Origin of the sequence: Quadrisphaera granulorum, assembly GCF_003149145.1 — a bacterium.
In the GTDB taxonomy this organism is placed as follows: Bacteria; Actinomycetota; Actinomycetes; order Actinomycetales; family Quadrisphaeraceae; genus Quadrisphaera; species Quadrisphaera granulorum.
The window spans coordinates 1-57,671 of the sequence record NZ_QGDQ01000025.1 but is presented as its reverse complement, the minus strand read 5'-3'; the positions used below and the strand labels follow the sequence as shown (position 1 = coordinate 57,671).

General features: G+C 73.4%; 43 protein-coding genes and 1 pseudogene (1 of these 44 running past the window's edge). 12 read left to right on the top strand and 32 right to left on the bottom strand.

Going from position 1 to position 57,671, the window contains the following annotated elements; genetic code table 11:
• Positions 1 to 126: the beginning of a proline dehydrogenase family protein gene (locus tag BXY45_RS17395; protein WP_109775793.1), read on the bottom strand. Its footprint begins 3,414 nt before the window's first position; the window shows 126 of its 3,540 coding nt (coding positions 1-126); it begins with the start codon at positions 124 to 126; its stop codon lies beyond the left edge, outside the window.
• Positions 127 to 261: 135 nt separating this feature from the next.
• Here BXY45_RS17395 and BXY45_RS17390 point away from each other — a divergent pair, with 135 nt between their 5' ends.
• Positions 262 to 1,212 carry a LysR family transcriptional regulator gene (locus BXY45_RS17390; RefSeq protein WP_109775792.1) on the top strand — a complete coding sequence of 317 codons (951 nt, stop codon included), beginning with the start codon at positions 262 to 264 and terminating at the stop codon, positions 1,210 to 1,212.
• Between the two features lie 103 nt (positions 1,213 to 1,315).
• Here the strand turns inward: BXY45_RS17390 and BXY45_RS17385 are convergent, their stop codons facing one another.
• The 11 genes from BXY45_RS17385 to BXY45_RS17335 all read right to left on the bottom strand — a co-directional run bounded on the left by BXY45_RS17385 (position 1,316) and on the right by BXY45_RS17335 (position 16,132).
• On the bottom strand, positions 1,316 to 2,353 hold the full coding sequence (locus tag BXY45_RS17385; RefSeq protein WP_211319705.1) for an ABC transporter ATP-binding protein: 1,038 nt from the start codon (positions 2,351 to 2,353) through the stop codon (positions 1,316 to 1,318).
• On the bottom strand, positions 2,346 to 3,422 hold the full coding sequence (locus BXY45_RS17380) for an ABC transporter ATP-binding protein (RefSeq protein WP_211319704.1): 1,077 nt from the start codon (positions 3,420 to 3,422) through the stop codon (positions 2,346 to 2,348). The genes BXY45_RS17385 and BXY45_RS17380 overlap by 8 nt, the downstream gene beginning before the upstream one ends.
• Entirely contained in the window at positions 3,419 to 4,501 is a 1,083-nt protein-coding gene (locus BXY45_RS17375; RefSeq protein ID WP_109775790.1) for an ABC transporter permease, read from the bottom strand. The genes BXY45_RS17380 and BXY45_RS17375 overlap by 4 nt, the downstream gene beginning before the upstream one ends.
• A complete protein-coding gene (locus BXY45_RS17370) occupies positions 4,501 to 5,367 on the bottom strand; it encodes an ABC transporter permease (RefSeq protein WP_109775789.1) in 867 nt (288 codons plus the stop codon). The genes BXY45_RS17375 and BXY45_RS17370 overlap by 1 nt, the downstream gene beginning before the upstream one ends.
• Positions 5,364 to 6,674 carry a metal-dependent hydrolase family protein gene (locus BXY45_RS17365; protein WP_109775788.1) on the bottom strand — a complete coding sequence of 437 codons (1,311 nt, stop codon included), beginning with the start codon at positions 6,672 to 6,674 and terminating at the stop codon, positions 5,364 to 5,366. The genes BXY45_RS17370 and BXY45_RS17365 overlap by 4 nt, the downstream gene beginning before the upstream one ends.
• A gap of 5 nt (positions 6,675 to 6,679) precedes the next feature.
• Complete coding sequence (locus tag BXY45_RS17360) at positions 6,680 to 8,326, bottom strand: ABC transporter substrate-binding protein (RefSeq protein ID WP_109775787.1); 1,647 nt, start codon at positions 8,324 to 8,326, stop codon at positions 6,680 to 6,682.
• Between the two features lie 113 nt (positions 8,327 to 8,439).
• A complete protein-coding gene (locus BXY45_RS17355; protein WP_170131576.1) occupies positions 8,440 to 10,251 on the bottom strand; it encodes a hydantoinase B/oxoprolinase family protein in 1,812 nt (603 codons plus the stop codon).
• Positions 10,244 to 12,322 carry a hydantoinase/oxoprolinase family protein gene (locus BXY45_RS17350; RefSeq protein ID WP_170131575.1) on the bottom strand — a complete coding sequence of 693 codons (2,079 nt, stop codon included), beginning with the start codon at positions 12,320 to 12,322 and terminating at the stop codon, positions 10,244 to 10,246. The genes BXY45_RS17355 and BXY45_RS17350 overlap by 8 nt, the downstream gene beginning before the upstream one ends.
• 178 nt (positions 12,323 to 12,500) lie before the next feature.
• Positions 12,501 to 13,127 (bottom strand): GntR family transcriptional regulator, encoded by a 627-nt coding sequence (locus BXY45_RS17345; protein WP_211319703.1) that lies wholly within the window; start codon positions 13,125 to 13,127, stop codon positions 12,501 to 12,503.
• 98 nt (positions 13,128 to 13,225) lie between these two features.
• On the bottom strand, positions 13,226 to 14,224 hold the full coding sequence (locus BXY45_RS17340; protein ID WP_109775784.1) for an ornithine cyclodeaminase family protein: 999 nt from the start codon (positions 14,222 to 14,224) through the stop codon (positions 13,226 to 13,228).
• Between the two features lie 321 nt (positions 14,225 to 14,545).
• Complete coding sequence (locus tag BXY45_RS17335; RefSeq protein ID WP_109775783.1) at positions 14,546 to 16,132, bottom strand: methyl-accepting chemotaxis protein; 1,587 nt, start codon at positions 16,130 to 16,132, stop codon at positions 14,546 to 14,548.
• 222 nt (positions 16,133 to 16,354) lie between these two features.
• Between BXY45_RS17335 and BXY45_RS17330 the strand changes: the two genes are divergently transcribed.
• Together BXY45_RS17330 and BXY45_RS17325 are read left to right on the top strand one after the other, a co-directional pair.
• A complete protein-coding gene (locus BXY45_RS17330; RefSeq protein ID WP_211319702.1) occupies positions 16,355 to 18,421 on the top strand; it encodes a hydantoinase/oxoprolinase family protein in 2,067 nt (688 codons plus the stop codon).
• A 71-nt stretch (positions 18,422 to 18,492) separates the two neighbouring features.
• Complete coding sequence (locus tag BXY45_RS17325) at positions 18,493 to 20,115, top strand: hydantoinase B/oxoprolinase family protein (protein WP_425468339.1); 1,623 nt, start codon at positions 18,493 to 18,495, stop codon at positions 20,113 to 20,115.
• 62 nt (positions 20,116 to 20,177) lie between these two features.
• On the opposite strand, the gene BXY45_RS17320 is transcribed toward BXY45_RS17325, so the two are convergent.
• The 7 genes from BXY45_RS17320 to BXY45_RS23410 form a co-directional block, all read right to left on the bottom strand.
• Entirely contained in the window at positions 20,178 to 21,746 is a 1,569-nt protein-coding gene (locus tag BXY45_RS17320; protein WP_109775781.1) for a PucR family transcriptional regulator, read from the bottom strand.
• A gap of 7 nt (positions 21,747 to 21,753) precedes the next feature.
• Positions 21,754 to 22,839 carry an S-methyl thiohydantoin desulfurase family protein gene (locus BXY45_RS17315; protein WP_170131574.1) on the bottom strand — a complete coding sequence of 362 codons (1,086 nt, stop codon included), beginning with the start codon at positions 22,837 to 22,839 and terminating at the stop codon, positions 21,754 to 21,756.
• Positions 22,836 to 24,203 carry a hydantoinase/oxoprolinase family protein gene (locus BXY45_RS23415; RefSeq protein WP_170131573.1) on the bottom strand — a complete coding sequence of 456 codons (1,368 nt, stop codon included), beginning with the start codon at positions 24,201 to 24,203 and terminating at the stop codon, positions 22,836 to 22,838. The genes BXY45_RS17315 and BXY45_RS23415 overlap by 4 nt, the downstream gene beginning before the upstream one ends.
• Positions 24,204 to 24,229: 26 nt before the next feature.
• Complete coding sequence (locus BXY45_RS17310) at positions 24,230 to 25,225, bottom strand: ABC transporter permease (protein ID WP_109775779.1); 996 nt, start codon at positions 25,223 to 25,225, stop codon at positions 24,230 to 24,232.
• Complete coding sequence (locus BXY45_RS17305) at positions 25,222 to 26,787, bottom strand: sugar ABC transporter ATP-binding protein (protein WP_109775778.1); 1,566 nt, start codon at positions 26,785 to 26,787, stop codon at positions 25,222 to 25,224. The genes BXY45_RS17310 and BXY45_RS17305 overlap by 4 nt, the downstream gene beginning before the upstream one ends.
• Before the next feature lie 128 nt (positions 26,788 to 26,915).
• Positions 26,916 to 27,947 (bottom strand): sugar ABC transporter substrate-binding protein, encoded by a 1,032-nt coding sequence (locus BXY45_RS17300; RefSeq protein ID WP_211319701.1) that lies wholly within the window; start codon positions 27,945 to 27,947, stop codon positions 26,916 to 26,918.
• Positions 27,948 to 28,038: 91 nt separating this feature from the next.
• A complete protein-coding gene (locus BXY45_RS23410) occupies positions 28,039 to 28,356 on the bottom strand; it encodes a putative quinol monooxygenase (RefSeq protein WP_170131572.1) in 318 nt (105 codons plus the stop codon).
• Between the two features lie 373 nt (positions 28,357 to 28,729).
• Between BXY45_RS23410 and BXY45_RS17290 the strand changes: the two genes are divergently transcribed.
• The 3 genes from BXY45_RS17290 to BXY45_RS17280 are packed head-to-tail and all read left to right on the top strand — an operon-like array spanning position 28,730 to position 33,932.
• Entirely contained in the window at positions 28,730 to 30,814 is a 2,085-nt protein-coding gene (locus tag BXY45_RS17290; RefSeq protein WP_211319700.1) for a hydantoinase/oxoprolinase family protein, read from the top strand.
• 17 nt (positions 30,815 to 30,831) lie between these two features.
• Entirely contained in the window at positions 30,832 to 32,631 is a 1,800-nt protein-coding gene (locus BXY45_RS17285; protein ID WP_109775775.1) for a hydantoinase B/oxoprolinase family protein, read from the top strand.
• Complete coding sequence (locus tag BXY45_RS17280) at positions 32,628 to 33,932, top strand: metal-dependent hydrolase family protein (RefSeq protein WP_211319699.1); 1,305 nt, start codon at positions 32,628 to 32,630, stop codon at positions 33,930 to 33,932. The genes BXY45_RS17285 and BXY45_RS17280 overlap by 4 nt, the downstream gene beginning before the upstream one ends.
• 54 nt (positions 33,933 to 33,986) lie before the next feature.
• Here BXY45_RS17280 and BXY45_RS17275 read toward each other — a convergent pair whose 3' ends face one another.
• From BXY45_RS17275 to BXY45_RS17245, 7 genes are all read right to left on the bottom strand, one after another.
• Positions 33,987 to 35,570, bottom strand: coding sequence for a methyl-accepting chemotaxis protein (locus BXY45_RS17275; RefSeq protein WP_109775803.1), 1,584 nt, complete (start codon positions 35,568 to 35,570; stop codon positions 33,987 to 33,989).
• Positions 35,571 to 35,647: 77 nt separating this feature from the next.
• Entirely contained in the window at positions 35,648 to 37,330 is a 1,683-nt protein-coding gene (locus BXY45_RS17270; protein WP_109775773.1) for an aldehyde dehydrogenase family protein, read from the bottom strand.
• Positions 37,331 to 37,387: 57 nt separating this feature from the next.
• The gene (locus tag BXY45_RS17265) at positions 37,388 to 38,413 is read right to left on the bottom strand and encodes a proline racemase family protein (protein ID WP_109775772.1); all 1,026 of its coding nucleotides are present in this window, start codon (positions 38,411 to 38,413) and stop codon (positions 37,388 to 37,390) included.
• Positions 38,414 to 38,427: 14 nt separating this feature from the next.
• On the bottom strand, positions 38,428 to 39,417 hold the full coding sequence (locus BXY45_RS17260) for a dihydrodipicolinate synthase family protein (RefSeq protein WP_109775771.1): 990 nt from the start codon (positions 39,415 to 39,417) through the stop codon (positions 38,428 to 38,430).
• Entirely contained in the window at positions 39,414 to 41,072 is a 1,659-nt protein-coding gene (locus BXY45_RS17255; RefSeq protein ID WP_109775770.1) for an FAD-dependent oxidoreductase, read from the bottom strand. Before BXY45_RS17255 ends, BXY45_RS17260 begins: the two co-directional genes overlap by 4 nt.
• Positions 41,065 to 41,421: a (2Fe-2S)-binding protein gene (locus tag BXY45_RS17250; RefSeq protein WP_109775769.1), complete on the bottom strand. Its 357-nt coding sequence runs from the start codon at positions 41,419 to 41,421 to the stop codon at positions 41,065 to 41,067. The genes BXY45_RS17255 and BXY45_RS17250 overlap by 8 nt, the downstream gene beginning before the upstream one ends.
• Entirely contained in the window at positions 41,418 to 42,695 is a 1,278-nt protein-coding gene (locus BXY45_RS17245) for an NAD(P)/FAD-dependent oxidoreductase (protein ID WP_109775768.1), read from the bottom strand. The genes BXY45_RS17250 and BXY45_RS17245 overlap by 4 nt, the downstream gene beginning before the upstream one ends.
• A gap of 72 nt (positions 42,696 to 42,767) precedes the next feature.
• Between BXY45_RS17245 and BXY45_RS17240 the strand changes: the two genes are divergently transcribed.
• Both BXY45_RS17240 and BXY45_RS17235 read left to right on the top strand, forming a co-directional pair.
• Positions 42,768 to 43,466 (top strand): GntR family transcriptional regulator, encoded by a 699-nt coding sequence (locus tag BXY45_RS17240; RefSeq protein ID WP_211319698.1) that lies wholly within the window; start codon positions 42,768 to 42,770, stop codon positions 43,464 to 43,466.
• A 525-nt stretch (positions 43,467 to 43,991) separates the two neighbouring features.
• On the top strand, positions 43,992 to 45,620 hold the full coding sequence (locus BXY45_RS17235) for a M17 family metallopeptidase (protein WP_109775766.1): 1,629 nt from the start codon (positions 43,992 to 43,994) through the stop codon (positions 45,618 to 45,620).
• A gap of 31 nt (positions 45,621 to 45,651) precedes the next feature.
• Here the strand turns inward: BXY45_RS17235 and BXY45_RS17230 are convergent, their stop codons facing one another.
• Positions 45,652 to 47,754 (bottom strand): coiled-coil domain-containing protein, encoded by a 2,103-nt coding sequence (locus tag BXY45_RS17230; protein ID WP_109775765.1) that lies wholly within the window; start codon positions 47,752 to 47,754, stop codon positions 45,652 to 45,654.
• A gap of 132 nt (positions 47,755 to 47,886) precedes the next feature.
• Positions 47,887 to 48,774: a PKD domain-containing protein gene (locus BXY45_RS17225; RefSeq protein ID WP_109775764.1), complete on the bottom strand. Its 888-nt coding sequence runs from the start codon at positions 48,772 to 48,774 to the stop codon at positions 47,887 to 47,889.
• Positions 48,775 to 48,960: 186 nt separating this feature from the next.
• Here BXY45_RS17225 and BXY45_RS17220 point away from each other — a divergent pair, with 186 nt between their 5' ends.
• Positions 48,961 to 49,887: a hypothetical protein gene (locus tag BXY45_RS17220; RefSeq protein ID WP_109775763.1), complete on the top strand. Its 927-nt coding sequence runs from the start codon at positions 48,961 to 48,963 to the stop codon at positions 49,885 to 49,887.
• On the opposite strand, the gene BXY45_RS17215 is transcribed toward BXY45_RS17220, so the two are convergent.
• Complete coding sequence (locus BXY45_RS17215; RefSeq protein ID WP_109775762.1) at positions 49,888 to 50,373, bottom strand: hypothetical protein; 486 nt, start codon at positions 50,371 to 50,373, stop codon at positions 49,888 to 49,890.
• 139 nt (positions 50,374 to 50,512) lie between these two features.
• On the opposite strand from BXY45_RS17215, the gene BXY45_RS17210 reads away from it, so the two are divergent.
• Positions 50,513 to 51,955, top strand: a complete 1,443-nt coding sequence (locus BXY45_RS17210; protein ID WP_109775802.1) for an FAD-dependent oxidoreductase — start codon at positions 50,513 to 50,515, stop codon at positions 51,953 to 51,955.
• 53 nt (positions 51,956 to 52,008) lie between these two features.
• Here the strand turns inward: BXY45_RS17210 and BXY45_RS17205 are convergent, their stop codons facing one another.
• From BXY45_RS17205 to BXY45_RS17200, 3 genes and pseudogenes are all read right to left on the bottom strand, one after another.
• Complete coding sequence (locus BXY45_RS17205; protein ID WP_211319696.1) at positions 52,009 to 52,563, bottom strand: DeoR/GlpR family DNA-binding transcription regulator; 555 nt, start codon at positions 52,561 to 52,563, stop codon at positions 52,009 to 52,011.
• Between the two features lie 63 nt (positions 52,564 to 52,626).
• Positions 52,627 to 52,758: pseudogene (locus BXY45_RS24765) on the bottom strand (DeoR family transcriptional regulator); the annotation flags it as partial.
• An 82-nt stretch (positions 52,759 to 52,840) separates the two neighbouring features.
• Positions 52,841 to 54,382: an amino acid permease gene (locus BXY45_RS17200; RefSeq protein ID WP_109775760.1), complete on the bottom strand. Its 1,542-nt coding sequence runs from the start codon at positions 54,380 to 54,382 to the stop codon at positions 52,841 to 52,843.
• 425 nt (positions 54,383 to 54,807) lie between these two features.
• On the opposite strand from BXY45_RS17200, the gene BXY45_RS17195 reads away from it, so the two are divergent.
• Both BXY45_RS17195 and BXY45_RS17190 read left to right on the top strand, forming a co-directional pair.
• Positions 54,808 to 55,986 carry an NAD(P)/FAD-dependent oxidoreductase gene (locus BXY45_RS17195; RefSeq protein WP_170131571.1) on the top strand — a complete coding sequence of 393 codons (1,179 nt, stop codon included), beginning with the start codon at positions 54,808 to 54,810 and terminating at the stop codon, positions 55,984 to 55,986.
• Positions 55,983 to 57,395: an FGGY family carbohydrate kinase gene (locus tag BXY45_RS17190; RefSeq protein WP_109775758.1), complete on the top strand. Its 1,413-nt coding sequence runs from the start codon at positions 55,983 to 55,985 to the stop codon at positions 57,393 to 57,395. Before BXY45_RS17195 ends, BXY45_RS17190 begins: the two co-directional genes overlap by 4 nt.
• Positions 57,396 to 57,671: the final 276 nt, after the last annotated feature.

Genomic DNA, 57,671 nt, shown 5'->3' with positions numbered 1-57,671 from the left:
TTCAGCGCCCTTCACGGGGTGCGCGGCGGCCTCGTCGAGCCAGCGGCGCACGAGCTCGGCGACGTCGTCGACAGTCACCTCCGAGGTGCCGGCGGTGTCCAGGGGGCTCAGCTCGGCAGCGGTCATGAGACGAGTCTGCGCCGGTTGGACGCTTCACAACAGGTCATCACCGGTGAGCGTTGAGGCGCAGTACCGTTCACTCCAGATGATGGGTTGTGAGGCTCGTAGGACGACGACAGCGCCGACCAGCAAGGAGTGCCCGTGCTCGACGTCCGGCGGCTGCTGCTCCTGCGTGAGGTCGCCGTCCGCGGCACGCTCGCCGCTGCCGCTGAGGCGCTCAGCTACTCCCCCTCTCACGTCTCCCAGCAGCTGACGCTGCTCGCCAAGGAGGCGGGCGCGCCGTTGCTGCGCCGGTCGGGCCGTCGCGTGGTGCTGACCGCCGAAGCCGAGGAGCTGGTCGCTGCGGCCGGTGAGGTGCTCGACGTACTGGAACGGGCCAGCGCCCGCGTGGCTCTCGCCTCCCGCGAGCGCGCTGGCGGTCCGTCGGCGCCGCTGACCGGGCGGGTGCGGCTGGCGGTGTTCCAGTCGGCGGCGCTCGCCCTGGTGCCCGGGGCACTGCGGCAGCTCACCGTCGAGCACCCGGGGTTGCGCGTGGAGGTGGTGCAGGCCGAGCCGGGTGCTGCGCTGGAGTCTGCGGCGTTGCGCGCAGAGGCGTCACGAGCGCGCGACTTCGACGTCGTCGTCGCCGAGGAGTACCCGGCGCACTCCCGGCCGCACCTGCCGGGTCTGGTGCGCACCGAGCTGGTCCGCGACCCGCTGCGCCTCGCCCTGCCGCCGGAGCACCTCGCACCCGACGTCCACGACCTCGCCGACCTCGCCAGCGGCGCGTCGCCGCTGCCGTGGGTGGCCGAACCCGAGGGAACCGCGAGCCGGGACTTCACCGAGCAGACGTGCCGCGCCCGCGGCTTCGAGCCGGACGTGAGGTTCACCAGCGCCGACCTTCAGACGCACCTGCGCCTGGTGGAGACCGGCTGCGCCGTCGCCGTCCTGCCCGACCTCGTGCACGCCGGGCGCGAGACCTCCTGCCGTCTTGTGGACCTGCCGGGTCAGCCGCGCCGCACGGTGTTCGCCGCGCAGCGCGCCGCGGCGTCAGGGCAGCCGGCGCTCGCCGTCGTCGTCGCCGCCCTCAGGGCCCAGGTCACGACGCCCTGAGGGCGCCGTCACGCGGCCGATGTGGCGCTCAGGCGCTTGATCGTCACCGGGAGGGGAGGCTCCTCCTCTTCCTGGGGCCGATCAAGCGCGTCTGCGCCACATCTCAGGCGGTGGCGGCGCGCTCCAGGGGCTGGGCCACCAGCTCCCCGGGGAAGTGGCAGGCCACCTGGTGCCCGAGAGCCCCCTCGGCGGGCGCCAGCACCGGGGTGCTCGTGCGGCACACCTCGCGGTCGTGCCCGACCGGGCACCGCGACGCGAACGGGCACCCCGTCTCGGGACGACGGGCCAGCGGCTCCCCGCGCAGCACGATCCGCTCCCTCTCCCGGGTGCCCCGCGGCTGCGGCGCCGCCGACAGCAGCGCCGCGGAGTACGGGTGCAGCGGACGGGCGAAGAGCTCCTCCGACGTCGCCGTCTCCACCACGCGCCCCAGGTACAGCACCATGACGCGGTCGCAGAAGTGCTCGGCGGCGGCCAGGTCGTGGGTGATGAAGAGGTACGTCAGGCCCAGGTGCCGCTGCTCGCGGCGCAGCAGCGTGAGCACCTGCGCCTGCACCGACACGTCGAGAGCGGAGATCGGCTCGTCGAGCACGGTGATGTCGGGCCGCAGCACCAGCGCCCGCGCGATGGCCACGCGCTGGCGCTGACCGCCCGACAGCGCCGGTGGCAACCGGTGGGCGAAGTCGCCGCCCAGGCCGACGTCGTCGAGCATCTCCGCCACCAGCCGCGCCCGCTCTGCCGGCGGGGTGCCGTGCACGGCCAGCGGCTGCTCCACGAGCTGCTGCACGGTCATGCGCGGGTCGAGGGAGCCGAACGGGTCCTGGAAGACCATCTGGAAGCGGCGGCGCTCGCGCCGCAGCGCCGCCCCTCGCAGCGAAGCGAGGTCGACGCCGTCCAGCTCCACGCGGCCGTCGTCGACGGGGTCCAGGCGCACCAGGGCCCGCGCCAGCGTCGACTTGCCGCAGCCGGACTCCCCCACCACACCCACGGTCTCACCGCGGCGGACGTCGAAGGAGACGCCGTCGAGCACCGCGTAGCTGTGCGGACCGCCGTAGGAGCGGCGCAGGTCGCGCACCCGCAGCAGCGGCGCTCCCGCCTGCCCAGAAGTCTGCCCAGAAGTCTGCCCAGAAGTCTCGTCAGCCACGGGGCTCCCCCTCGGTGCTCTCATCGGAACGGCTCGAGGCGACGACCTCCAGCGCGCGGCGGCACTCGGCCACGTGCACCTCCCCCGTCGTCGTCCCGGGGCTGGGGACGACGACGCGGGGCGGCTGCCCGGCGCTGCACTCCGGCTGCGCCCACGTGCACCGCGGCGCGAAGCTGCACCCGGCCGGCAGCGCCGCCAGCGGCGGCGGTGCCCCGGGGATCCACGTGAGGTCGTCCGAGCGGGGCCGGCCCGGCACGGGCAGCGACCCGAGCAGCGCCCGCGTGTAGGGGTGGGCCGCGCCGTCGAACAACGCCGCCGACGGCACCTCCTCCACTACTCGGCCGGCGTACATGACCATGACGCGGTCGCAGAACTCCGAGACGAGCCCGATGTCGTGCGTCACGAGCACCACGGCCACGCCGAGCCGGTCGACGAGGGAGTCGAGGAGCTCGACCACCTGGGCCTGGGTGGTGACGTCGAGGGCGGTGGTGGGCTCGTCGGCGATGAGCACGGCCGGGTCGTTGGCGACGGCGATGGCGATGAGCGCGCGCTGGCGCATGCCGCCGGAGAACTCGTGCGGGTACTGCCGCAGGCGCCGCTCGGGCTCGGGCACGCCGACCGCGGTGAGCAGCTCCGCGCAGCGGGCGCGCACGGCGGCCCGCGACATCCGCGGGTTGTGGCGGCGCAGCGCCTCGGCGATCTGCGAGCCGATGGTCTTCACCGGGTCCAGGGACGTCAGCGGGTCTTGGAAGACCAGCGACAGCTGCGAGCCGCGCATGCGGTCGAGGGCCTTCTCGTCGCGGTAGTCGACGCGACCTCCGGCCACGCTGACCACACCACCGGTGACGGCCCCTCCGGAGGCGAGCAGACCCATGAGCGCCAGCGCGACGGTCGACTTGCCGCAGCCGGACTCCCCCACCACGCCGACCTTCTCGCCGGGGCGGACGACGAGGTCGACGCCGCGGACCACCTCGACGTCGCCGTAGGCGACGCGCAGGCCCTCGGCGGACAGGGCTGACCGGTCCGACCGAGCTGACCGGTCCGACGGAGCGCTCACCGACGTGCTCACTTGGAGCCTCCCCTCACGCGCAGCCGCGGGTCGAGCAGGGCGACGGCGATGTCGGCGACGGTGTTGGCCGCCACGTACAGCACCGCGGAGAGCAGCACGAACGCCTGGACCACGGCGAAGTCCTGCCGCTGGATGCCCTGCACGAGCACCTGCCCGATGCCGGGCCAGTTGAAGACCGACTCCACGAGGACGCTGCCGGTGATGAGGCTGGCGAGCACGAGCCCAGCGGAGGACACCGACGGCAGCAGCGCGTTGTGCAGCACGTGGCGGCGGTGCGCCGCCCACCGCGAGACGCCCTTGCTGCGGACCACCGTGACGAACGGGGACCGGGCGACGTCGTTCTGGTTGGCGGTGAGCAGCCGGGTGAGGAACGCGCCGGGGATGATCGCCAGGCTGATGGCGGGCAGGGCCAGGTGGGCCAGAGCGTCGGAGAAGACGATCGGCTGGCCGGCCAGCAGGCCGTCGACCGTGTACAGCCCGGTGACGTGCGCCGGCGGTTCGAGGAAGCTCGTGAGCCTGCCCGACGGCCCCGGCAGCACGCCGAGGCCGCTGCTGCCCAGCACGAGGATGAGCACGAGGGCCACCCAGAACTGCGGGGTGCCGAGCCCGACGAGGGACACGACCTTGGCCACCGTGGCGAACGCACCGCCGCGGAAGCTGGCGAGGGTGGCCACCACCACCGCGCCGACGACGGCGAACAGGAAGGCCCACAGCGCCAGCTCGAGGGTGGCGGGCAGCCGGGCGGCCATCACCGCGGTGACGTCGGCGCCGTTGCTGTAGGAGTAGCCCCACTGCAGGGTGGCGAAGTCGCGCACGTAGCGCAGGTACTGCAGCCACAAGGGGTCGTCCAGGCCGAGCTGGGCGCGGACCCCGGCGAGCACGTCGGGCGTGGCGAGCGGGCCGACGATGAGGCGGGCCGGGTCTCCGGGCACCGCGCGCAGCACCACGAAGGAGACCACCGAGGCGAGCAGCAGCGTCATGAGCACTCCGAGCAGGCCCGTGGCAGCGCGCTTCAGCGCCCCGCCCAAGGCCGGGGCCCGGCGGGGGCGGGCGCCCGCCGTCGTCGTCGTGATGGTCATCAGGCCTCCACGGGGGCGGGAGCGGTCGCCTCGCGGCGGGGGCGGGAGGTGCGGCGGCGGGCGAGGCGCGCGGCGCGGACGGCGGGGATGGAGTCGGCGAGGAGGTTGACCGCCACCACGGTGACGAGCAGCGCCAGGCCGGGGAACACCCCGATCCACCACTGGCCGGTGAGGGCGTTCTGCAACCCCTCGGTGATCATGGCGCCCCACTCGGGGGTGGGCGGCTGCGCGCCGACGCCGATGAAGCTCAGCCCCGACAGCACGAGGATGACGTTGCCGACGTTGGCGGCGGTCTGCACCGAGAACGTGGTGCCGAGGTAGGGCACCACGTGCCGGACCGCCAGGTGCGGGGTGGACAGGCCGATGGTCCGGGCGGCCTGCACGAACGGCTCGCTGGTGGCGCGGCGCGCCTCGGCGCGCAGCGTGCGCGCGAACACGGGCACGACGGTGACGACGACGCCCACCAGCGCCGTGAGCAGGCCGGTGCCGAACGCCATCGTCACGGCCAGCGCGAGGAGCAGCGCCGGGAACGCCATGACGGCGTCGAGGAGACGCACCAGGACGGCGTCGAGCCAGCGCGGCCCCAGGCCGCACACCAGGGCGATGACCAGCCCCAGGCCGCCGCCCACGGCCACCGCGCCGAGCCCCGAGGCCAGCGCGATGCTCGTGCCGACGGCCACCCGGGCGAAGACGTCGCGGCCCTGTGCGTCGGTGCCGAACCAGTGGCCCGGCCCGGGCGGCACGAGCGCGTTCGCGACGTCGACCGTGGTGGCGGTCCCCCGCAGGAAGATCCCCGCCACGGCGAGCAGCACCAGCACCGCCAGCAGGACGACGGCGGTCCCCGCCTGGACGCGCGTGCCCTTCACGCGAGCACCTCCGACCCTCTCGAGACGACGTCCCCCGCGGCGAGCACCAGGCGGGGACGGGTGGTCATGAGCAGCTCGGGGTGGGCGAGCAGGTCGCCGTCGAACACGGCGACGTCGGCGGCCTTGCCCACCTCGAGGGTGCCGACCTCGTCGGCGATGCCGCAGATCTCGGCGTTGACGCGGGTGGCGCGCTGCAGCGCCACCGACGCCCCGGACAGGCGCGCGTGCAGCGCCACCTCCCAGCCGCGGCGGTGCTGGCGCTCGCCGATGAGGTCCGAGCCGCAGCCGACCCGCACGCCGGCGCTCTCCAGGAGGGCGATGGCGCGGGCGGCGGACTCGCGCAGACGGGCGGCGTCGCCGGGGTCGACGGGTCCCGCGCCGAGGCTGGCCGGGTCCACCCGGAGCACCTCCGAGACGGTCAGGGTGGCGACGGCGGCGACGTCGTGAGCGGCCATGAGCTCCACGGTCGCCTCGTCGACGAGGGTGGCGTGCTCGATGCAGCGCACCCCGGCGCGCACCGCGCGAGCCAGCCCGCGGGGCGTGTGCGCGTGGGCCGTGACGTAGGAGCCGCGGTCCTCGGCGACCTCGACGACGGCGCGCAGCTCCGCCTGCGACAGCTGCGGCGCCTCGAGAGGGTCGCCGTGGGAGAGCAGCCCACCCGTGGCGAACACCTTGAGCTGGGTGGCGCCGCGGTGGAACTGCTCCCGGGCGGCGCGGGTGGCGGCGTCGGGGCCGTCGACCAGGAGCATCGGCAGCGTCAGGCCGTCGGCTCCGGTGGGCGGGTTCTGCCCGTGGGCGTGGCCGCAGCCGCCCGAGCCCGCCGTGGCGCTGGAGACCGCGGGCACGTGGCCGCGGAAGTCCCCGTGGCCACCGGTCTGGCTGATGATCTGGCCGCTGGGCAGCAGCCGCGGGCCGGGCACCAGGCCGCGGCGCACGGCCTCCACGAGCCCGCCGTCCACGCCGCCGAGGTCGCGCAGGGTGGTGAAGCCCTGCGCGAGGGAGTCGGCCAGGATCGCGAAGACCAGCGCGGCCTGCACGGGAGCCGGCAGCGCCGCCTGCCCGTGCAGCCGCAGGATGCCCACGTGGGCGTGGGCGTCGACGAGCCCGGGGATGACGGTGGCGCCGGTGACGTCCTCGACCGCCACCCCCGGCCCGCGGCGGTCCGCGGGCCGGGAGGTCGGGTCGAGGGGCACCACCTGGGCGACCCGTCCCGCACTGACCCGCAGGTCGGCGCGGAACGGCTCGCGGCCGGTGGCGTCGAAGACGGTGCCTCCGGTGAGCCACACGTCCTCGGCGGGAGTGCTCATGAGGGTCAGGCGGCCTTCCAGGTCCGCATGTCGGTGATGGGGTTCCACAGGTAGGTGGTGCCCTTCTTCACGGCGACCGCGGTGGCGTCCAGGTAGAGGATCGCCTTGGGGCTGGCCGCCACCCAGTTGGCCTGCAGCTGGTTCAGCGCCTGCGTGCGGGCGGCCTCGTCGGAGCTGGTGCGGACGGTGTCAAGCAGCGCCGCGTTGCCCGGAACGCAGATGACGCCGGTGTTGTAGGAGATTCCGCAGCGCTCGTCGTAGGACAGGTAGTACCCGGCGTTGAAGACGGCGGGCCCGTCCAGGCGCAGCGCGGCCTGGGTCTTCTGGCCGTAGACCGCCTCGCCCCACGCGCTCTCCGAGAGCGGGTTGACCTTGACGGTGATGCCGATCTGCTGCAGCGAGCTCTGCAGGATCGTGGCGATGGACGCCTGGTTGGCGTCACCGGAGATGGTGTCGAGGGTGACCTCCACCGGGCCGCTCACGCCGGCCTCGCTCATGAGCTGCTTGGCCTTGGCGAGGTCGTAGGTGCGCGGGCCGGCCACCGAGGCGTCGTAGCCGGGCATGCTCGGCGGGATCGGGCCGTAGTACAGCTGGCCGTAGCCCTTGAGGACGTTGTCGAGGATGTCCTGGTAGGGGATGGCGTAGGTGACGGCCTCGCGGACCTTGGCGTTGTCCCAGGGCGCCTTGTCGTTGGGCATGAGCATCTGCATGTTGGCCGTCGCCGTGCTGGCGATGACCTGCGTGGCGTCACCGCCCTCGAGCGACTTCGCGGAGTTCTTGCTCAGGCCCGTGGCGACGTCCAGCTCGCCGTTCTGCACCTGCAGGAGCATCGCCGAGTCGGTCTTGACCCAGCTGACGTTGATCTCGTCCGAGGCCGGCGGCTGGCCCTTGAAGTTCGGGTCCTTCTCCAGCACGGCCTTGGTGCCGGGCTCGAAGGACTTCAGGCGGAACGGGCCGGAGCCCGCCTCGTGGGAGGCCATCCACTCGTTGGGCTTGCCGGCGGTGATGCCACCGTTGGCCTCGACCACCGAAGGGTCGACGATCGAGCCGGCCGGCGTGGCCAGGGCGAGCGGGAAGTCGGGGTCGGGTGTGGACAGCTGCACCGTGACCGTGGTCGGGTCGACCGCCGTGACCTGCTTGATGAGGGTCGGCGAGAGGTAGAGGTCGTTGACGATCGCCGAGCCGCAGCCGCCGATCGCGGTGGTGCGGTCCAGGGAGTACTTGACCGCCTCGGCGTCCATCGGCGTGCCGCTGGGGAAGGTCCAGCCCTCCTGCAGCGTGAAGGTGTAGGTGAGGCCGTCGGGGCTGACCTCGTAGCTCTTGGCGAAGTAGGGGTCCGCCGTGGTCGGGTCGACCGAGGGGACGCCGTTCTTGTCGGTGGTCTGCCCCGGCTGCAGCAGCTGCACGTACAGCGCCATGGTGAGACGGGCGTCATCGAGGGTGCAGCCCGAGGCCGGGTCGATGGTGGTGGGGGCCACGGAGAACGCAACGTTCAGCGGCTTGGTGCCACCGGACGTGCCCGAGCCGGAGCTGGAGCCGTCGGCGGGCGCCTGGGCGGTGCAGCCGGCGAGCACCGCGACGGCGGCGACCGCTGCAGCTACGAGAGCCCTAGGACGGGCGCGGAGCCTGCGGCGGGTGGTGGACGAAACCATGGGTCCTCCGGTCTGGGCGTGCGTGAAGAACTGGCTGGGTCTGGCTGGGGGGGCGCGGTGGAGACCGCACCGGTCCGGCGGCTCGGGGGGGCTGCGCCGGACCGGTGCGGGGTTCAGATGCCGGTGCTGCGCTCTCGGGCGCTGGCGCTGTGCACTCGGGCGCTGGCGCGCAGCTCGGCGGTGGCCTCGGCGTCGACGTCCCAGGTGCCGGGCAGGGTCCCGGGAACGAGGGCGACGCGGTAGAGGTCGCGGGCCTGCTCGAGCGTGACCCGCTCGTCGCGGACGTCGCAGGCGACGCGCTGGGGGTCGCGGGCGGCGGGGGCGCCGAAGCCACCGCCACCGCCCGTGCGCTGGCGGACGACGGTGCCGACGGCGACGGGCCGGTCGACGATGCGCTCGCTGACGCGCTCGAGGGTGCCGTCGGGGTGGACGAGCTCCACGTGCGTGGGGGCCCCGGTGAGGCCGCCGCGAACGCCGAGGGCGATCGGGTCGACCGTGCTCTCCGAGGCCGTCTTGGTCATCGAGCCGGTCTGCAGCACGCGCAGGTCGCGCCGGACGCCGGCGCCGCCGCGGAACTCCCCCGCGCCGGAGTGGGCGGTCTCCAGGGCGAAGGCGTCGCAGCGCACGGGGAAGCGCAGCTCGAGCACCTCGACAGGGGTGTTGGAGCAGTCACCGTCGGTCACGAACATCATGCAGGCGCCGTCGTGGCCGGGGAACGCGCCGTGGCCGCCCTGCACGGGCTCGGCGAAGACGTAGGCGTCCTCGGCGTCGCCGCGGGTGGACATCACGTACGTGGAGACCATCTGGTAGCCGCCGGCGCGCACGCGGTCGGGGGCGACCTCGGCGAACGACTGCTGCATGGTCTCGATGACGCCGGTCATGAGGTAGCCGTAGGAGTCGCACGGGGCCGGCTTGACGGGGTTGACCAGCGACGGGGTGCTCGGCCAGATGATGTCGGCCAGCTCCAGGTGGGCCTGGTTGGCGGTGCCCAGCGGGTCGAGCACGCCCTTGAGCGCCTCGGCGACGGTGGCGCGCACGGCCTGCTCGCCGGCGTTGATGGGCCCGGAGGACTGCTTCGAGGTGCCCTCGAAGGAGACCTCGACGCGGTCGCCGCTGATGGTGGTGCGGATGCGTACCAGCGGCACCTCCTCGCGGTCAACGCCGCTGAAGTCGAACCGGAAGCCGGTCTCCAGCACGCCGTCGGGCATGGCGGCGACCTCGCGGCGCAGCGCCCGCTCGGTGCTGGCGATGACGTGCGCCATGAGCGCCTCGACCTCGTCGGCGCCGTACCTGTCGCACAGCTGCTGCACGCGCTCGGCACCCGTGCGGGCGGTGGCGATCTGCGCCCACAGGTCACCCATCACCGTGTGGGGCACGCGCATGTTCTCGGCGATGAGGTCGAAGACGTCCTCGTTCACCTCGCCGCGGCGCAGCAGCCGCTGGTGGGTGAAGGCGATGCCCTCCTGGTAGATCTCGGTGGAGTTGACCGTCCACCCGCCGGGGCTCATGCCACCGACGTCGGCCCAGTGCGCCATGGACCCGGTGAAGGCCACCAGCCGCCCGCCGTGGAAGACGGGCATGTACACGGCTGTGTCGGAGATGTGGGTGCCGTTGAGGTAGGGGCTGTTGACGACGAAGACGTCGCCGTCGTGGATGCCGTCGGGGCCCCACTTCGCCAGCCCGGACTTCACGCTGGCAGGCAGGACGCCGGTGAAGACGGGAAGGCCCGGGGCGTCGGCCCACAGGTCGCCGTCGGCGGACATGACGCCCACCCCGAAGTCCTTCACGTCGAAGATCAGCGGGTTGTAGGCGCTGCGCACCAGGGTGGTGTTCATCTCCACCGCGGCCGACTGCAGCGCATTGCGCGTGATCTCGGCCTTGACGATGTCGACGGACTCTCGGCTGTGCTGGTTCACCTCAGGCACCCGCCTTCTCGTCGTCGTCCTGCTTGTGGGTGAGCACCGCGGTGCCGTGCTCGTCGAGGGCAGCGGTCCACCCCGGCGGCACGATGACGGTGGTGGTCCACTCGTCGAGCACGCACGGGCCGGCCAGCACGTCGTCGGCGCTCATCTGCTCGCGTTCGTACACCGGCACCTGCTCCACCCAGCCGGTGGCGGGGAACCAGATCCGGCGGTGGGCCACCGGCTGCGCGGGGGTGTCCGCGAAGACGCCGACAGTGCGGGGGCTCGTTACCGGGGCGATCGCGCGGCAGCGCAGGGTGACCACCTGGACGGCGGCGCCGTCCTCACCGTGCCCGTACCGCTGCCGGTGGCGGGCCGCGAAGGCGCCGGGCAGGTGGGCCACGAGATCGGCCGCGCCACCGTCGAGCCAGGACGGCTCCACGGGCGTGGTGATGGTGTGGTCCTGCCCGCGGAAGCGCACGTCGGCCGAGAACGCCGTCTGCAGGGCGTCCGGCGCGAAGCCGTAGGCGACCAGCGAGGCCCGCGCCTGCTCGGCGAGACCGGCGAAGGCGTCGCGCAGGTCGGGCGCCGAGGTGGCGTCGACGTCATAGACGCGGGTGAGGGTGGCGTCCTCGCGATAGTCGGCGGTGAGCATGCCCCACGCTGAGAAGCCCGCGGCGGCCTGCGGCACGAGCACCGAGGTGATGCCCAGCTCCTCCGCGACTCCGGCGGCGAACAGGCCTCCCCCGCCGCCGAAGGACAGCATCGCGAAGCCGCGGGGGTCCAGGCCCCGCTGCGTGGTCATGATGCGGATGGCGTTGGCCATGTTGGCCTGCGCGATCGCCATGACGCCCCCCGCCAGGTGCGTGAGGTCGCGGTGCTCTCCGAGGTGCTTGCTCAGCGCCGTCTCCGCGCGCTCGCGGTCGAGCTTCATGCGGCCACCGAGGAACCGGTCGGGGTCCAGCAGGCCGAGCACCACCTGGGCGTCGGTCACGGTGGGCAGCTCCCCGCCCAGCCCGAAGGCCGCGGGGCCGGGCGAGGCGCCGACGCTCTCCGGGCCCACCCGCAGGCTGCCGGAGGTGGGGTCGATGGAGGCGATCGAGCCGCCGCCGGCGCCCACGGACACGATGTCGATGACCGAGCCCATGACCGGGCGGCCCGCGATGTCGGTGTGGGACCGCTCGACGATCTCGCCGTCCTGGATAAGGGCGACGTCGTAGGTGGTGCCGCCGACGTCGGCGCACACGATGTTGCGGATGCCCGTGCGCTGGGACAGCGCGTGGGCGCCGATGACGCCGCCGGCCGGGCCGGACCCGAGGGTCTCCACCGGACGGCCGCCGGCAGCGGCGATGGTCATGACGCCGCCGTTGGACCGCATGAACGCGATGCCGTGCTCGTAGCCGAGCTCGGACACGCGGGCGTCGATGGTGGCGGCGTAGCGACTGAAGAGCGGCTGCGTGTAGGCGTTGGCCACGGTGGTCGCGGTGCGCTCGTACTCGCGCCACTCGCGCACCAGCTCGCTGGAGGCGCTCACCGAGACGCCCGGGAGCATGGTGCGGACCAGCTCGGCGACGGCGGCCTCGTGGGCGGGGTTGGCGTAGGAGTGCAGGAAGCAGATGGCCACGGCCTCGACGCCGTGGGCGGCGAGGAACTCGACCTCGGTGCGGACCGCGTCCAGGTCGAGCGGAATCAGGACCGAGCCGTCCGGGGCGGTGCGCTCGGTGACTTCGCGGCGCAGGTAGCGCGGCACGAGAGGCTCGGCGGGCTGGTAGCGCAGGTCGTAGATGGCGGGGCGACCGGCGCGGCCCAGCTCGAGCACGTCGCGGAAGCCGGCGGTGGTGAGCAGGGCGGTCTTGGCGCCACGTTCCTGCACCAGGGTGTTAAGGGCGACCGTGGTGCCGTGGATGAACATCGACAGCTCGCTCGGTGCGACGGGGAGGCGCTGCAGGCCGCGGACGAACTCGTCAGCGAGGGCGCTGGCGGTGGCGGGCTGCTTGTCGATGACGACGGAACCGTCGCGCTCGTCCAGAAGGATGTAGTCGATGAAGGTGCCGCCGACGTCGACGGCGAGCCTGTGGTGAGCGGGAGCACTCATGGCACTCCCTCCTTCCGTGGTTCGCGGTAGTGGGTAAAGCATTACGTACGACTAGAGGTGTGAACAGGGGGTGGCGGGAAGTCGTCCTGGATTCCTGCGCGCTCGACGGGGCGCACGACAGGGCGCACGACAGGCCGCGGGACGGCGCACCCGGCACCTCCCGACCTGCCCCTGGGCATCACTGCGGCGGGTCGCCGCTCCAGTCGTCCATGACGTGATGGAGGTGCTCGGTCATGCGCTGCGACGCCGCCACGGGATCCGCGCGGCGCAGCGCCTCGAGGATGCCGGGATGCTCCTCGGCGGAGCGCAGGATGGTGGCATGGTCGGCGAAGAGCCGGGTCCTGTCGCGCATGAGGGCAACGACGTCGACGAGCGCCTCGTTGCCGAGCAGCCGCAGCAGTCCCAGGTGGAAGCGCCGGTCGGCGTCGAGGAAGGCGAGCAGGTCGTTGGCCTCGGCGGCCTGGATGATCTCATCGGAGATGCGGGTGAACTCGGCGTCGGCGCGCCAGTACTCCTGGCGCCCGGCGAGCTGCGCCATGGCGGGCACCTCGAGCATCATCCGGACCTGGAGGATGTCCTCGCGCTCTCGCCGGCTCAGCTGGACCACGCAGAAGCCGCGGTTGCGAACCGCCTCCACGAGACCCTGGTTCTGCAGCTCGAGCATCGCCTCGCGCACCGGGGAGTTCGACACCCCGAGCTCTGCGGCCAGCGCGGTCACCGAGTAGATGCGGCCGGGCACCAGGGCCCCGGTGACCAGCCGCTGACGCAGCACGCGCAGCGTCTGGTCGCGCAACGAGGGCCTCACCAGCTGTAGCCCCCCTCCGGCAGGCCCGCTGGTCACCGCAGGGCGCGCCTCAGCCGGTGGCGAGGCGGGAACCGCCGCTTCGTGCGGTTCCAGAACCGTCACCGGGCCACCAGGCGGGCCTCGCCAGGCACCGGCAAGCTCGTGGCAGCCCGGCGGTGCACCGCCTCGGCCACCACAAGGTCCTGCCAGGCCATGCCGGTGCCCTTGAAAACGACGGCACCCTCGGGCACAGGACAGCGACCGGTCAGCAGGTCGGACATGGTGACGAGGTCGTCCTCGACCAGCGCACCGGCCTCGATCGCCATCACGACGTCCCCAGCCTCCCTCAGTGCGGTGGTCCGGTCTTCCACGACCACGGTCGCGCGGCGCAGGAGGGCGTCGTCGAGCTCGCGGCGGTCGCGCTCGTGCGACCCTACGGCCGCCACCACGACGTCGTCACGCAGAAGGGCGGAGTCGAACAGCGGTGCGGCCGCGGAGGTTGCACAGAAGACCGCGTCGGCGCGGGCCAGGGCAGACACCGCCGGCGCCGTCCCCAAGCCCAGCACGCTGCCGAGCACCCCCGGCGGGAGCACGTCGGAGGGCGCCAGCGCCTCGGGGCGGCGGACGAGGACGTCCACTCGGGCCAGACCGCGCTCCCCCGGCTGCCCGAGCACGTCGGCAAGCACCTCGGCGTGGGCCCGGCCCTGAACACCGCCGCCGACGACGACCGCGGACAGCGGGCCCGCTGCGGCGCCGCCGCGGCGCAGCGCGGGCAGCACGGCGGCCACCGACGTCGCAGCGGTCCGCAGGCCGGTGAGGGCAGGACCGTCGACAGTGGCCAAGGGCGCCAGCGTGTCGGCATCGAAGAGCACATAGAGGCCTTGGATGCGCGCCAGGCCGCGGGCGGCGTTGCCGGGGGCGACGACCGCCAGCTTCACGCCAGCGCAGCGTCCGGAGCTGGCGGGCATGGTGAGCAGCTCGCCCGAGCCCAGGGGGCTGCTGGTGCGGGGCGGGTCGGCGGCCGGGTCGAGGCCGGCACGCAGCGCGTCACCGAGCAGGGTCACCGCATCGGCGGGCGAGACGGCGGCGCGCACCTGGTCGGCGTCGTGGTGGAGCACAGCTGCACCGTCCTTCCGGGACTGGTCTGGTCGAGCGAGCGGCGGTCAGGATGACAATGAGCCACGCACGACGACGTCCGCGGGATCCACCACCGTGCCCGACGCAACGCTCGGTCGGCCGGAGCGTCTCACCGGTCCACCGCCCTGACGGCGGGCGCTCCCGCCGCAACTCCCCGGTCGTGGGTAGTACGTAGAGTATTACCGCAGCGACAAGGTTCGCGTAAGGCCCCGCGACCACCCTGCACCACGAAGCGCGCCGAGGGCCCGGGAGTGGTGGACTCCCGGGCCCCCGGACGGCGCCGCGCTGACCGTGGCGTCAGCTCAGACAGTGAAGCGCCCCGTCAGCTCCTGCAGCCGGTTCGCCGAGCTCGCCAGCGAGCTCGCCGTGGCGGCGGTGTGCCCAGCGGACTCGCGGTTCTGCTCGGTGCCGGCGGCGATGTCGGCGACGTTCGCGGAGATCTGCGACGACCCGGTGGAGACCTCGGTGACGTTCCTGACCATCTCGGACGTGGTGGCCGACTGCTCCTCCACCGCCGCGGCGATGGTGGCCTGCACCTCGTCGATGCGTGAGATGACCTCACCGATTTGCGTCACCGCGGAGGCCGCTGCGGCGGCATCGCCCTGGGTGGCCGAGACCTTCTTGATGATCTCGTCGGTGGCCTGGGCGGTCTGACGCGCCAGCTCCTTCACCTCACCGGCGACCACCGCGAAGCCCTTACCCAGCTCGCCCGCGCGGGCAGCTTCGATGGTGGCGTTCAGCGCCAGCAGGTTGGTCTGCTCGGCGATGCTCGTGATGAGCTTGACGACGTCGCCGATCTCCCGGCTCGACACCCCCAGCCGCTCGATCGCCCCGCCCGCAGCCCCCGCGGCAGCCACCGCGGACGACGCCATCTGCGACGCCTCGCTCGTGGCAGAGGCGATCTGGCCGATGGCGGCGGTCATCTCCTCGCCCGCTGCGGCGACCGTCGAGATCGACGCACTGACCTCCTCGGACGCTGCCGAGACGACCATCGTCTGGGCAGCGGACTCCTCAGCACCGGAGGCCATCTGCGCCGAGACGCTCGACAGCGAGGCCGAGTCCGACGCCAGCGACGCGGCTTCGGCGCGGATGTCACGCAGCGCGGAGGACATCGACTCGAGGGAGGCGTCGGTGGAGGCGGAGAGGCGCCCGACCTCGTCCCGGCGGTCCAGGCCGACGCGCTGGTCGAGGCGTCCCTGGGCCACCCCGGCCATGACGTCGACGACCCGCGACAGCGGACGCGTCACCGACCTGGCGACGACGACGGCGACGGCGACGGCGAGCAGCATCGCGACCGCGGCACAGCCGAAGAGCACAGCGAGCGCCTGGCGGTAGGCGGCCTCGTTCTCGGCCGCGTTAGCGATGGAGGCGTTCTTCTCGATTGTGGCGAGTTCCTTCACCGCCGCGGTCGCAGCCTTGGCCGCGGGAACGACGACCTTCGCGCGCACCGTGTTGAAGCCCTCGTCGTCGTGCGACACCGCATACGGCATGAGCTCCTTGACCGACTCGCGGTAGGTGGTCATCGCGTCCGTGAACGCCTTCTGCTGGGCGGGCGTCGTCGCGTTGGTGCTGTCCTTGTAGTGACTCCAGGCGGCGTCCAGACCATCCCAGCTCGTGTCGAGCGACGTGAGCGCCGCGTCGGTCGAGGCGGCGTCGGGGGCCAGTGCCACATTGAGGATGCTCACGCGGACACCCTGGAACGCCACGTCGGTCTGGGAGGCGGCATCGACGGCCACCATGTCGTGGTTCGAGACCTCCTCCAGCGCGGCCTGGGTGGCCTGAAGCCTCACGGCGCCAACAGCGGTGACGACCAGCAGCAGGGAGCACACCACCCCGAAGGCGAGGTAGAGCTTCGTGGCGATGCTCAGGTCTGCAAGGCGTCGGAGCATGTGACTCTCCTGAGGTTGGCCGGTGGTCTCCTCTGCGGGTATCGGCCGGGACACCCCGTCCTTGATACGGGAGTCCCCCCTTGAGGGACAGTCGTGGATGACACCTGCCCTCTGTGCGCGTCGCCCAGCTCACGACACCGAGCAGGGACCCGCAGCACACCGGTCGTTCCCGCTACGCGCCTACCGTCCGGGCCTCGGAACGACGACGACGAGGAGCAGCGCATGCCCGACCAGTCACACCCTGGGCGCGCCCGGGTCAGCATGGACATCGGAGGGACGTTCACCGACGTCGTCCACTTCCACGAGACGACCGGGGTGGTGACGGCGACCAAGGCGTCGACCACCCCATCCGACCTGTCCGACGGGGTCCTGGCCGGGCTCGGCGAGGTGGTCTCCTCCCCCGCGGACATCTCCTTCCTCGTCCACGGCACCACCCAGGGGCTCAATGCCTTCCTGGAGCGACGCGGGGTGAAGGTGCTGCTCATCGCCTCGGCGGGGGTCGAGGACAGCTACCACATCGCCCGTGGCACGCGGCGCCGCCTGTACGACCTGCACTATCGCAAGCCCACTCCGCTGGTACCCCGCCGCGACGTCGTCGGCGTTGGCGGCCGGATCACCGCTGGCGGCACCGTGCTCGCCCCACTCGACGAGGCCGCCGTCCGGGCCGCCGCGAAGCGCGTGCGGGACGAGGGCCACGGCGCCGTCGCGGTCGCCCTGCTGTTCTCCTACGCCAACCCCGACCACGAGCTGCGGGCGCGAGAGGTGCTGCGCGAGGAGCTCGGCCCGGACGTCTCGATATCCCTGTCCCACGAGGCAGCGAAGGAGTGGCGGGAGTACGAGCGCACGTCCTCAGCCGTGGTGGAGGCCTACACCGGCCCGGTCGTCCGCCGGTACCTGCAAAGGCTCGAACGCCGTCTGGACGACGACGGCCTGGCGGTACCCCTGCACGTCATGCAGTCCTCCGGGGGCATCGTGACCGCGGCCTCTGCGCAGGAGCGCCCGCTGCAGACGCTCCTGTCCGGCCCTGTCGGGGGTGCTATCGCGTGCGCCGAACTGTCGGCGCGGAGCGGTCGGCCGAACCTCATCGGCGTCGACATGGGTGGCACCTCGTTCGACGTGTCGCTCGTGGTCGACGGCGAGCCAGACGTCACCGCGGAGGCCGAGCTCGAGGGCCTCCCGATGCTCATGAGCATCGTCAACATCCACACGGTCGGCGCTGGCGGCGGTTCAGTGGCGTGGAGCGAGGCCGGCGGGCTGCGCGTCGGCCCTCGCTCGGCAGGAGCCCGCCCCGGGCCCGTCTGCTACGGGCGCGGAGGCACCGAGCCGACCGTCACCGACGCCAACCTCGTGCTGGGCCGCATCGACCCGGACGGCTTCGCGGGTGGCCAGATGACTCTCGACGCCGCTGCCGCCGAACGCGCCGTCGCCGCCCTGGGCGAGCAGTTCGGGCTGGGCGCCGAGGCCATGGCCGAGGGCGTCTGCGACGTCGCGAACGCCACCATGGCGCAGGCCATCCGCACCATCACGGTGGCCCGCGGCATCGACCCGCGCACGTCGTCGCTCGTCGCCTTCGGCGGCGCTGGCCCGATGCACGCGGTCTTCCTCGCCGACGAGCTCGGCATCCCCGAGGTGCTGGTGCCGCGCCTTCCGGGCGCCTTCTCGGCCTGGGGCATGCTGCACACCCGGATCCGTCGCGACTACACCGAGCCCCACTACCGCCTCGATGTCGACGTCGACGGCGAGCAGGTGCGCGCCGTGCTCGCCGGGCTGGAGATGCAGGGTCTGGCCGACCTGGCTGCCGAGGGCGTGCCCGAGGGGGCCCGCAGCGTCACCCACGCTGTCGACGTCCGCTATGCCGCCCAGGAGTTCACCCTGACCGTGCCGTTGACCGGCACCGACGAGCCGCTGGAGGAGGGCTTCACCACCCACCTCGCCCAGCGATTCACCGCTGCGCACCGGGTCCGCTACGGGCATGCGAATCCAGGTGCTCCGATCGAGCTGGTCACGCTGCGCACCACGGCCACGGGAGACCTCGGCACCCCACCCCGGCTGCCACACCCCAGGGCCACCTCAGCGGAGTTCGCCAGCAGCAGCCGCCGCGTGGTCTTCGCCGGCGCACCACACGACGCCTTGCTCGTGCACCGCGACGACCTGCTCGCCGGGCACACCTTCTCCGGCCCGGCCGTCGTGCTGGAGGGGACCGCTACCACCGTGGTGCCGCCGGCCCACACCGTCACCGTCGACGAGGACGGCACCCTCGTCATTCGCCAGCAGGAGGCCAGCGCGTGAGCACCAGCAGCACGGTGGACCCGGTCACCGTCGAGATCATCCGCAACGCGCTCAACGCCGCCGCGGACGACATGAACGCCACGCTGATCCGCTCGGCCTACACGCCGATCATCTACGAGGGCGGCGACTGCGTGGTCGCGCTGCTCGACGCCGAGCACCAGGTGCTCGGGCAGTCGGCGGGCCTGCCGATCTTCCTGGGCAACCTGGAGACCTGCACCCGCGCCACGGAGGAGCGGTTCGGGCGAGCGGTCTGGCACCCGGGCGACGTGTGGATCCTCAACGACTCCTACCTCGGCGGGACCCACCTCAACGACATCACCATCTTCGGCCCCGTCTTCGTCGAAGCCGGCACGGACGCCGAGCAGCTGGTGGGCTTCACGGCGAGCCGCGCCCACTGGATCGACGTCGGGTCGAAGGACCCCGGCGGGTCGATGGACTCCACGTCCATCTTCCAGGAGGGGCTGCGGCTCGGTCCGCAGCGCCTCGTAGTCGGCGGGGTCGAGCAAGAGGGTCTCGTCGACATCATCGCCACGAACGTCCGCTTCCCCTACCCGACGCTGGGCGACATGAGGGCCATGGTCGCCTGCATCACCATGGGCGAGAAGCGCCTCCAGGAGGTGGTCGAGCGGTTCGGGCTCGACGTACTGCTGGCAGCCCGCGACGAGATCTTCCGCCAGACCGAAGCCCTGGAGCGGGCCGTCATCGCCGCCATTCCGGACGGCGTCTACAGCGCCGAGGGCGTCCTCGACAACGACGGCGTCACCCTCGACGCGCCGGTGCCCATCCGGCTCGACGTGACCGTGCGCGGGGAGACCATCGACTTCGACGTGACCCGGTCCGCCGACCAGCAGACCGGTCCTGTCAACTGCGGCGTCGCGCAGGCGGTGTCGGCGCTGCGGGTGGGCTACAAGCTGCTCGTCTCGCCGGACCTGCCCGGCAACGGTGGCAGCTTCCGCACGATGACCGCGCAGGTGCGCGAGGGGTCGGTCCTCGGCGCGGTCGCGCCCGCGGCCTGCCAGTGGTACTTCTCCCACCTCGGCCTGCTCATCGACCTCGTGGCGAAGGCCCTCGCCCCGGCGGTGCCGGACCGGGTGGCCGGAGCTTCCTTCGGCGACTCCATGATCGTGCTGACCGCGGGCAACGACCCCCGCACCGGGCGCGACTACGTGACGCTCGAGGCGACCGTCGGCGGTTGGGGTGCCTGGGAAGGCAGCGACGGCGAGACCGCGCTGATCAACAACGTCAACGGGTCCCTCAAGGACCTGCCCGTCGAGGTGCTGGAGACCCGCTACCCGATGCGGATCAGTGAATACCGGGTGCGCCCCGACTCCGGCGGCGCCGGCCGGTTCCGCGGCGGCGACGGTGTGGTCCGCGAGTACGAGATGCTCACCGACTGCACCGTCTCCCTGTGGTTCGAACGGTCACAGCAGCCTGCGTGGGGGCTGTTCGGCGGCCAGGACGCCGTCGGGCCCGACGTCGTCGTCAATCCCGGCCGACCCGACGAGCGGCGCGTCCTCAAGGTGAACGGGATGCGCCTGAGCGCCGGTGACGTGCTGCGCTGCAGCACCGGTGGCGGGGGCGGCTACGGTCCGGCCGCCGAGCGCGACCCGGCACGCGTGCGCGAGAACGTGCTCGACGGCCACCTCACCCCCGCCGGGGCACGCGACCAGTTCGGCCTCGACACCACCGCCTGACAGCCGGACCGAGCCGACCAGACTCACCAGGCCGGTCAGTCCCATCAGGCCGGTCAGTCCAGTCAGCTGCTGCCCGTCGCCCGCCACGCACGCACCAGTCCGTGGCAGGCGACGTGCAGCGGCAGCCGCTGGCCCGGGTCGTCGAGGGCCAGGCCCAGCTCCCGGGCTCGGGCTGTGCGGGCCAGCACCGTGTTGCGATGCACGCCGAGCTCGGCCGAGGCCGCCACCAGCGACCCACCATGGTCGAGCACCGAAGCAACCGTCTCGGCGATGACCAGGCGATCACGCGCGGACGCCAGGCGGGGAAGGGCGAGCGCAGCGACGTCCGCGACCTCGGGTACCGAGACCTGGGCGAGCACGGCGCGGACGCCCACGTCCTCGAACCACGTGATGCCGCCAGGGCCGCCGCCGACGCGGGCACCCAGGCGCGCCTCCTCCACCGAACGCACCAACCCGGCGGGACCCGGGTGGCTCGCTCCCACCCCGAGCACCAGGCCGTGGTCGGTGAGCAGCGAGGCCACCCCGGTGAGCGCACGGCGCAGCGCCGCCGGGGCTGTGTCCTCGGGGCTGTTCTGCCAGGAGACCCAGCCGCCGTCGTCGGGCACCAGGGGCCACCCCGGGCGCAGGCGCGCCCACTGGGAGCGCAGCAACTGGGTCAGCTCAGGGGCGGGTTCCTCCTCGTGCTGCGACGCCCAGCCCTCGCGCTGCAGCCACACGGCGCGGTTGACGCCTTCGACGCGCCAGCCCAGCTCGGTGCTCCAGCTCGGCACCTCGCCGTCGGCGCCCTGGCCCGCGTCGTCGTCCAAGCCGGGCGCCACCAGGTCCGCCCCGGAGTGGAGACGCACCTGCGCGCGGAGCACCTGGAAGGCGGCGCGCTCCTGCGCCGCCTGCGCGGAGGTGTCGAGGCGCCGCTGCGCCCATGCAGCCAGCAGCGGCAGGCGGGCCAAGCGCAGCACTGCCTCGGCGCTGTGGACCTCGACCTCGGCGGCCACCGCGGAGGCGGCCTCCGGTAACGAGGCGACGAGGACGGCCCACGCCCGCCCGCCGGGTCCGTTCACAGCCATCCGTACCTCGCGGTAGCCGTCGCGCTGCGCTGCGGCGGCAGCCCGGCCGGCAAGCACCGACCCACCGGCCACCAGGGCCACGAGGCCTGGGGACAGCTCGGCGTTGAGCACCCCCAGCACCCCGCGGACGCTGGACTGCTCGGCCAGCTCCTCCGCGCAGCGGGCCACGCGCAACGCTCGGGCCGCCTCCGGTGCCGCGGTGCGCGCCGCGAGCTCGAGGGCGACGTCGACGGCGTCGTCGTCGACCACCAGCAGCGCCGTGCCCAGTCGGCGAGCGAGGACGGCGCTCGCCTCGCTCATGGCCGGCCGCGGGACCACCACCCCGGCCGCCCCTCTCTCCCACGCCACGTGCAGCGCGGCGGCCAGCGACCAGCCCCCCGTGGCGGCCTCGGCGTGCAGCACCACGAGGCTGTGCGCAGGGGTGTGCGCCAGGCGGTCGAAGGTCTCCGCCAGCTCGACGCGCAGCACCCGCTGGGCGGGGTCGGGCAGCACCGCGACCTCTCCCCGGGCCAGCGGGTCGACCCGCACCAGCTCCGCAAGCGCCAGCGGCGCCGTCGCCCTGCTCATCAGCGGCTCACCGCCGACGGGGGTGGTCGAGGGGGATGCCGTGCGAGGCCGGACCGACCATCGAGAGCGCCTCCGCGGAGTACCAGACGGGGTGGGCGGGGATGACCAGGACGTCGACGAGGTCGCCCGGCCAGAGGCTGTCCAACGGGGCGATGACACCACGCTCGACGTCGAGCAGCGTGATGAGGTCAGGGGCCGCGGCGGTCAGCGCACCGTCACTGAAGACGGCGACGATCTCGCTGCGCAGCTCCAGGCGCAGCTGGCGAGCATCCGGACCCATCTGCTCCACCACCACGCTGCTCGGGTGGGTGGGGATGGTCGCGTCGGTGGGCCGCGAGAGGTGCTCGAGCGCCACGATGCGTCCGCGCCCCACCCGGCGGCAGCCGTTCACCGCGGCCAGCCGGGCGACCGTGGTGTCGGGGTCGCGGGACGCCAGGAGCACCCGGCCCACCTCGACGAGGCGGCTCACCGTGCCGGGCAGGCTCGCTGCCGCCACCTCCCCGGCGGTGCTGGGATAAGCGGCGAGCGCGGCCCAGCCGCCCAGTGCGTCGATGCCCGCCCGCAGCAACGCGTCGGCACGCCACGCGTCGGGCACCCGCAGGCTGAGGCTCTCCCCCGTCGCACCGGCGACCACGAGCGGCGTCACCGGAAGCCCCGCCAGGTGCATGGCGGTGTGGTGGATGAGGGCGAAGGTGCGTCCCATACCGTCGGCGTCCAGCAGGGGGACGCCGAGCTGGCTGGCCACGACGGCGGGCACCAGCGCGCTGACGGTCGCCGCGGACAGTGGCAGCACCGCCTCCACCGGCCGCCCCGACAGCCGCTCCAGCTCACGCACGGCGGTGACGAACTCGTCACCGGTGGGCGGCAGGTCGGCCAGCGCGGAGCCGGAGCCGATGACACAGACCGCGGCGCAGCCCGCCTGCGGGGGCAAGGTGCGGGGCGGCACCACCCGCAGTGGCCCGCCTCGCTCCAGCAGGTCCGTCAGCCAGGCGACCGTCGTCTCCAGGCTCGAGGGCGCCAACGACGGGGAGTACAGCAACGCGCCCGCGGCGAGCGCCGGGACGTCGGCCGCGGTGAGCTCTCCGTCGCTCACCGCCCGGCCCCGCCCACGCGGACCCGCACGCGCACCGTCCCTGCGCGGCTGTACGGCACGGCGACCGCGGACACCTCGACGACGTCGGCACTGCCAGGCTCCGCTCCGTTGGCGGTGGCCAGGGCGGTCGCGCGCTGGACGGCAGTGCGCTGCACGGCGGCCAGGTCGTCGGCGGAGCCGATGGCCGCGATCTCGTCGAGCCACGACAGTGGCCTGGCGAGTGCCGCCCCGGCGCAGGCCAGCTCGTCGAGCGGACGGTCGGCGACGACGTCGGGCACCTGTCCGTCGACCGGTGATCCGGCGTCAGCCGGGAGGCGGTCTCCCGCCACCCCGGGCCGGGCGCGGTCGACGGCCACCGTGGGGACCACGAGCTCAGCAGGAGGGCTGCCCACGACGAGGGGTCGCACGAGCGCCAGGCCGTTACGGACCCCACCCACGAGGTGACCGCCGCCTACCGCCGGCAGCACCACCCGGCACCTGTCGAGACCCGCCAGCAAGGCTGCGCCGAGCACCGCCGGGCCGTGCCCGCCGCCGAGCACCAGCACAGGCGCCGAGCGTGCCCGCTCGGCGCTCAGGGAGCCTCCGTCCCCCCGGCACAGCCGCAGCTCGGCGCCGCGGCGCCCGGCCCGTCGGCGCAGCACCGCCTCGGCGCGGTCGACGACGACGTCGACCGCCCCGCGCAGAGCGGCGTCGGCGACGACGGTCGCCTCGCGGGCCGCACTGCCGTGCCCGCCGAAGTCGTGCGCGGCGCTGATGCGTGCGCCGGGCAGGGCGGCCTGCACCGCGTCAGCGACGGTGCGCTCGTGCGCGGGTTGGCCCGCCGAGCCGGCTGCCACGACGGCGACGTACCGCGGCGCGACCCCGGCGAGCGTCTCGACCACGTCGGCGAGGACGTCGCGATCGAGCAGGCGGAGTTCGCGGCCGAGCAGGTCGTGGCCCCCGGGCACCACCCAGCGATGGCTCACGAGCGCCTCGACCAGCGCGGACGGGTGGCGCGCGAGCGCGGGGTCGGTACTGGCTCGCGGGGTGACGCGCACCACGGCCACCGGGTCGAGGGAGCCGGCGTGGTGCAGCAGGTGCTCCAGGTAGGGGCCGGCGTCGAGCACCACCGACACGGGCCGGGAAGGGACGGCGTCGGTCGCGGGGGCGGCCAGCACCGACAGCGCCGCGGTGAGAACCCGCTCGAGCGCACCCGGACCGGTGGCCCGCTCGACAAGGAGCACCTGCGCTCGCCCGCCCGCGCGCGCGGCGGGACGCACCACGACGGCGGTGGCGCCGTCGGGCCGTAGCTGGGCACCGACGAGCGAGGGGTCGGTGTGCTGGTAGCACTCCGACCCCTCTGCTGGCTGGGCTGTTGGCACCATCGGCGCAGGCTAGCCGCCCCGCTGTGTCACCGGGCGCGGCGGCGCAGGACGCCGTCCACGGTGACCGCGAGCAGGATCAGCCCGCCGGTGGTGACCTGGAGGTAGGTCGTGTCCCAGCCGAGCAGGTTGAAACCGTTGCCGATGAGCGTCAGGAGCAGCGCGCCCACCACGCCGCGCCACACGGCTCCCTCGCCGCCGAGGATGCTCGTGCCGCCGATCACGGCGGCCGCGATGGCGTTGAGGTCGTACCCCGTGGCCATGCTCGACTGGGCCGAGCCCGCGCGGGAGGCGAGGATGAGCCCCGCCAGCGCGGCGCAGACGCCGCTGATGGTGAAAGCGGCGATGTGCACGCGGTCGGTGCGGATGCCCGACAGCCGGGCGGCCTCGGCGTTGCCGCCGACCGCGTAGAGGCGGCGACCGAAGGTGGTCGAGGAGACCAGCAGCGAGGCCGCGACGGCCACCACGAGGAACATCACGGTGGCGGAGGTCAGCCCGAACACCGAGGGCCAGGTGAGCATGCCGAACTGCTCGGCCTGGTCGGTGAGCGGGTAGGCGATGGCACCGGCGGTGATGACCACCGCCATGCCACGGTAGATGATCGAGGTGGCGAGGGTGCCGATGAACGAGTTCACGCGCGACTTCACGACGATGGTGCCGGTCAGCATGCCGAGTACGGCACCGGCCACCACCGCGGCGACGAACCCGCCGACCACGCCGACCTGCTGGCCGACGGTGACGCCGACGATCGCGGAGACCGCGAGCGTGGCGCTGGCGGTGAGGTCGAAGACGCCGCTGAGGATGCAGATGGTCGCGCCGATCGCGAGCAGGCCGACGACGGAGGCCTGGTCGAGCAGGTTCACGAGGTTCTGCCGGGTGAGGAAGGTGTCGGTGCTGAACGACAGGGCCACGACGATGGCAACCAGCGCCACGAGGATCCCGTAGTCGCGCACCTTCCCCCCCGGACGGGAACGGGGACGGGCACTGGCGGCGCTCGTCGGTGCGGCCGTCGTCCTGGTGCTCATGCGGAAGTCCTCTCGGCAGGTGCGGTCTGCTCGTCCGGGTGCTCGTCGGGCTGCTCGTCGTCGCCGAAGGCGAGGGACACGACGGCCTCGCGCGGGGCGTCCCGCCCGAACTCCCCCACCACACGGCCGTGCCGGAGCACCAGCACACGGTGGGACAGCGCGAGGACTTCCTCGAGCTCGCTGGACACGACGACGACGGCGCGCCCCTGGCGGGCGAGATCGACGACCAGGTGGTGAAGCTGGGTCTTGGCGGCCACATCGACACCGCGCGTCGGCTCGTCCACCAGCAGCACGCGCGGCTCGCGCAGCAGCCACTTCGCGAAGAGCACCTTCTGCTGGTTGCCTCCCGACAGGGCACCGACCGCGGCGGTGGGGTCGGCGGCACGCACGTCCGTGCTCCGCCCGACACCCTCGACCGCGGTCCGCTCGGAGCGCCGCCGCACGAAGCCGGCCCGGGCACGCGCCGTGAGCGAGGCCAGTGCAGTGTTCTCCGCGATGGAGCGGACCAGCACCAGTCCCTGCTCCTTCCGCGACTCCGGGACGAGTGCGACACCGGCGGCCATCGCCGCCCGCGGGGAGGGTCTGGTGATGGGGGTTCCATCGACGCTGACGGTGCCCGCGGTGGCGGCATCCGCACCGAAGAGCAGGTGCAGCAGCTCGCTGCGTCCGGACCCGACGAGACCGGCGATACCCAGCACCTCCCCCGCGCGCACGCGCAGATCCACGTCGTGCACCGGCCGCGGCCCGGTGCTGCGGGACAGCCCGACCGCCTCGAGCAGCACGGGGGCGTCGTCGGGCACCGGCGGCGGGGCCGGGTAGAGGACGTCGACCTGCCGCCCGACCATGTGCCGCACCAGCGACGCGGGGGTCTGCTCGGCGGCGTCACCGGTGTGGACGAGGTCGCCGTCGCGCAGCACGGTGAGGCGGTCCGCGACCGCGAGCACCTCGTCGAGGAAGTGGCTGACCAACAGCACGGTGGTTCCGCCTGCGGCCAGGTCGCGCATGAGCTGCAGCAGGCCGGCCTTCTCGTGCTCGGTGAGCACCGCCGTCGGCTCGTCGAAGGCGATGACGCGGGCACCGCGGGCCAACGCGCGCAGCACCTCGACCTGCTGCTGCGCGCCGGTCGACAGGTCCTTGACGCGGGCGACGGGGTCGATGTCGAAACCCGTACGCTCCAGGAGCGCGTCGAAGACAGCGCGGTCGGCGCCGCGGGCAACCCACCCGGCGCGGGCGCGCCAGCGGCCCAGCACCACGTTGTCGAGCACCGTCATCGCCGGCACCAGCGCACCCTCCTGGGTGATGAGGCTGACACCCTGGGCGATCGCGTCGCGAGGACTGGTCATGGTGGTGACCGCGCCGTCGAAGCTCACCTCACCCGCGTCGGCGCGGACAGCTCCGCCCAGCACCTTGAGCAGCGTCGACTTGCCCGCCCCGTTCTCCCCGACGAGGGCGTGTACCTCACCGGGTGCGATGTCGAGGTCGATGCCGCGCAGCACCGACACGCCGCCGTAGCTCTTTCCGACGCCGCGGACGCTGATGTGCGGCGCTGTTCGCTCTGTCACGGTCTGCTCCTCGGTCGGCCGGCGGGTCGGCTGGTCGGTCGGCTGGTCGGTCGTCTCGTGGGTGGCGACCGGCGGCCGGGCCTAGGAGGGACCCGACCGCCGGGCGGTCTGCCTGCAGGACCCTCGGGTCAGTCGCTGTACTCGGCGGTGAGGCCCGCGAGGGTCTCCTTGGTGCCGAGCGCCTTGAACGGGGTCAGGTCAGCCGAGTTGGTCGCCACCGGCACGTCCTCACCTCGGTGCTTCTTGAGGCCCAGTTCGGTAGCCGTCTTGCCGTCGGTCTTCTCCGGGATGACGTAGGTGCCGTACCAGGTGCCGTCCATGACGCCGGCGTATGCCTGGGTGGAGCCGCCGTTGCCGACGTAGAGGATGTCGGTGCGCCCCTCGGTGAGAGCGGACGCACCCTCGATGGCCTGTGAGGAGCCGATGACGACGTTGACTCCGGGGTTCGCCTGCAGCACGTTCTGCATGGCGGTGCGGCCCGAGTCGGGGGTGTACCCACCGATGGGCGTGGCGACGACGTCGGCCCCGCCGGCCTTGAGCGCGGCGACCGCGGCCTCGGTGCGGGCGGCGTCGAGGGGGTAGTTGTCGAAGCCCTGCAGGTAGGCCACCTGGCAGGGCTGCTTGCCGAGCTGCTTGCACGCGTCCAGGCCCAGCTTCGCCAGGCCCTGCCCGTTGGCGGTGGGGGCGTCGACGATGGAGATGACGCCGTCGACCTGCGGTTCGATGGTGTCGAAACGACCCCCGATGGGGGTGAACTCCACGACGACGGTGATGCCGGCGGCCAGCGCCTGCTTGACCGGCTGCGTGATCGCGGTGCCGTCGTTGGCCTGGATGACCACCACGTCGAAGCGCTTGCTGGTGACGGCGTCCGTGAGCTGCTGCACCTGGACGGCGCCGTCGAAGTTGGAGTCGACGAACTCGGCAGTGGCGTTGTTCTCCTGCGCTGCCTCCTGCACGCCCGCCCAGGCTGCCTGGGCGAAGGAGTTGGCCTTGGCGAAGCCGAAGAAGCCCACGCGGAGCTGCTGGTCGGCGGAGACGGTGCTGCTCGCCGAGCTGGTGGACGAGGCACCGGCCTCGGCGTTGGGGTTGCTACAGGCGCTGGCAAGGGCGAGCGCGGCGGCGCCGAACACGGCGGCGACGGCGCGGGTGGTGCGCTTCACGGTGTCTCCTCGGGGGCTGGCGGGCTGGGGGTGGCTGAGGTGCTGGCTGGGCTGGGGTGACGGAGCGGCTGCCGGGGCTGTGGTGCGGCGGTCAGGTGACCGGGGCGAGCACGGCGCCGGCGCGGGGGGCGGCGCCTGCATCGAGCAGGGGGGCCAGGGCCGCCCCCACGTCGTTGCGCCAGGGGTCCGCGACCCAGGCGGCGTAGGCAGCCTCGTCGTCCCACTCGGCGATGACGACGTGCGTGGCGCCCCCGGCGGCCAGAGCCCCCTCCACCGTGCGGAGCAGCACGGCGCCGCGGCAACCGGGGAAGGCGCGGGACCGGTCCAGGACGCCGAGGTCGGCGTAAAGGTCGTCGACGGCCTGCTCGTTGCCGGGACGGGCGCTGAGCTGCAGCACGCTGGTGATCACGGGGGTCCTCCTGTGGCGGGGTGGGCGAATGCTGACCCAGGCCCGCCGGGGCCCGGTGTGCCAAGAGCACAGCGGTGCGGCAGTTCGCTGTACCTCGCCGGCCATGCGCGCCGAGGTGGTTGACAGCGCTCCGGGCAGCGTGCCAGCGTCCGGACCCTCGACCGACCGCCGGCTGACGCAGCCCGGTGGCCGGTCCGAGCGGCCGGGTCCCTCAGACGCCCGCCCCCGCCAGCGCGCCACGCCGCCTCGGGGCACGGAGCGCGCGGTCCACCCCGCTGCCGGCGCACCAGCGCCCCTCCCTCCATCGCGCCCCGCGCACCGGGGTGCGCCGTCGGCTACCCGGCGCCCCCCGGCGCCGTCGAGAGGTGGACCCGTGAGCACCAGCGAGCAGACCAGCGAGCGGACCGACAGGACGGCGCGCGTCGCCATCGACGTCGGCGGCACCTTCACCGACGTCGTCGAGCTGCTCCCCGAGACCGGGGCGCTGCGCTTCGAGAAGGTCCCGACCACGCCTGACGCCCCCACCCGGGGCGTCATGGCAGGCTTCGCCGCGACCAGCGGCGAGGTCTCCTCGGTGCGGACCTTCACGCACGGCACCACGCTCGGCCTCAACGCGCTGCTCACTCGCACCGGGGCTCGCACCGCCGTCGTCGGCACACGCGGCTTCCGCGACGTCTACCTGCTGGGGCGCACCGACCGGCGCGTGAACTTCGACATCACCTACCGCAAGCCGAAGGCGCTGCTCGAGCGGTACGACACCTTCGAGGTCACCGAGCGCTCCTGGCACGACGGGTCGGTGGTCACGCCCTTCGACCGCGAGGACGCCGCCCGGGTGGCCCGCACCGTCGCCGAGCGTGGCTACGACGCCGTCGCCGTGTGCTTCCTGCACTCCTACGCCAACCCCGCTCACGAGCTGGCGATGCGCGAGGTGCTGGCCGAGCTGGCACCGGGCGTGACGGTGACGCTGTCCCACGAGCTGAGCCGGGAGTACCGCGAGTTCGAGCGCACCAGCACGGCCGTGCTCGACGCGTACGTCAAGCCCGTGGTCCGCCGCTACCTGGGTGCGCTGGAGGGCGAGCTCCGCACCGCCGGCTTCGGTGGGCGGTTCCTCATGACGCGCTCCGGCGGTGGCGCGATGAGTGCCACCGCGGCCCGCGAGCAGCCGGTGAGCCTCATCCTGTCCGGCCCCGCGGGCGGGGTCGTCGGTGCCGTGGCGCTGGCGAAGGCGCTCGGGATGCCCGACCTCATCACCATCGACATGGGTGGCACCTCGCTGGACGCCTCCCTCGTGCTCGACGGCGAGCCGGTGCTGCACCAGGGCGCCGAGTTCGAGGGGATGCCGATCAACACGCCGTCGCTGTACATCCACACCATCGGTGCGGGCGGCGGCTCGCTGGGCTGGCTCGACGCCGCCGGGGCGCTGCAGGTCGGCCCCGCCAGCGCGGGCGCCGTGCCGGGCCCGGCGTCCTACGGGCGTGGCGGTGACCGGCCGACCTTCACCGACGCGGCCCTCGCCATCGGCTACCTCGGCACGGAGACGCCACTGGGCGGGACGCTGCGCCTGGATGCGGCCCTGGCCACCAAGGCCCTACAGCCCCTCGCCGACGAGTTGGGCCTGTCGGTGCCGGCCCTGGGCCGGGGCATGGTGGCCATCTCGACCACCAAGATCATGGGCGCGGTCCGTGCCATCACCGTAGAGGTGGGGCGCGACCCGAAGGACTTCGCGATGCTGTCCTTCGGCGGGGGCGGCGGCCTGGTCGCCGTCGACGTCGCCGTCGAGCTGGGTATCCCCACCGTCGTCGTGCCACCGGGTCAGGGAGCGTTCTGCGCCTTCGGCATGCTGCTGGCCGATGTCCAGCACGACGCCTCGCGCACCGTGGTGGCGGCGCTGGACGAGCTCGACCCGGCCCTGGCCGACGCGCAGTGGCGCACCATGGAGGACGACGCGCGCGCCGCGCTCGCCGAGGAGGGCTTCACGGCCGCTTCCGTGGTGATGGCGCGCAGCCTGGACGTGCGCTACTCGGGCCAGGAGCACTCGGTCACCCTGCCCCTGCACGGTGACGGCGCGGCGGGCCCGCTGGACGCGGCGCGCGTCGCGGCGGACTTCGCCGCCCTCCATGAACGCCAGTACGGCCACACCATGACCGACCCGGTGGAAGTCACGACGCTGCGGCTGCGCGCCACCGGCGTGGTCGACAAGCCCGAGCTCCCCCGCCTGCGGGAGCGCACCGCCGCGGATGGTCCCCTGCAGCGCGAAGGCGAGCGGCCGGTCTTCGTGAACGACGACGCCCCCGCGGTGCCCTACGCCCTCTACACACGCGAGGAGATGCTCGCGGGCGACGAGGTGGCCGGCCCCGCCGTCGTCACCGAGCACACCGCCACCACCGTGCTGCACGCCGGTGACGTGCTGCGCGTCGGCTCGCTGGGCGAGCTCGTCATCACCGTCGGCCAGCGCTGAGACCCGGAGGCACACCCATGACCACGAACACCAGCCCCAGCCCCAGCCCCAGCCCCAATGCCACGAGCAGCGCGACCGGCACCGACGCCATCACCGTCGAGGTCATCCGGCACGGCCTGCTGGCCAGCGCCGAGGAGATGGCCCGCAACCTGTGCCGCACCGCGTACAACACGGTGGTCTACGAGATCCACGACTACGGCATCGGCCTGCACGACGCTGCGGGCGACGTCGTCGCCGATGCCCCCGGCATCGCCGTCTTCACGCGCGGCAACGACCACGGCATCAAGCGGGCGGTGCAGTTCCTCGGTGCCGACACGATGGCTCCCGGCGACGTCTTCATCCTCAACTACCCGTACTGGTCGAGCGCGCACACCCTCGACCCGCTGGTCTTCGCTCCGATCCACGCCGACGACGAGCACGGCGTGCAGCAGCTCGTGGGCTTCGCCTCGTGCCGCATCCATGTGCTGGACCTCAAGCAGAAGGACCCCGGCTACGTGCTCGACTCCACTGACGCCTCGCAGGAGGGGATCTTCTTCCCCGCCACGCGGCTGTACGTGGGAGGACGCCAGAACGACGACGTCTTCAACATCATCCGGTTCAACTCCCGCATGCCCGAGCGGACCATCGGCGACATCCAGGCGCAGGTCTCGGCCTGCGTCACGGGCCGCCGGCGGATGCAGGAGCTCGTCGCCAAGTACGGTCTGGGCACGGTCAGCTCGGCCATGGAGGCCATCAACGCCCACGGCGAGAAGCTCGCCCGCCTGGCGCTGGCACAGCTGCCGAAGGGCACGTGGACCGCGCACGACTTCGTCGACAACGACGGCGTCGACCTCGACCGACTCGTGAAGATGAACTGCACGGTGACCATCACCGACGACGAGTTCGTCATCGACTGGTCCGGCTCGGAGACCGGGGTGCGCGGCCCCATCAACCTCCCCGTGGGGCAGACCGAGGCGTTCTGCTCACTGATCTTCAAGGCGATGACGACGCCGGACACGCCCGTGGTGGCGGGCAACTTCGCCCCGATGCGCATCGTCACGGAGCCGGGATCGGTGATGCACGCCGTGCACCCGATGCCCACGTTCACGCTGTGGACAGCGCTCATCGGCGGCGAGGTGGTCCTCAAGGCCCTCGCCCAGGGCATGCCCGACCGGGTGCCCGCTTCCTCCGGCGGAGACGTCTGCTCGATGATGGGCCTGGGGACGCACCCGCGCACCGGCGAGCCCTGGCTGGAGGCCACCAACGAAGCCGTCGGGTTCGGCGGGCACGCCGGCGGCGACGGAGAGGACGGGATCATGCACCTGTCCGAGCCCGGGTGCCGCAACAACCCCGTCGAGGTATTGGAGACGAAGTCGTCGATGGTCATCGACTCCTACGGCTACCGGCCCGACACCGGCGGCGCCGGCCGGCACCGCGGCGGGGTGGGCGTGGCCCGCACCTACCGGTTCACCGGGCCCTCCACGGGCATCTGCCTGGTCTACAAGACGAAGACCAAGCCGTGGCCCGTGCTCGGTGGGCTGCCAGGCACCAACAACCAGGTGGTGCTCAACCCCGGCACCGAGCGCGAGGTCGTGCAGGGCGGGTCCTACAACCATCTGCAGGCCGGGGACGTGCTCGTCAACGCCACCGGTGGGGGCGGCGGCTATGGCGACCCGCTGCTGCGCGACCCCGCCGCCGTCGGCCGGGACGTGCGCAACGAGTTCGTCTCCGTGAGCGCGGCGCTCCGCGACTACGGCGTGGTGGTGGCCGCCGACGGCACCGTGGACGAGACCGCGACCGCTGCCGAGCGCGCCTCGCGCGGGGAGGAGTCGGCATGACGAGCGGTATGACGAGCAGCGTGACGAGGAGCGTGACGAGCACGACGACGGGATCACGGCTCGCCGTCGTCGGGGGTTCGGTGTGGGACGGCGAGTCCGACGCCGCGGTCCCGGGCACCGTGCTCGTCGAAGACGGCCGGGTCGTCGACGTCGTCGTCCTCGACGGTGACGGCGGCTCCGGCGGCGGCTCAGCTTCCGACGCCGCCGTCAGCCGGGTCCGCGACGCCGGGGGTGTCGTGCTCGACGCACGCGGTCGCACCGTGCTGCCGGGGCTCATCGACGCGCACTGCCACGCCTACGCGGCGGCTCTGTCACCCCGGGACATCGAGACATGGCCGCTGAGCTACGTCGCGCTCAACGCCGCTCGCCGCCTCGAGGCGGCACTGGCGCGCGGCTTCACCACCGTGCGTGACGTCGCCGGTGGCGATGCCGGGCTGGCGCGGGCCCTCGACGAGGGCCTCGTCACGGGACCGCGCTACTTCTACACCGGCGCCGCGCTGTCGCAGACCGGCGGCCACGGGGAGGTGCGGGGGCGCGGGGAGGACCTGTGCGGCTGCAACGCCCACCTGTCCGAGGTGGTCGACGGCGTCGACGCTCTGCGCCGCGCCGTGCGCGAGAGGTTCCAGGACGGCGCCCACGCCATCAAAGTCATGGCCTCCGGCGGGGTGGTCTCCGAGACCGACCCGATCCGGGTGCCGCAGTACTCCTCCGAGGAGCTGCGCGCGGTGGTGGACGAGGCCGCCCGGCGCGGGTCGTACGTGGCGGCCCACGCCTACTCCCCCGAGGCGATCACGCACGCCGTGGACGCGGGGGTGCGCAGCATCGAGCACGGCAACCTCCTCGACGCCGCCACCGCCTCGCTGATGGCCGAGCGCGGCGCGGTGCTCGTGGCCACGCTCGGCTGCTACGAGGCGATGGCCCGACGAGGAGCCGACCTGGGCATGAGCGCGGTCTCGCAGGCCAAGAACACCGAGGTGCTGTCCGCCGGACGGGAGGCGCTGGCGCTGGCGCTGGCCGCGGGCGTGCCGGTGGGGTTCGGGTCCGACCTCATGGGCCCGCTGGAGGACGAGCAGCTGAACTGCCTACGCCTGCACGTCGACGTCCTCGGTCCGCTCCAGGCGCTGCGCTCGGCGACGTCGGTCAACGCCGACGTGCTGCAGCAACCCGACCTGGGCCGCGTTCGCGTGGGCTTCGCAGCAGACCTGCTCATCGTCGACGGCGACCCATTCGCCCGCCCGGACGTCCTGTGGGGACCGCCGGGCGGGCGGACGGTGGTGCTCGGCGGGGTCGTCGTCGGTTGACGGAACCGGCGGGCCGGTTCCCCCGTGACCCGGTGAGCCGAGCGCGGCGAAGGCTCAGAGGGTGAAGCGCCCCGTGAGCTCCTTGAGTCGCACCGCCGCCGCGGTGAGGTCGGCCGCCATCGAGGCGGTGTGACCGGCGCTGCCCTTGTTCTGCTCCGTCCCCGCGGCGATCCCGGCGATGTTCTCCGAGATCTGCGCCGAGCCGGTGGAGACCTCGGTGACGTTCCTGACCATCTCGGACGTGGTGGCCGACTGCTCCTCCACCGCCGCGGCGATCGTCGACTGCACCTCGTCGATGCGCCCGATGACGTCACCGATCTGCGTGACCGCCGCGGCAGCGGCGGCGGTGTCGCTCTGGGTGGCGCTCACCTTGCTGATGATCTCGTCGGTGGCCTGCGCGGTCTGACGCGCCAGCTCCTTCACCTCACCGGCCACCACCGCGAAGCCCTTACCGAGCTCCCCCGCACGAGCGGCCTCGATGGTCGCGTTCAACGCCAGCAGGTTCGTCTGCTCCGCGATGGACGTGATGAGCTTGACGACGTCGCCGATCTCGCGGGAGGAGGTGCCGAGCCGCTCGATGGCCGTGCCGGCCGAGTCGGCCGCGGCCACGGCGGAGGCGGCCATCTGCGAGGCCTCGCTGGTGGCGGTGGCGATCTGGGCGATCGCCGCGGTCATCTCCTCACCGGCGGCCGCGACCGTCGAGATCGACACGGTGACCTCCTCGGAGGCTGCGGCGACGACCTGCGTCTGGGCGGCGGACTCCGCGGCGCCCGACGCCATCTGCGCCGACACCCCGCTCAGCGACACGGACGAGCCGGCCAGCGTCTCGGCCTCGCCGCGGATGTCGCGCATCACGCCGGCCAGGGCGTCGAGGGTGGTGTCGGTGGAGACCGCCAGCTGGCCGATCTCGTCCTTGCGGTCCAGACCGACGCGCTGGTCGAGGCGACCCCTCGCGACGCCCGCCATGACGTCGACGACCTTCGACAGCGGACGCGTCACCGAACGGGCCGCCACCGCCGCGATCGCGACGGCGAGCAGCATCGCCAGCAGCGAGCACCCGAGGAGGACGACGAGCGAGGACCGGTAGGTGGCCTCGCCCTGCCGCACCATCTGCGCGGCCGCCTTCGCCTCCTGCTGCTGCAGCGTCGTCAGTGTCTCGATCACCGCGGCTGACTTCGGGACCGTGGTAGTGGTCCGCTGCGCCATGAAGGTGTCGATGTCGTGGGCCACGACCACCGGCATCAGGGCCTGGGAGGCGCTGCGGTACTCGGCGATGGCGGTAGCGAAGGCCTCCACCTGGTCCCCCGACGCGCGCGGTGCCGTGCTCAGGTACCGCTTCCACGCGGCGTCGAGGGCGGCGTCGTCGTCCTGCGTCTTCTGGACGACCTCCGCCTGTGCGGTGGGGTCCTTGGTGAGGGCGATGCTCATGAAGTCGGAGCGGCCCTGCAGGAAGGCGGCCCTCACCGCTCCCAGTGCGTCGACGGCGACCATCCCGCTGTCGGCCAGCCGCGCCAGGTCTTGCTGTGCCTGCCCTAATCGCACGACGGCCATGCCACTGACCGCTGCCAGGAGCAGGCAGACGACGGCGAAACCGGCGTAGAGCTTCTGCGCGATCTTCAGATCGGCGAGGCGGCGCATCACAGCATCTCCCGGGAGCTCGAGCGGATGTCAGGCGGATGTCACGTGGCTCCCTCCGTTATCGCTCCATATCTGCTTCACCTTGAACCGCCGTGTCCCCCCAATTGGGGGGACACGCCCCAGCTCGCGGACTCCCCGGCGCGGGAGACTGTGCGCGGCACGCCCCACGGTTCCTCGTCGCGCAACGCCGGCGGCAGCAGGGCCGCCGGGGCGTCCTGGAAGGCGACCGGCCGCAGGAACCTGCCGATGGCGGCGGTGCCCACCGAGGTGGTGCGCCCCGCGTCGGTGGTGGCCGGGTACGGCCCCCCGTGCTGCATGGCCGGGGTCACCGAGACGCCGGTGGGCCAGCCGTTGAAGAGCACCCGTCCCGCGACGGCGCTGAGTTCGGCCACGAGCGCTGCCACCTCCGCGCTGCCGGCCTCGTCCGTCGTCACGTGAACCGCGGCCGTCAGCTCTCCCTCGTACAGCTGGGGCACGGCGGTCGTCAGCGCCTCCAGCGACGGGTACTCGACCATCACGGACAGCGGCCCGAATGCCTCCTCGCGCAGACCGTGCCCGCCGGCCAGCAGCGCCTCCAGGGTGGTGCGCACGAGCGTGGGGGTGGCCCAAGCCTGGCCGGCCTCGTCGCTGCGCACCCTGCCCTCGACGACGGCGACGACGCCCTCGCTACCGAGCACCGCGTCGCGGCGCGCGCTGTACCCGGCGGCGATGCCCGGGTGCAGCAGCCGGTGCTCGGACACCGCGGAGAACGCGTGCGCCAGAGCGTCGGCCAGGGAACCGCCGTCGGCGTCGAGAGCGCCGTCGGGGAGGAAGACGAACCCGGGCTGGGTGCACAGCTGCCCAGCCGACGCGGTGGCGCTGGTGGCGTACGCGGCGGCGAAGGTGTCGACGCCGGCCGCCCGCGCTGCGGCGAGCGCCCCCTCGGTGACCACGACGGGGTTGGTGGACCCCAGTTCGCCGTAGAACGGGATCGGACGACGGCGGGCCGCCGCGACGTCCGCGAGGTAGCGGCCGGCGCGCTGCGACCCGGTGAAGGACGCCGCGGCGATCCGCTCGTCGCGCAGCAGCGCCACGCCGGCCGCCACGCCGTCGTCGTCGGGTCCCTCGGCACCGGGGAGCCCCGCCAGCTGGAGAGAGTCGGCGGGCAGGCCCGCACCGTCCAGTGCCGCCCGGACCACGTCGGCGACCGCCGCGGACAGCTGCGGGTGGCCCGGGTGCGCCTTGACGACGACGGGGCAGCCGGCGGCGAGCGCAGCTGCCGTGTCGCCGCCCGCCACGGAGAAGGCGAACGGGAAGTTGCTCGCCGCGAAGACGAGCACCGGGCCGAGCGGCACGAGCATCCGCCGCAGGTCGGGGCGGGGCAGGGGGCGGAAGGCGGGGTCGGCCTCGTCGATGCGGAGGTCGAGGTGCGACCCGTCGAGGGCAACCTCGCTGAACAGCTCCAGCTGCACCGCGGTGCGCTCCAGCTCGCCGCGAAGACGGGGGGTGGGCGCGAGGCCTGTCTCCTCGGCGGCGATCACGATCAGCCGGTCGGCGTCGGCGCGCAGCGCCGTGGCCGCGGCCCGCAGCCCCGCCGCCAGCGCGGCGGGCGGGGTGGCGGCCAGCACAGGCGCGATGGCCGCCGCCCGCTGGGCCGTCGCCTCCACTCCCGCCCCCCTTCCCGCACTTTCCGCGGCAAGTGCGCTTCCGGAGGGGGTCCTTTCCGCACTTTCCGCGGAAAGTGCGGAGAGGGAGGGGGTGGGGGTGGGGGGCGTGCTCACGGTGGTGCTCCTCAGGAACGTGTGCGGCCGGATCAGGCGGCCAGATCAGGGGGACGGTCAGAAGGTGAAGCCGGTGGGGAACGGGTCGGTCGGGTCGAGCAGGTACTGCCCCATGCCCGTCACCCACGCCCGACCGGTGATGGTGGGCAGGACGGCGCGCCGCCGCTGCTCGCCCTCCCCCACGGTCGCCTCGGCCACGAGCCGGCCGGTGAAGCGTGACCCGATGAACGACTCGTTGACGAAGTCCTCCCCGAGCGCCAGCTCACCGCGGGCCCACAGCTCCGCCATCCGCGCGGACGTGCCCGTGCCGCACGGCGACCTGTCGAACCACCCGGGGTGGATGGCCATCGCGTGCCGCGACAGGCGCGCGTCCGAGCCCGGTGCGATGAACTCGACGTGGTGGCAGTGGTCGACGCCGTCGATGGTCGGGTGGTGCGGGGGCGCGCTGGTGTTGAGCGCGTCCATGATCGCCAGCCCGGCCTCGGAGATCTTGTACTGGTGGGCCCTGTCGAAGGGCAGGCCGACGTCGTCGAGGTCGACCATGGCGTAGAAGTTGCCGCCGAAGGCCAGCGAGTACCGCACGTCGCGTGCGCCACCGGGGAAGCCCGGCACGTGCAGCACCTCGTCGAGCCGGTCGCAGAAGCTCGGCACGTTCTCCAGCGTGACGCCGTCGGCGTGCCCGTCGCGCACCGCCACCCGCGCCACCACCAGGCCGGCGGGGGTGTCGAGGCGGATGACCGTCTCAGGTTCGGTGACGGTGACCATGCCGGTCTCCACCAGCACGGTCGCGACGCCGATGGTCCCGTGCCCGCACATCGGCAGGCACCCGGACACCTCGATGTAGAGCACGCCCCAGTCGGCGTCAGGGCGGGTGGGCGGCTGCAGGATCGCGCCGCTCATGGCGGCGTGCCCCCGCGGCTCGTTGACGAGCAACTGGCGCACGCCGTCCATCTCCGCCATGAAGTGCAGGCGCCGCTCGTTCATGGTGGCGCCGGGGATGACCCCGACGCCGCCGGTGACGACGCGCGTCGGCATGCCCTCGGTGTGGGAGTCGACGGCGGCGAAGACACGCGAGGCGCGCACGGACCTGCCGCCCCTCAGACGGTGGCGCTGATGAGAGAGTGACGAAGCGCCTGCACCGCGGCGACGGCGCGCTCGGTCTCGGCGGTGATGGTCGCGACCTGCTGCGCGGACAGGGCGCCGCGCGGCGGGCGGCAGGGGCCCCCGTAGCGGCCGACGACGTCCATCGACAGCTTGATGGCCTGCACGAACTCCGTGCGCGAGTCCCACCGGAACAGCGCCACGAGCTGCACGTACAGCGCGCGGGCCTCGGCGTAGCGGCCGGCGGTCATGAGGTCGTACAGCTCCACGGCCTCGCGGGGGAAGACGTTGGGGAAGCCCGCGAACCAGCCGACGGCGCCGTCGAGCATGAGCTCCATGAGCACGTCGTCGGCACCGGCGATGACGTCGATCTGCGTGCCGGCGGCCTCGCACTGCTCGGCGATCTCGAACGCGCGGCGCACGTCGCCGGAGAACTCCTTGATCGCCACGATGTTGTCGATCTGGGCGATCTCCGCCACCAGGGAGGGCACGAGGTCGACCTTGGTGTCGATCGGGTTGTTGTAGACCATCACCGGCAGACCGACGCTGGCGACCTTCTCGAAGTGCTCCACCACCTGCGCGGGCGTCGAGCGGTACATGGTCGGCGGCAGGCACAGCACGCCGTCGGCGCCGTCCTCCGCGGCCAGCTCGGTCCACTGCTGCGCCTGGTGCCAGCCCGGGGCGTGGACCCCGGCGACGACGATTGGCCGCTCACCGGACGCCGTGCCCGACGTGCCCGCAGCGCGCGCCGCCTCGACGGCCACCTGCACCGCACGGCGGCGCTCGGTGTCGGTCAGCGAGGAGTACTCCCCCAGCGACCCGTTCGGGCCGACACCGCGGCAGCCGTTCTCGAACAGCCAGGTGCAGTGCTCGGCGAACCGCTCCTCGTCCACCGCAAGACCCGCCGGGGCCGTCGGGTCTTCGCGGTAGGGCAGGGCGGTGGCGACGACGACGCCGCGCAGGTTGATCTGCTGGTCGGTGCTCATGAACGGGGCTCCTCGGAATCGGTGAGATCAGGGGTCTGGTGGTCGGAGGTCTGGTGGTCGGCGGTCTGGTGGTCGGCGGTCTGGTGGTCGGAGGTCTGGTGGTCGGGGGCGGGCAGGGCAGCGAGCTCGCCGAGCCGGACGGGGACGGCGATCGGCCGGCGCTGGTGCGACACGGGCCCGACGCCACTGCCGGCGCCACGACCGACGCTGGTGCGCCCGAGCACGGCGTCGACGGCGTGGCCGCAGATCCGTCCCTGGCACACGCCGAGGCCGGCGCGGGTGGTGAGGCGCAGGGAGCGGGCGCCGGCGGGGGTGTCGGCGGTGCTGGCGGTGGCCGCGGCGACGGCGCGCAGACGCCCGGCGGTGACCTCCTCGCAGCGGCAGACGGTGGTGTCGTCGGTGACCTGCGCGAGCCAACCGGCGCGGGGTGCGTGCGCGGCGGCGAGCCGACCGGCGAAGGCCTCGAGAGTTCGGCGCCGGTCCAGCAGCCGGCTCACCTGCTGACTGAGCTGCTGACTCAACCGCTGGCTGGCCTCGTGGGTGCCCGGGTGGGCCACGGCACCGGCCGCTGCCAGCCCCGCCAGCTCACCTTCCACCTGCGCGAGGTCGGCGCCGCCGATGCCGGTCACCTCTCCGGCGGCCCACACGCCCGGGACGGACGTGGCGCCGCGGTCGTCGACGGCGACGAAGCCGTCCTCGCGCAGCGCGCAGCCGGCGGCGAGGGCCACCTCGAGGCGGGGCGTGAAGCCGTGGCTCACGGCGAGCGCGTCGGCCGCCACCACCCGCTCGGTGCCGGGCACGGGTGACCAGTCGGGCGCGAGGCGCGCGAGCACGACCTCCTCTAGGCGCCCCTCTCCGCGCGCCGCGACGACGCCCGTCGCGGTGCGGTACGGCACCCGCTCGCGCAGCAGCGCGGCGGCGTACCCCGCCAGCTCGGCGGTCTTCGCGGCCATCACGCGGGGTCCGGCGAGCAGGCGGGCGGGGTGAGAACCCCAGCCGCGGGCCAGCTGCGCGGGGCCGGCGGCCTCGCAGACCTCCAGCACCGTGGCGCCGGTGCTCAGCAGCGAGGACGCCACCGGCAGCAGGAACGGCCCGGCACCCGCGACGACCACCCGCTCGCCCACCGCGAGCCGCTCGGACTTGGCGAACGCCTGCGCAGCGCCGCCGGTGACGACGCCGGGAAGGTCCCACCCGGGGAACGGCAGGGTCAGGTCGTGGGCGCCGGTGGCGACGACGAGCGCGCCCGGGCGCAGCAGCCGGTGCTCGCGCTGCGCGGCGTCGGCCCCGCCGATGGGTGCCAGGACGACGCGTAGCACGGGGGCATCCCCCGGCAGGTGGGGGGCGCGCGCCTCGACGGCCCACACGGACGCTCCGGTGAGCACCTCGCAGCCCTCGTCGGCGAGCAGCGATCGGCGCATCTCGGTGAAGCGCGACCAGCCGTGGTGCAGCTGCCCCTCGTCACGGGCCGGGCGCTGCGGTGGCAGGTGCCGCCAGTACTGGCCGCCAACGTCGTCGCCGGCCTCCACGAGCACCACCCGCGCGCCCGCCCTCCGGGCGGCTGTCGCCGCGGCCAGCCCCGCAGGGCCGCCTCCGACGACGACGACGCCGTCGTTCGCGGAGTCGTCGTGATCCTTCGTGGAGGCGACCTCAGGCATCGTCGACCTCCCCTGCCCGTACGTCAGAAGTCACCCGCGTGGGCAGCGCCTCCGCCTGGGTGGTGACGACGGCTCCCTCGACGGCGCGCCGCTGGCAGGCGCGCACGTCGCGGACGCCGTCGACGGTGACGAGGCAGTCGAAGCAGACGCCGATGCCGCAGAACAGTCCGCGCGGCGCGCGACCGGCGGCGGTGGTGCGCCACGCCGTCCTGCCCGACGCCATGACCACCCCGGCGAGGCTCTGCCCGAGCACGCCCGTGACCGGCTCGCCGTCGACGGTGATGGTCACCGGTGTGGTCGGTCCGGGACGGGAGGGGTCGCGCGACGGGTCGGCGGCGCGGGCGCTCACGCGGCACCCGCCGAAGCAGCCTGGCCGTCGAGCAGCCCCGCGCGCGCCGGGGAGAACGCTGCGGCGTCCAGCGACGGCGTGCGCCCCAGGAGCAGGTCGGCCAGCAGCTCGCCGGTGGCGGGCGCGAGTCCGATGCCGGCGCCCTCGTGCCCGGTGGCGTGCCACAGCCCCGGCAGGCGGGGGTCCTCGCCGACGACGGGCAGGTGGTCGGGCACGTACGGACGGAACCCGCCGTAGCTGCGCATCACGGGCACGCCCGCGAGCGCGGGGAAGAGGGTGAGGGCGCCGAGCGCGAGCCGGCGCAGCACGTCGACGCGCAGCGAGGCGTCAAACCCGACGCGCTCGCGCGAGGAGCCGATGAGGATGGTGCCCGCGGCGGTCGACTCCACCACCGTGGAGGTCTGCAGGTCGGCGTCGCCGGAGCTCACCGCGCCGACGTAGTCGGCGTCGTAGACCTTGCGGTGCACGAGGTGCGGTTGACGAGTGGTGACGAGGATGACGCCGCGCCGCGGAAGCACCGCCAGGGCCGCGCCGAGGCGGGCGGAGACCTCACCGGACCACGGTCCGGCGGCCACCACCACGGCTCCCGCGGCGACGTCACCGCGGGTGGTGCGCACCCCGGCGAGCCGTCCGCCGGCCAGCAGGGGTGCGGTGACCTCGGCGCCGGTGAGCACCGAGGCGCCGTGCTGTCGCGCCGAGGCGAGCAGCGCCTCGGTGGCGGCCACGGGCTGGACCTGCGCGTCGTCGGGGTAGTGGACGGCGCAGGCGACCTCGGGCGTGAGTGCCGGTTCGAGCGCCCGGGTGCCGTCGGCGTCGAGCTCGACGGCGCGCACCCCGGCGGGCCGTTGCGTCGCGGCGAAGGTACGCAGCGCGTTGGCGCCGGCGGCGGTGGTGGCCACCACGAGACCGCCCTTGGGCTCTAGCTCCAGATCGGGGAAGCCGCCCGGCAGCCCCGCGCGCAGTTCTTCGGTGAGCTCGCGGGCCAACGCGGGCCACAGCTCGTGGGCGCGCTGGGCCATCGCCAGCTCGGCGCCCGGCCCCTTGTCGGAGACGAGGAGGTTGCCCTCGCCGCTGCCGGAGGTACCGCCCGCGGCTTGGCCTCGCTCGACGACGACGACGCGCGCCCCGCCCACCGCGAGCGCCCTCGCGACGGCGGCACCGACGATGCCGGCCCCGACGACGACGACGTCGACGACGACGGCTGCACCACCGCCCGCGCCGACGTCAGTGATCCCGCTGCGCCACGAGGGGCTCGGGGGTTGCGTCGAGGGCATGCCCTATCAGTACCATGTCACATGCCAGAGGGGAAGGCGCTGCGGGAACGACCGAGCGGAGAGTGGTCAGCGGTGGCAGAGGTTCCAGCACTGGTCGATGTTCCGGCACCGGCACCGGCAGCGGTGGCGCGGGCGACGAGCCTGCGCGAGCAGGTCGAGGACGCGATCGCCGCCGCGATCGTCACCGGTGAGCTCGCTCCCGGCGAACTCGTCTCCGCACCGGTGCTCGCCACTCGCTACGGCGTCTCGGCCACCCCGGTGCGCGAGGCGATGCTCAACCTGGAGGCCCGCGGATTCGTCACCACCGTCCGGAACAAGGGGTTCCGCGTCACGGAGGTCCACCGCGACGACGTCGCGTCACTGATCGCCGTGCGCCGACTCCTGGAGCCCCCGGCCGTGGGCCAGCTGGCCGCCGAGCGGCACGAGCTGGTGGCCGAGCACGCACCCCGCCTCCGCTCGCTCGCCGACGCGATCGTGGCCGGCGCACGCAGCGGTGACCTGGTCGCCTACCTGCGCGCCGACACCCTGTTCCACTCCGAGTTGCTGGCGCTGCTCGGCAACCGGCACCTCGTGCAGGTGGTGGGCCAGCTGCGGTCCCAGACCCGCCTCATCGGGCTGGCGACGGCGATCGGCACCCCGAAGCTGGAGCAGTCCGCCGTCGAGCACTACGAGCTGCTCGACCTCGTGCTCGCCGGTGACGCGGCAGCCGCCGAGGCATACATGAGCCACCACGTCAGCGCCGTCCTGGACTGGTGGGCTCCCCCCATCTAGCCGATCGATTCCCAGCCTCACATCAAGGGCGGCCCCTTCATCACCGTGATCATGGTCCCCATTAGCGGGAGGTACCCCCAGTGCGCCACCCTCGCGCCCAGCGGAGCTGGCGCGGTCAGGCCTGATCGTCGCCAGGGGTGCACTGCAGGGCGCACGACCAGGAGTCTCCCCACGCCCTGCACGCCCTCGCGGGTGATCGCATCGATCGACGAGCCGTTCCAGGGGTAGCTGAGCCCGCGGGCAGCCCGGTGGGTGGGCTACCGCCCGGTGGGTTGGCTGCCGCCCGGTGGGTGGGCTGCCGCCCGGTGGTGAGGGCTCTAGCCGGGTATGAGCGCACCCAGTGGGCATCTGGCCACCCGGTAACGCCGAGCGAACCGAGTGGCCCCGGGGAGTCAACCGTCTAGACGCCACTGCACAACCGCCACCGCACGGCCGCCACCGCACAGCCGTCACTGCACAGCCGCCGGCACTCGAGCAGGGCTGAGAGCACACCCGGCCGTTCGACACGGCCGCGAGCATCGGCGGGTGACGTCGCCGAGGCCCCACGAGGACGCCGCCGCGGACCGGAACCACGCCGCCGAGATCGACGCCGCCCTCGCCGTCGTCGTCGGCTCCCGGCACCCCCCGCTGCGGCTCGCCACCTCACCGGCTGCCCTGTTAGCGGCTGCCCCGTCACCGGCCCCCCTGACACGCGACGCCCCGGTGCGGCTCATGCCCCGGTGGCGACCCCACGGTCCCCGGGGAGGTTCCCCAGTGCTCACAGGCGCGAGCTGGCCGGAGCCGGACGGAGCCCTGGGGCGGGTCTGGGCGACGTCCGAGGGGTTGGTCGTCGGGCTCGGTGATCAGCCCCGCGGGGGCTCCGAGGCTCCCCTGGCTGAACCGTGGTGGGTAGCGGGTGAGGCCGCTGGGCGGTGCCTGGACCGGGACGTCGTCGTCGACCTGGGCGATGCCGCCGGTCGGTCAGCCGACGACGCCGAGGCTACCGTCGAAGCGCTCGTCTGCGGGCTCGGCGTCGGAAGGAGCGCGGCCCTGGGCGCGCAGATCGGCACGGAGATCGGCACGGAGATCGGCACGGAGATGGCGGCGACCCCGCTGGTCGTCGTCCCGGAGGACCTCCTGCCGGCAGCCCGCCGAGGTCTGTCGACGTCCGCCGCGGTCCACCTCGCGCGCCTCATCACCAGCGCTCCCCCGAGCGTCGCGACCCCGGAGTCCATCGCGGGCTGGGCCACCGCCGGCGCGCACGCCGTCGGGGCGCAGTGCGAGGTGCTCGACCCGGAGGCGTTGCGCGCCGGCGGCTACGGCGGCGTCCTGGCCGTCGGCGCAGGCTCCGCGGAGCCTCCGCAGCTGGTGAGGATCCGCTGGGACGGACGCTGCGCCGACACCCGCAACGACGCGACCACGCCTGGCGTCGCCCCCGCTGATCTCAGCGTGGTCGGCAAGGGCGTCACCTTCGACAGCGGCGGGCTGTCGCTCAAGAGCCCCGCCGCGATGCAGGACATGCGCGCGGACTGCGCCGGGGCCGCCGCGGCCCTCGCCGTCGTCCTGTCCCTGGCGGCACGGCGAGCGCCGCTCACTGTGGAGGCTGTACTGCCGCTGGCGGAGAACCTGCCGGGTCCAGGCGCCACCCGCCCGGGGGACGTCGTCCGCACCCACTCCGGTCGACTCGTCCAAGTGCTCGACACCGACTTCGAGGGTCGCGTGCTCCTGGCCGACGCCCTCACGGACGCGTCGGCTTCTCGCCCGCGCCTGCTGGTCGACGTCGCCACGCTCACCTATCAAGCGGTGACGGCCCTGGGTCCCGAGATCGGGGCGGTGTTCGCTCGGGACGACGACGACGCGGCCGCCGTCCTCAGCGCGGCGGCGCGCGCCGGCGAGCCGCTGTGGCGCCTGCCACTGGCGCGGCGGTATCGCGATCGTGTCGACATCGGGTGGGCGCTGCGCAACCATCCTCTCGACGACACCGGCCGAGCCATCACCGCCGCGCTGTTCCTCGCGGAGTTCGTGCCCCCGACGCAACCGTGGGTGCACCTCGACGTCGCGGGACCGTCCTGGCGAGGTGACCCCTCGTGCGACGGCGCCACCGGTTTCGGGGTCCGCACCCTGATGGAGCTCGCCCGCGCACTCGAGCGACCTCCCGGAGGCTCGCCCGGGTGATCGTGCAGGTGATCGTGCGCCGACCTGGTGATCAGCCGTTGGCGCTGCGCCGGGGCCGGGGGGTCAGCGAACGGACCGGAGGCGTCGGCGTGGCCGACAGGTCCGAGAGATCTGCCAGCGCGGCCAGGTCGGACAGGATGCTCGCGTGCCGGGCGCGCAGTGCGTCAGCGTCAGCGCGGGCCTGATCGAGGGCGTCGCCGGCCTCGTCACGCAGCCTGTCGGACTCTCCAGCCGCCTGGTGGAGCACCTGCTGGGCGGCGGCGCGGGCCTCGGCGAGCAACTGCTCGGCCTCGAGCGCCGCGCACCGACGGGCCTCCTCGACCTGGTCGCGGGCCCGGGCCACCTCGTCGGCGATCTGGTCGACCAGGGAGCGAGCTTCGGCCTCGGCAGCCGCTGCCACCGCCGAAGCGCTGGCGGCCGTCGCTTCCGCGTCAGCCGTCGCCAGCTCGCTGAGGCGGGCGGCTTCCACCTGCGCCAACTCGAGAGCTTCCCGGGCGGCGGCGCGCGCCGCTGACGCCTCACGGCGAGCCTCGGCCAGGACCCTCGCGGCCGTCTGCTCGGCTGCCTGACGCTGGTGCGCCGCGGCGAGTGCCTCGGCGGTGGCCCGCTCGAGCGCCTCCCTGGCCTCGGCCTCGAGGGCCACGCGAGCCTCTTCGGCGTCGTGGAGCAGCGCTGCTGCTCGCTCGCGCGCCAGGGAGAGCATCTCCTCGGCGTCGACCTGTGCAGCGGCACGGACGTCGTCGGCGTCAGCGGCGGCGGAGTCGGTGGTGCGCGCGGCCTGGGCACGCGCCGACGAGAGCAGCTCATCGAGCTCCGCGGCGGCCTCGTCGCGGGACTGGTCGGCGTCCCGGGTCATCGCCTCGGCCGCCGCACAGGCAGCGAAGACGAACCCCTCTGCGCGGGCGCGGGCCTCGGCCAGCACCTCGTCGGCGAGCAGGAGGGCGTCAGCGTGCAGCGCGTCAGCCTCGTCGGCCGCGGTCCGCCGCATCCTGTCAAGATCGCGGCCGGTCTCGGAGAGCAGCTCGGCGGCCCGTTCGCGCGCGGCCTGCTCGAGCACCTCAATGCGGTCGCGGGTGGTGGTGGCGAGCTCGTGGGCACCGACGACCAGCTGCCGGGCGTCCCGGTGAGCGGCGACGGCGGCGGCACGCGCGGTCTCGAGGACGGCGGCCGCCTCGCGGGCCGTCTGCTCGGCGAGGGCCGCGGCTTCGTCACGCGCGGCGGAGAGCAGCGCAGCGGCGCCGGCACGGGCACTGGCCAGCACCTGCTCGCGGTCACCCAGTGCAGCTGCGCGCAACGCCTCGGCCTCGGCCACGCGACGCTCGGTGTCGGCGGTCACCGCGGCGCGCTCGGCGTCGATCTCCGCGATCGCGGCGCGCAGCTCGTGGGCCACCGCCTCGGCGGCGTCACCGTGCAGGACCTCGGCCTCGCGCATGAGCGTGGCAGCCTCGTGCGTGAGCGCGGACGCTCGCGCCGTGGCGTCGTCGACGATCCGTTCCGCGAGCGCGCGCAGCACGCTGATGCGGTCCTCCAGGGCGGAGGTCTCGCGGGCAGCGCGCTGACGCCGCTCGTCGAAGCCCTGCGCCTCGAGGCGGAGCTCCGCGACCTGCTCGTCGAGGGCCGCGTGCTCGGCTTCGGTGGCGGCCAGCGCCCGGCGGCTGCGGTCGCTGCGGGCCTGGAAGTGCTCGGCCTCCTGGGTGGCACGGGAGACGAGGATCTCCGCCTGCTCCTGCGCACTGGCGACGAGGTGGGCGGCGCGGCGGGCGGCCTCGGCGCGCTCGGAGGCGACGCGGGCGGCGACGTCGTCGAGGAGGGCGCGGGCGTCGCTGTCGGCCTGGGCGCGCACTTCCTCGGCGTGGCGCTGCGCCAGCGCGAGCAGGCCCAGAGCCTGCTCGTACCGGTCACGGTCGGGTCGTTCCGGCGGCGTCGAGCCGTCGCGAGCCTCGGAAACCGGCGGGCGCCCTGCGGTGCGCGACGGGTCGATGTGGCGGGCGGGCCTCTCCCGCCACAGGTGCTGGGTGGGCGCGGGACCCTCGGTGCTCTCACGCAGGTCGATCACGGCCGGTGCGGCAGCCGAGGCGTCGTGGCGCGACCAGGAGGACCGGTCGCCCTGGTGACCGGGGCGGGGCGTCTCCATGCACGGATCGTGACACCTCGAACGCGCTGAGCGTGGGACTTCCGGCGCGTCGCACCACCGCGCCTTCCCGATGCGTGACGCCTGGGGCTCATGTGGCACATGGGGTAATGGCGGTCGCGGTCGTCGTCGTCATCACCCGGTGGGGTCCTGCACGAGCGCGCCACCTCCGGTCAGCACATCGAGCGGGACGGGCACAGAGACGACGTCGGCCGTGCCGGGCACGGGCGCGAAGGCCCCACCGTCCACCGAGTACTCCCCCGCGTACGTGGTCGTCAGCGTCACCGTGAGCGTCCCGCCCCGCTCGTAGGTGTGCGTGGTGCCGAGTGCGGGGTAGGCGGCGCCGGGGTCCGCCAGCGGCCCCAGCGCGGTGCCGTCGCCGAAGTCCCAGTGCCAGGCGACCGGCGTGGCGCGGACGCTGACGGCGGCGCCCAGCAGCTGGGTCTGCAGCAGTGCGGGCGCTGTGCCGGCGACGACATTGAGCGGGACCCCGACCAGCGCGTAGCCGTTACCGGGCTCGAGCAGGACCTCCTGGGCCGGGATCGGCAGGCGGCGGAAGTCCTCGAGGGTGAGGCCGGGCAGCGCCTCGCCGTCCTGAGCCTCCTGCCGCGTGAGGCACCGGGTCCCCTGGTACTGCCAGGTCGTGCCGTCCTGTGACCGGTACTGCCAGTACAAGAGGCGAGGCGCGGCGCACTGCGTGGTGGCCTCCTCGCACAGAGTCGCGTTGGGCTCGTTGAGGTCGTTGCCGGTGCAGGCGACGACGTAGCGGTACCGATACCGCGGACCGCTGGCGCCGCCGCCCTCACCACCCCCGCCCCCGCTCTCGGCGTGGTCACCCGGTGTCCCCGGCATCGGGTGGATGCACCCCTCGTCCACGTGGCTCCCGGAGAGGTCCGCGCCGCAGGTCACCGGGGCCGCCTGTGCACTCGGCGCGCCGATGACCAGGACGACGAGGACGACGGCGAGCGCGTAGGCGAGCACGCGGAACCGCTCAGGGACCAGTGCGCGGGAAGAGGTGGTCACCAGCGCATGGTCGGCGCCGCCCGTAGGTGCGCGGCAGACCCCGTCGCCCCGGCGGGGGCTGGCCTGTCCACCCGTCGAGCCCCCTGCGGAACGCTCGGTCGCCTCAAGACTGCTCAGGGCGACGACGACCAGCCAACACCCAGCATCTCTTGACCAACTCTTGACCACCGGGTGCGACACTGGAGCATGGCCGCCGTTCTCACTTCACCACCGTCCCGTGTCACGGCCCGACCGCCTCTCCCCTCGCTGCTGCGCCGCTGGACGTTCGCCGTCCTCGCGGCGTTGCAGCTCGTCGTAGCCATGGTCGCGACGGCGGGTGGCGTGAGCCGCCCGATGAGCACCGGCGGGGGCAGCGGGGGTGGCAGCGGTGTCGGTGGGGGTGGCGCTACAGACCTGTTCATCACGCCCGCGGGCTGGACGTCCGCGGTGTGGGCCATCGCCGTCGCCGGAGTCCTGGTGTGGGCCGTCCACCAGCTGCCCGCGCGACGCGGCGACCAGCCCGCGGCCCGCCGCGTCGCCTGGCCGTTCGCCGGAGCGGTGGCCGCAGCGGTCGCATGGGTCGTCCTCGGAGCCACAGCGCCGTCGTGGGCACCCGTCCTGGCCTCCGCGGCGGCGCTCGCGCTGCTCGTCGTCGCCTACGACACCGCCCTGCGGCACCGCCGCCTCCTGCACCTGCCCGCCCGGGCGTTGCTGCTGGGCACCCTGGGGGCGTTCACCGGGTGGATGGCCGTCGCGGTGCCCGTCGACCTCGCGGCCGCCCTCGTCAGCGTGGGCCTCCCGACGTCGGGCGCAGCCGCGGCGGCGTGGCAGACCGGCGTCGTCGTCCTTGCCCTGGGAGCAGGGGTCGCGGTGGTGCACCGCTGGCGGGCCCGCGCGGCGAGCACACTCACGGCGGTGTGGGCGCTGCTGGCGCTGGCCGCCGGGGCGGCCGGTCGTGACGGCGGCGCCCTGCTCGCCGCCGTGGCCGCTGTGGGGGCCATGGCGCTGCTGGGCTGGGCGGTGTGGTCGCGCTGGCAGGACCTGCGCCGCCGCGTCGACGCGGCGAAGGTGCGCTTCGGCACCAGCGCGCCATTCGGTGGCACCTTCCCACCCGGCGGCGCGCCCCGTCCCTGATCAGGGCTCGCGCTGGTCGTCCGAGTCCTGGCCGTGGCCCAGCGCGAGCATCGCTTCGAGCATCTCGACGCGCAGCCTGTCGATCTCGGGGGTGAGGCGCTCCACCGCCTGCTTGCGGCGGGCGGCGTCCGCGCGGCCCGGCGTCGTCGCCCCGAGCAGCAGGTGGCGCGACCGCTCCAGGGCCCTGGCGCGCCGCAGCCACGCGTCGGCCTGAGCGGTCTGCGCGGCGCTGCCGGCGCGCTCGGCGTCGCCGCGGGCCGCGGTGGCGTGGTCGACGAGGGCGGAGATCTGCTGCGCGAGCCGCGCGTCGGGGGTGCGGGCAGCGCGGGCGTCGGACCAGCGGCGGGTGAGGGCGCCGAGGCGCTCCCGCGTCTCCGGCTCGCGGAGGATGGGGGCGACCGCCGTCATCCAGCGGATCGCGTCCGGGCCGCGCGTCGCTGCGAGCGCGAGGAGCCGGCGGAGCGCTGTCGGGTCCACGGCGGGCACCCGACCATGGTCGTGGACCGGGGCGCCGCTGTCTCCGCGAGGGTCTCTGCGCGGCCCCGGGACTAGCCTCGCGCTCACCTCCGCTCCTCATCGCGCCGCTCTCTTTCCGAACTCGCACGGCTACCGTGCGCCGATGCGTCTGGTCAACGGCGAGGTCAGCTTCTGGTGGCACCGGCTCGGGGGCGCGCGCCAGCGCCAGCCTCGGCCGGCGCTGCCGTCGTCGTCCTCATCTCCTGCGCTGGAGTGCGATGTCGCGATCGTGGGCGCGGGCTACACCGGACTGTGGACGGCGTACTACCTGAAACGGGCGGACCCGTCGCTGCGCGTCGTCGTCCTCGAGCAGGCGTTCGCGGGGTACGGCGCGTCGGGCCGCAACGGCGGCTGGCTGACCAACGAGATCACCGGCGGCGTGGAGCGGTACCTCGCAACGCACGGCCAGGCGGCGTTGGACACGTTCCAGCAAGCCATGAACGAGACGGTGGCCGAGGTGGTGCGGGTCACCGCGGCGGAGGGCATCGATGCGGACGTGCACCTCGGCGGGGAGCACACGGTGGCGCGCGGCCCGGCGCAGCTGGCACGGCTGCGGGAGCTGCACACGTCGATGGCGGCGCGCCCCGGCACCGACGTGGAGTGGCTGGACGCCGAGTCGGCATTCGCGCGGATCGGGGTGGCAGGAACGTCGGCGGCGGTGTGGCACCCGCACTGCGCGCGCATCAACCCCGCCAAGCTCGTGAGCGGGCTGGCGGATGCGGTGGAGCGGCTCGGCGTGGAGATCTTCGAGGGGACCCGGGTGGTGTCAGTCGCCCCGGGGCTCGCGCGGACGCTGGTCGACGGCGTGCCCGGCGAGGTGCGTGCGCGTGTGGTGGTGCGCGCCACCGAGGGCTTCACCGCGGACCTCGCCGGGTATCGCCGCGAGTGGCTGCCCATGAACTCCTCGATGGTGGCCACCGCGCCGCTGCCGCCGCAGGTGTGGGACGCCATCGGCTGGGACGGGCGCGCCACCCTCGGTGACGCGGCGCACGTCTACATGTACGCGCAGCGCACCGCTGACGACAGGATCGCCCTCGGCGGGCGCGGTGTCCCGTACACGTGGGGCTCCAGCACCGCCCGCACCACTGCCGGCGGCGTCACCCCGACCCGCACGGTGGAGGGCCTGCGACGGGTGCTGGAGGAGTTCTTCCCCGTGCTGCGTTCCCTCACGCCCGACGGGCGCGCGCCGCTGGAGCACGCGTGGTCGGGGGTGCTCGCCGTCCCCCGAGACTGGCAGGCGTCCGTGGGGCTGGAGCGCGCCGCTGACGGCACCGCCCTGGCCTGGGCCGGTGGGTACGTCGGTACCGGTGTCACCGCCACGAACCTCGCCGGGCGCACGCTGCGTGACCTCGTGCTCGGTGAGCGCACCCCGCTGACGGAGCTGCCGTGGGTGGGCCACCGGGTGCGACGGTGGGAGCCGGAGCCGCTGCGATGGCTCGCTGTCCACGGTCTGTACGCGACCTACCGGATGGCCGACGCCGCCGAGGCCCGCGGACGGACCCGCACCTCACCGCTAGCGGTGCTGGCGGGCAAGGTGGCCGGAAACCACTGAGGACGACGACGGGCGATGACGACGGCAGCTGCGGCTCGCGCGCGATCGCCGCATCAGAGCTCGCTCGAGGGTGTGGCGACCAGCAGCTCGGCAACGGCGTCGACGACCTCCCGCTGGTCCGTGTTCGGCTGCCGGTCGGTGATGATGCCGCTCAGCTGTTCGAGGCCGCAGACGCGGTAGGGAGCCGTACGGCCGATCTTGGAGTGGTCGACCAGGGCATACGAGCGCGCCGACCGGCTGATCATGACGCGCCGGCTCGCTGCCTCGTCGAGGTGGTAGTCGGTCAGGCCGCTGGCGGAGACACCGCCCGAGCCCACGAAGGCGATGTCCGGGCACAGGTCGTCGAAGAAGGCGACCGCCTGCGCGCCGCAGACCGCCAGGTCTCCTTCCCGGACCCTGCCACCGGCGACGAGAACCTCGATCCCGGACCGCCCCGCCAGTACACCGGCGACGCGCAGCGAGCTCGTCGCGACCACGCCGTGGAAGTCGCCGGGAACAGCCCGCGCGACCTCCACGGCCGTGGTGCCCACGTCGATGACTACGGTCTGGCCTGGTCGCAGGAGCGCCGCGGCCGCCCGGCCGATCGCGGCCTTGGCGCCCAGTTCCATCGTCGTGCGCTCGGTGAAGGGAGCCTCGTCGGGCCGCGAGGCGAGCGCCGTCGCCGCCCCTCCGTGGACCCGGCGGACCTCACCCCGCTCCTCCAGCGCCGCCAGATCTCGGCGGATCGTCTCCAGGGAGACGCCCAGCTGGCCGGCGAGGACCTCGGTGCGGACGACGGTCGCTTCGCGGACCAGGTGCGCGATCCGGTCCTGACGCTCGATGGCGAGGATGGTTCCTCCTGGACGCGGGAGACGAGGGGATTCTCTGGGCGATGCTGTCAGGTGCTCATGCCCGAGGAGCAGCGTCCCCCGCGGCGGTGCTGCTCTGACGCGCCTCCTCGACGGTGGTGGTCGACGGCATCGCCAACCCGCCGGCTCCTCGCCGGTAGAGCAGCCACCCCAGGTAGAGCGCCCCCAGCGCCGTCATCCCGAGCACGTACAGCCACGGATCGCGGAACGACGGACCACGGAAGATGCTCAGCTCGAAGACCAGCCAGACCAGGGCCAGCACGATCACCGGGGTCTCGGCCCTGCCGAGCGAGAAGCCGGCGGTCGGCGGCAGCTGTCGGCGCTTGACGGCGTACATGATCACGACCGCTAGGTAGAGAACGGCCGGCAGCAGCGTCGCGGCGGAGAACAGGCTGAACAGGGCGTTGGTCTGGACGGCGAAGACCGCCAAGACGCACTGGGTGACGAGCAGGAAGAGCACGGTGGCATTGCGTGGAGTACCCGTCGCGGCGTCGATGGTGCTCAGCGCCCGGTGCCCGGGGAACCGCTCGTCGCGGGACATCGCCCACACCAGACGGACGCCCGTCATGGTGATGACCAGGCCGCAAGCGAAGACGGCAAGCGTGACCAGCACCAGCAGCGCCGAGCCCACGTAGGAGCCGAGGACATGCTGGATGACGTCGGCCACGGGCGTGGCGGACGTCGCCAGGGCGATGGGGTCGGGGGTGGCGGCGGCAATGGCGACCAGGAACAGGAAGCCCAGCACCCCTGAGGCCAGCACGGCCTGCCACATAGCCCGCGGAACGACCACCTCCGGGTCTTCGGTCTCCTCGGCGAGGTTCGCCGCAGACTCGAATCCGACGATGGTGAAGGCCCCGAGCAGGAAGGCCAGTACCCACGGTCCGGGTTCGGTCATGCTGCCGAAGGAGAAGTACCCCTCCGCGGGCACGCCGCCCTTGCTGAAGAGGGCCTCTCCCGAGAGCTGACCACGGACGGCGCCGACGACGAGCACGAGGACGACGAGCAGGATCATCCCGACCAGCTCGGCCGTGACCGCGACGTTGTTGACGCGCTCGGTCCACCGCGTCGAGAAAGCGACCAGGGCTGCTTGCAGCACGAGAACGGCAGCGGTGATGGCCCACGCCTCGGCGGGGGTTCCGCTGTAGCCGAAGAGCGCCGGGAGCAACGTCGAGGCGATGGTGTAGTCGACGGCGACGGCAACGACCACGAGGAAGGTGAAGGTGATCCAGCCGGTGAACCAACCGAGGACGGGGCTGGCGAGTCGCGACATCCACTGGTAGCTGCAGCCTGTCAGGGGGATGCGTGCGGCCAGGCACCCGAAGACGAGGGCGACGGCGAGTTGTCCGACCACGACGAGGGGCCAGGTCCAGATGCCCAGCGGTCCGGAGCTGTTGAGGACGGCGCCGTAGGTGGTGAAGGTGCCCGTGGCGATGGACACGAAGGCGAAGGCCACAGCGAAGGAGGCGAACCTGCTGGTCCGGCGCTCGAGCACCTGGGAGTAGCCGAACTCGGAGAGGTGCCCGGAGGCGATAGACGTCGACGTGGTGCCGGGGCTCTGGGGCGTGCGTTCGTGGCTCATCGGGCGTCCTAGCGTCGGGCCGCCAGCACGGGCTGGGGCGGGAGGGCGTCGGGGGTCGACGACAGCTGCGGAAGGAGGCGTGGTGCGGGACTCGGGGCGGCACGGGCCCATGGACCCGGATTCGTGTTTTTCTGCCCGAGTAGTGCCCGAGAGTGCCCGTAGCCATGCAGGGCGTCAAGGGGTGAGGCAGCCCTCCGCTGCGGAATATGCGTGCCCCGCCACGCGACGACATCGACCGAATGCGCAGGCTTCACGTGGATGTATCGCCGACGTGTCGAGGAGGCAACAGGCATGCCACAGAGAATGCCCACTGCACCCTCTTGACCTGCTTCAGGCATGAATCCACACTTTCGGTCACAGTCGCGCTCGGGTGAGTCCTCCCTGAAGCGATGCGCCTGCGCCGCAGCCCCCGCGAAGGAGACACCATGACCCGCTCGCACCCCCCGGTCCTCGTGATCGGCGGAGGAGTCGTCGGGGCGGCGGTCCTCCTGACACTCGCCCACCGGGGCGTTCCCGCCGTGCTCCTCGAGGCGGATACGGGTCTGGCCTACTCCGCGAGCGGGACCAACTCAGGTGTCCTGCACACCGGCTTCGACTCTGCACCCGGACACCTGGAGACCGCACTTATCCTGCGCTCCGCGCGGATCCGACCCGCCGTCCTGCAGAGGCTCGAGGTTCCGGTACTGCACTGCGGGGCAGCCCTCCAGCCGCGGTCCCCGGCAGAGCGGGACGTCGTCACCGAGCTCTACCGGAACGCTCGTAGCAACGGCATCGAGGTGGCACTCCGCGAGTCGGACGGCGCCCTGCTGGTGCCCGATGAGTCCGTCACAGACCCGGTGGCCTTCACCCGAGCCATGGCCGCCTCCGCCGAGACCGCTGGAGCGCGCGTCGAACTGAATGCCCGCGTCGTCGGGATCGACAGGCACACCGACTCCCTCACGGCCCACCTCGCCGACGGCCGAGCCGTCCGCGGCGCCGCCGCGATCAACTGCGCCGGCCTCCACGCCGACGACGTAGCGCGTCTGGTGGGAGACCGCTCCTTCCAGATCTACCCGCGCAAAGGCGAGTTCTTCGTCTTCGAGCTGCCCGATGGTGCTCAGCTGGACCACATCATCCTCCCGGTGCCCAGCGCGAGAACCAAGGGCGTACTCGTCTTCCCCACCCTTGACGGGAAGGTGGTAGCTGGCCCTACCGCCGTCGATGAGGTGGACAAGGACGACTGGCGCGTACGCCCGGAGGCCGCGGGTGAGATCCTCACCAAGGCCGTCCAGCAGTTCCCGGCGCTCGACGGGCTGGATCCGATCGACAGCTACGCCGGATTGCGCCCGGCCGGCCGTGGTTGCAACTACGTGATCCGCCCTTCGACCACGTACCCGCGACTCCTCAACGTCGCCGCGATCCGCTCCACGGGCTTGACGGCGGCCTTGGGGATCGCCGAGCACGTCGTCGGCTTCCTGCCTCACCTCGACATCGACCTCGCTCCGCCCACCGAGCTGGTCACGGGGCCACCGGTCGAACCCAGCGACCAGCCCTGGTGGCAGCGGACGTCCCAGCGCTTCCGAACGGGCGCCCGCGCCGGTGCCGGCCAGGCGGGGGACTCGTGACCGTCGTCCTCGCGATCGACCAGGGAACCTCCGGAACCAAGGCGGTCGTGGTCGATGACGAGGGGCGGGTCCTCGGCGCGGCCTCGGTCGCGGTTCGCCCCTCCTACCTCCCAGGTGGCGGAGTCGAGCAAGACGCCATCGCCCTCCTCGACTCCGTCCTGCAGGCCGGCCGTCGAGCAGTGGCGTCCGCCGCCGTCCCGGTCGACGTGGTCACCCTCGCCAACCAGGGCGAAACCGTCCTGGCCTGGAACCCGGCTACCGGCACTCCCTCGTCGCCCATGGTCGTGTGGCAGGACAGGCGCGCAGAGGGGATCTGCGCGGAGCTGCGGGAGCACGCCGACGACGTCGCAGCGAGGACCGGACTGGTCCTCGACCCCTACTTCTCGGCGCCGAAGCTCACCTGGCTGCGGCGCAACGCCACCCCTGCGGGCGTCGTGACCACATCGGACACCTGGCTGCTGCACCAGCTGACGGGTGCCTTCGTCACGGACATCACCACGGCCAGCCGCTCGCTGCTCACCGACCTGGAGACCGGCACCTGGAACCACCATCTGCTCGGGCTGTTCGACCTCGGGCACGAGCGGCTGCCCGAGATCGTCGACTGCGACCAAGTGGTCGGAACCACCACAGCGTTCGGCGGGAGCGTTCGCGTGGGTGGTCTCGTGGTCGACCAACAGGCGGCGCTGCTCGCGCAGCGATGTCTCGCACCCGGTGAGGCCAAGTGCACGTTCGGCACCGGCGCCTTCCTTCTGGCCAACACCGGGCGGACACCGGTGCGCTCGACGGCGGGCTTGTCGGCGTCCATCGCCTGGCGTATCGGTGGGCAGAGCACCTACTGCCTCGATGGGCAGGTCTACACCGCCGCCTCGGCGGTGCGATGGCTGGAACAGCTGGGCTTCATCGGATCCGCCGCTGACCTCGACCGTGTCGCCGCTGCCGACGCCCAGGGAGTGTTGTGCGTGCCTGCGCTCGCCGGACTGGCGGGACCGTGGTGGCGCCCGGACGCCACGGCCACGGTGACGGGCATGACGCTGTCCACCGGGGTCCCCCACCTCGTCCGCGCCGTTCTGGAGGGCATCGCCGCTCAGGTCGCCGAGCTCGCGGGGGCGGTCGCTCACGACCTCGGCAGCCCACTTCGGCGTCTGCGTGTGGACGGTGGCCTGACGCAGAGCCGGGCGCTCATGCAAGCCGTCGCGGATCTGTTGCAGGTTCCGGTCGACGTGTACCCCGCCGAACACGCCACGGCCCTCGGGGCTGTGGCGCTCGCCCGGATGGCAGTGACGCCGGGCCTGACGCTGGAGGACGCGGTGATCGACTGGACGCCGGAGACGGTCTTCGAGCCGAGGTGGTCTGGCGAGCAGGCTGAGGACTTCCGCGGACGCTGGTCCAGGCTCGCGGAACGCTCCTGACGGCACCCTGCATGCGTCCGCCCCGCGCCTGGGCGGCATTCGTGGACCTCTCGCAGCGCTGAGAGCCGATCCACGCGCTTGCCGGGACCGGGCTTACGCCCTCCCTAGAAGCGGCGCTCTTGCCGGGCAGCTGTGGTCTGTTGGCCCCATCGCGGTCACCACCACACCACCCTTCGTCACTCTCAAAACCCCGTAACAAGCATTTACTCTGCACACCTGTACGACTGTCGGTGGCGCCCAGTAACGTCCCACCCATGACCTGGACGGCCTCCGAGA

Coding starts and splice junctions, on each gene's coding strand:
- BXY45_RS17310 (WP_109775779.1), bottom strand. CDS start 25,225: ATGAGCACCAGGACGACGGCCGCACCGACGAGCGCCGCCAGTGCCCGT.
- BXY45_RS17285 (WP_109775775.1), top strand. CDS start 30,832: ATGACCACGAACACCAGCCCCAGCCCCAGCCCCAGCCCCAATGCCACG.
- BXY45_RS17365 (WP_109775788.1), bottom strand. CDS start 6,674: ATGAGCACTCCCGCCGAGGACGTGTGGCTCACCGGAGGCACCGTCTTC.
- BXY45_RS17275 (WP_109775803.1), bottom strand. CDS start 35,570: ATGCGCCGCCTCGCCGATCTGAAGATCGCGCAGAAGCTCTACGCCGGT.
- BXY45_RS17245 (WP_109775768.1), bottom strand. CDS start 42,695: ATGCCCTCGACGCAACCCCCGAGCCCCTCGTGGCGCAGCGGGATCACT.
- BXY45_RS23415 (WP_170131573.1), bottom strand. CDS start 24,203: ATGGTGCCAACAGCCCAGCCAGCAGAGGGGTCGGAGTGCTACCAGCAC.
- BXY45_RS17280 (WP_211319699.1), top strand. CDS start 32,628: ATGACGAGCGGTATGACGAGCAGCGTGACGAGGAGCGTGACGAGCACG.
- BXY45_RS17255 (WP_109775770.1), bottom strand. CDS start 41,072: ATGCCTGAGGTCGCCTCCACGAAGGATCACGACGACTCCGCGAACGAC.
- BXY45_RS17195 (WP_170131571.1), top strand. CDS start 54,808: ATGACCCGCTCGCACCCCCCGGTCCTCGTGATCGGCGGAGGAGTCGTC.
- BXY45_RS17200 (WP_109775760.1), bottom strand. CDS start 54,382: ATGAGCCACGAACGCACGCCCCAGAGCCCCGGCACCACGTCGACGTCT.
- BXY45_RS17220 (WP_109775763.1), top strand. CDS start 48,961: ATGGCCGCCGTTCTCACTTCACCACCGTCCCGTGTCACGGCCCGACCG.
- BXY45_RS17320 (WP_109775781.1), bottom strand. CDS start 21,746: ATGAGCAGGGCGACGGCGCCGCTGGCGCTTGCGGAGCTGGTGCGGGTC.
- BXY45_RS17335 (WP_109775783.1), bottom strand. CDS start 16,132: ATGCTCCGACGCCTTGCAGACCTGAGCATCGCCACGAAGCTCTACCTC.
- BXY45_RS17350 (WP_170131575.1), bottom strand. CDS start 12,322: ATGAGTGCTCCCGCTCACCACAGGCTCGCCGTCGACGTCGGCGGCACC.
- BXY45_RS17205 (WP_211319696.1), bottom strand. CDS start 52,563: ATGGAACTGGGCGCCAAGGCCGCGATCGGCCGGGCGGCCGCGGCGCTC.
- BXY45_RS17360 (WP_109775787.1), bottom strand. CDS start 8,326: ATGGTTTCGTCCACCACCCGCCGCAGGCTCCGCGCCCGTCCTAGGGCT.
- BXY45_RS17325 (WP_425468339.1), top strand. CDS start 18,493: ATGAACGCCACGCTGATCCGCTCGGCCTACACGCCGATCATCTACGAG.
- BXY45_RS17375 (WP_109775790.1), bottom strand. CDS start 4,501: ATGACCATCACGACGACGACGGCGGGCGCCCGCCCCCGCCGGGCCCCG.
- BXY45_RS17330 (WP_211319702.1), top strand. CDS start 16,355: ATGCCCGACCAGTCACACCCTGGGCGCGCCCGGGTCAGCATGGACATC.
- BXY45_RS17230 (WP_109775765.1), bottom strand. CDS start 47,754: ATGGAGACGCCCCGCCCCGGTCACCAGGGCGACCGGTCCTCCTGGTCG.
- BXY45_RS17260 (WP_109775771.1), bottom strand. CDS start 39,417: ATGAGCACCGACCAGCAGATCAACCTGCGCGGCGTCGTCGTCGCCACC.